The organism is Pseudoalteromonas sp. L1 (assembly GCF_021728095.1).
Classification (GTDB): Bacteria; Pseudomonadota; Gammaproteobacteria; order Enterobacterales; family Alteromonadaceae; genus Pseudoalteromonas.
On record NZ_JAKKCT010000007.1, the window covers coordinates 1 to 57,671 of the forward strand.

At 40.4% G+C, this 57,671-nt stretch carries 50 protein-coding genes and 1 rRNA gene (1 of these 51 running past the window's edge); 20 read left to right on the forward strand and 31 right to left on the reverse strand.

Translation table 11 applies throughout. The features are described from left to right. The first annotated feature begins 4 nt into the window (after positions 1-4). Positions 5-119: ribosomal RNA gene (rrf, locus tag L3V38_RS17600) — 5S ribosomal RNA — on the forward strand. Between the two features lie 308 nt (positions 120-427). Here rrf and L3V38_RS17605 read toward each other — a convergent pair. The 5 genes from L3V38_RS17605 to L3V38_RS17625 all read right to left on the reverse strand — a co-directional run bounded on the left by L3V38_RS17605 (position 428) and on the right by L3V38_RS17625 (position 5,949). Beyond that, on the reverse strand, positions 428-880 hold the full coding sequence (locus tag L3V38_RS17605) for a hypothetical protein (RefSeq protein WP_237120171.1): 453 nt from the start codon (positions 878-880) through the stop codon (positions 428-430). A gap of 336 nt (positions 881-1,216) precedes the next feature. Continuing rightward, entirely contained in the window at positions 1,217-2,494 is a 1,278-nt protein-coding gene (locus tag L3V38_RS17610; RefSeq protein WP_237120172.1) for a LysM peptidoglycan-binding domain-containing protein, read from the reverse strand. A 118-nt stretch (positions 2,495-2,612) separates the two neighbouring features. Then, complete coding sequence (locus tag L3V38_RS17615) at positions 2,613-3,152, reverse strand: hypothetical protein (RefSeq protein WP_237120173.1); 540 nt, start codon at positions 3,150-3,152, stop codon at positions 2,613-2,615. An 85-nt stretch (positions 3,153-3,237) separates the two neighbouring features. Further along, positions 3,238-4,542, reverse strand: coding sequence for an ATP-binding protein (locus tag L3V38_RS17620; RefSeq protein ID WP_237120174.1), 1,305 nt, complete (start codon positions 4,540-4,542; stop codon positions 3,238-3,240). Between the two features lie 3 nt (positions 4,543-4,545). Next, positions 4,546-5,949 carry a sigma-54 dependent transcriptional regulator gene (locus L3V38_RS17625; RefSeq protein WP_237120175.1) on the reverse strand — a complete coding sequence of 468 codons (1,404 nt, stop codon included), beginning with the start codon at positions 5,947-5,949 and terminating at the stop codon, positions 4,546-4,548. Between the two features lie 230 nt (positions 5,950-6,179). Here L3V38_RS17625 and L3V38_RS17630 point away from each other — a divergent pair, with 230 nt between their 5' ends. From L3V38_RS17630 to L3V38_RS17640, 3 genes are read left to right on the forward strand one after another with little or no spacing between them, the layout of a single operon-like run. Next, positions 6,180-7,430 carry an efflux RND transporter periplasmic adaptor subunit gene (locus L3V38_RS17630; protein ID WP_237120176.1) on the forward strand — a complete coding sequence of 417 codons (1,251 nt, stop codon included), beginning with the start codon at positions 6,180-6,182 and terminating at the stop codon, positions 7,428-7,430. Positions 7,431-7,441: 11 nt separating this feature from the next. Then, positions 7,442-8,143: an ABC transporter ATP-binding protein gene (locus L3V38_RS17635; protein WP_063528939.1), complete on the forward strand. Its 702-nt coding sequence runs from the start codon at positions 7,442-7,444 to the stop codon at positions 8,141-8,143. Position 8,144: 1 nt separating this feature from the next. Next, the gene (locus tag L3V38_RS17640) at positions 8,145-10,541 is read left to right on the forward strand and encodes an ABC transporter permease (protein ID WP_237120177.1); all 2,397 of its coding nucleotides are present in this window, start codon (positions 8,145-8,147) and stop codon (positions 10,539-10,541) included. Between the two features lie 118 nt (positions 10,542-10,659). Here L3V38_RS17640 and L3V38_RS17645 read toward each other — a convergent pair whose 3' ends face one another. The 13 genes from L3V38_RS17645 to L3V38_RS17705 form a co-directional block, all read right to left on the reverse strand. Next, entirely contained in the window at positions 10,660-11,190 is a 531-nt protein-coding gene (locus L3V38_RS17645; protein ID WP_237120178.1) for a sugar O-acetyltransferase, read from the reverse strand. 3 nt (positions 11,191-11,193) lie between these two features. Beyond that, on the reverse strand, positions 11,194-12,090 hold the full coding sequence (locus tag L3V38_RS17650) for a pepsin/retropepsin-like aspartic protease family protein (RefSeq protein ID WP_237120179.1): 897 nt from the start codon (positions 12,088-12,090) through the stop codon (positions 11,194-11,196). 224 nt (positions 12,091-12,314) lie between these two features. Beyond that, a complete protein-coding gene (locus L3V38_RS17655) occupies positions 12,315-14,687 on the reverse strand; it encodes a prolyl oligopeptidase family serine peptidase (protein ID WP_237120180.1) in 2,373 nt (790 codons plus the stop codon). After that, positions 14,680-17,070 carry an ABC transporter permease gene (locus L3V38_RS17660; RefSeq protein WP_237120181.1) on the reverse strand — a complete coding sequence of 797 codons (2,391 nt, stop codon included), beginning with the start codon at positions 17,068-17,070 and terminating at the stop codon, positions 14,680-14,682. The genes L3V38_RS17655 and L3V38_RS17660 overlap by 8 nt, the downstream gene beginning before the upstream one ends. Beyond that, positions 17,064-17,792 carry an ABC transporter ATP-binding protein gene (locus L3V38_RS17665; protein ID WP_130150862.1) on the reverse strand — a complete coding sequence of 243 codons (729 nt, stop codon included), beginning with the start codon at positions 17,790-17,792 and terminating at the stop codon, positions 17,064-17,066. Before L3V38_RS17665 ends, L3V38_RS17660 begins: the two co-directional genes overlap by 7 nt. Before the next feature lie 4 nt (positions 17,793-17,796). Beyond that, positions 17,797-19,023 (reverse strand): HlyD family efflux transporter periplasmic adaptor subunit, encoded by a 1,227-nt coding sequence (locus L3V38_RS17670; protein WP_237120182.1) that lies wholly within the window; start codon positions 19,021-19,023, stop codon positions 17,797-17,799. A gap of 32 nt (positions 19,024-19,055) precedes the next feature. Continuing rightward, positions 19,056-21,170, reverse strand: a complete 2,115-nt coding sequence (locus L3V38_RS17675; protein ID WP_237120183.1) for a peptidase domain-containing ABC transporter — start codon at positions 21,168-21,170, stop codon at positions 19,056-19,058. A gap of 10 nt (positions 21,171-21,180) precedes the next feature. Continuing rightward, positions 21,181-21,876: a hypothetical protein gene (locus tag L3V38_RS17680; protein WP_237120184.1), complete on the reverse strand. Its 696-nt coding sequence runs from the start codon at positions 21,874-21,876 to the stop codon at positions 21,181-21,183. 3 nt (positions 21,877-21,879) lie between these two features. Next, on the reverse strand, positions 21,880-22,914 hold the full coding sequence (locus L3V38_RS17685) for a radical SAM protein (RefSeq protein ID WP_237120185.1): 1,035 nt from the start codon (positions 22,912-22,914) through the stop codon (positions 21,880-21,882). 59 nt (positions 22,915-22,973) lie between these two features. Continuing rightward, on the reverse strand, positions 22,974-23,156 hold the full coding sequence (locus tag L3V38_RS17690; RefSeq protein ID WP_193988051.1) for a hypothetical protein: 183 nt from the start codon (positions 23,154-23,156) through the stop codon (positions 22,974-22,976). A gap of 69 nt (positions 23,157-23,225) precedes the next feature. After that, a complete protein-coding gene (locus L3V38_RS17695; protein ID WP_237120186.1) occupies positions 23,226-23,600 on the reverse strand; it encodes a hypothetical protein in 375 nt (124 codons plus the stop codon). 254 nt (positions 23,601-23,854) lie between these two features. Then, positions 23,855-24,349 (reverse strand): hypothetical protein, encoded by a 495-nt coding sequence (locus L3V38_RS17700; protein ID WP_237120187.1) that lies wholly within the window; start codon positions 24,347-24,349, stop codon positions 23,855-23,857. Then, positions 24,349-24,543: a hypothetical protein gene (locus L3V38_RS17705; protein WP_193988048.1), complete on the reverse strand. Its 195-nt coding sequence runs from the start codon at positions 24,541-24,543 to the stop codon at positions 24,349-24,351. The genes L3V38_RS17700 and L3V38_RS17705 overlap by 1 nt, the downstream gene beginning before the upstream one ends. A 204-nt stretch (positions 24,544-24,747) precedes the next feature. Between L3V38_RS17705 and L3V38_RS17710 the strand changes: the two genes are divergently transcribed. The 5 genes from L3V38_RS17710 (at position 24,748) to L3V38_RS17730 (ending at position 31,883) form a co-directional block, all read left to right on the forward strand. Continuing rightward, positions 24,748-26,805: a winged helix-turn-helix domain-containing protein gene (locus tag L3V38_RS17710; protein WP_237120188.1), complete on the forward strand. Its 2,058-nt coding sequence runs from the start codon at positions 24,748-24,750 to the stop codon at positions 26,803-26,805. A 307-nt stretch (positions 26,806-27,112) separates the two neighbouring features. Then, positions 27,113-27,757, forward strand: a complete 645-nt coding sequence (locus L3V38_RS17715) for a helix-turn-helix transcriptional regulator (protein WP_237120189.1) — start codon at positions 27,113-27,115, stop codon at positions 27,755-27,757. Between the two features lie 164 nt (positions 27,758-27,921). Then, positions 27,922-28,692, forward strand: a complete 771-nt coding sequence (locus L3V38_RS17720) for a DeoR family transcriptional regulator (protein ID WP_237120190.1) — start codon at positions 27,922-27,924, stop codon at positions 28,690-28,692. Between the two features lie 95 nt (positions 28,693-28,787). Further along, on the forward strand, positions 28,788-30,608 hold the full coding sequence (gene glmS / locus L3V38_RS17725) for a glutamine--fructose-6-phosphate transaminase (isomerizing) (protein WP_237120191.1): 1,821 nt from the start codon (positions 28,788-28,790) through the stop codon (positions 30,606-30,608). Positions 30,609-30,764: 156 nt separating this feature from the next. Then, a complete protein-coding gene (locus L3V38_RS17730; protein WP_237120286.1) occupies positions 30,765-31,883 on the forward strand; it encodes an alpha/beta hydrolase-fold protein in 1,119 nt (372 codons plus the stop codon). On the opposite strand, the gene L3V38_RS17735 is transcribed toward L3V38_RS17730, so the two are convergent. The 11 genes from L3V38_RS17735 to L3V38_RS17785 all read right to left on the reverse strand — a co-directional run bounded on the left by L3V38_RS17735 (position 31,884) and on the right by L3V38_RS17785 (position 44,275). After that, positions 31,884-32,132: a hypothetical protein gene (locus tag L3V38_RS17735; protein WP_237120192.1), complete on the reverse strand. Its 249-nt coding sequence runs from the start codon at positions 32,130-32,132 to the stop codon at positions 31,884-31,886. Between the two features lie 207 nt (positions 32,133-32,339). Beyond that, positions 32,340-32,702 (reverse strand): hypothetical protein, encoded by a 363-nt coding sequence (locus tag L3V38_RS17740; RefSeq protein ID WP_237120193.1) that lies wholly within the window; start codon positions 32,700-32,702, stop codon positions 32,340-32,342. Positions 32,703-32,717: 15 nt separating this feature from the next. Continuing rightward, on the reverse strand, positions 32,718-33,080 hold the full coding sequence (locus L3V38_RS17745) for a hypothetical protein (RefSeq protein WP_237120194.1): 363 nt from the start codon (positions 33,078-33,080) through the stop codon (positions 32,718-32,720). Between the two features lie 16 nt (positions 33,081-33,096). Continuing rightward, positions 33,097-33,345 carry a hypothetical protein gene (locus L3V38_RS17750; protein WP_237120195.1) on the reverse strand — a complete coding sequence of 83 codons (249 nt, stop codon included), beginning with the start codon at positions 33,343-33,345 and terminating at the stop codon, positions 33,097-33,099. 357 nt (positions 33,346-33,702) lie between these two features. Continuing rightward, positions 33,703-34,527 carry a hypothetical protein gene (locus tag L3V38_RS17755; protein WP_237120196.1) on the reverse strand — a complete coding sequence of 275 codons (825 nt, stop codon included), beginning with the start codon at positions 34,525-34,527 and terminating at the stop codon, positions 33,703-33,705. Beyond that, entirely contained in the window at positions 34,517-35,203 is a 687-nt protein-coding gene (locus L3V38_RS17760) for an iron-containing redox enzyme family protein (RefSeq protein WP_237120197.1), read from the reverse strand. Before L3V38_RS17760 ends, L3V38_RS17755 begins: the two co-directional genes overlap by 11 nt. Before the next feature lies 1 nt (position 35,204). Next, positions 35,205-36,314 carry a beta-ketoacyl-ACP synthase III gene (locus L3V38_RS17765; protein WP_237120198.1) on the reverse strand — a complete coding sequence of 370 codons (1,110 nt, stop codon included), beginning with the start codon at positions 36,312-36,314 and terminating at the stop codon, positions 35,205-35,207. Then, positions 36,311-36,880, reverse strand: coding sequence for a diguanylate cyclase (locus L3V38_RS17770; protein ID WP_237120199.1), 570 nt, complete (start codon positions 36,878-36,880; stop codon positions 36,311-36,313). The genes L3V38_RS17765 and L3V38_RS17770 overlap by 4 nt, the downstream gene beginning before the upstream one ends. A gap of 206 nt (positions 36,881-37,086) precedes the next feature. Beyond that, positions 37,087-40,302 carry a S41 family peptidase gene (locus L3V38_RS17775; RefSeq protein ID WP_237120200.1) on the reverse strand — a complete coding sequence of 1,072 codons (3,216 nt, stop codon included), beginning with the start codon at positions 40,300-40,302 and terminating at the stop codon, positions 37,087-37,089. A 151-nt stretch (positions 40,303-40,453) separates the two neighbouring features. Further along, entirely contained in the window at positions 40,454-41,836 is a 1,383-nt protein-coding gene (locus L3V38_RS17780; protein ID WP_237120201.1) for a 5-methyltetrahydrofolate--homocysteine methyltransferase, read from the reverse strand. Positions 41,837-41,863: 27 nt separating this feature from the next. After that, on the reverse strand, positions 41,864-44,275 hold the full coding sequence (locus L3V38_RS17785) for a TonB-dependent receptor (RefSeq protein WP_237120202.1): 2,412 nt from the start codon (positions 44,273-44,275) through the stop codon (positions 41,864-41,866). Between the two features lie 135 nt (positions 44,276-44,410). Between L3V38_RS17785 and L3V38_RS17790 the strand changes: the two genes are divergently transcribed. Genes L3V38_RS17790 through L3V38_RS17800 form a run of 3 tightly spaced genes read left to right on the forward strand, consistent with a single transcriptional unit; the run spans position 44,411 to position 45,836 of the window. Next, complete coding sequence (locus L3V38_RS17790; RefSeq protein WP_237120203.1) at positions 44,411-44,917, forward strand: DUF2796 domain-containing protein; 507 nt, start codon at positions 44,411-44,413, stop codon at positions 44,915-44,917. Further along, on the forward strand, positions 44,914-45,381 hold the full coding sequence (locus L3V38_RS17795; RefSeq protein ID WP_237120204.1) for a transcriptional repressor: 468 nt from the start codon (positions 44,914-44,916) through the stop codon (positions 45,379-45,381). The genes L3V38_RS17790 and L3V38_RS17795 overlap by 4 nt, the downstream gene beginning before the upstream one ends. 44 nt (positions 45,382-45,425) lie before the next feature. Further along, positions 45,426-45,836, forward strand: coding sequence for a MerC domain-containing protein (locus tag L3V38_RS17800; protein WP_237120205.1), 411 nt, complete (start codon positions 45,426-45,428; stop codon positions 45,834-45,836). Positions 45,837-45,884: 48 nt separating this feature from the next. Here L3V38_RS17800 and L3V38_RS17805 read toward each other — a convergent pair whose 3' ends face one another. Further along, the gene (locus L3V38_RS17805; protein WP_130150987.1) at positions 45,885-46,130 is read right to left on the reverse strand and encodes a DUF3297 family protein; all 246 of its coding nucleotides are present in this window, start codon (positions 46,128-46,130) and stop codon (positions 45,885-45,887) included. A gap of 292 nt (positions 46,131-46,422) precedes the next feature. On the opposite strand from L3V38_RS17805, the gene L3V38_RS17810 reads away from it, so the two are divergent. From L3V38_RS17810 to tkt, 4 genes are all read left to right on the forward strand, one after another. Beyond that, the gene (locus tag L3V38_RS17810; RefSeq protein ID WP_237120206.1) at positions 46,423-48,504 is read left to right on the forward strand and encodes a TonB-dependent siderophore receptor; all 2,082 of its coding nucleotides are present in this window, start codon (positions 46,423-46,425) and stop codon (positions 48,502-48,504) included. After that, complete coding sequence (locus L3V38_RS17815) at positions 48,494-49,639, forward strand: heparan-alpha-glucosaminide N-acetyltransferase domain-containing protein (RefSeq protein WP_237120207.1); 1,146 nt, start codon at positions 48,494-48,496, stop codon at positions 49,637-49,639. The genes L3V38_RS17810 and L3V38_RS17815 overlap by 11 nt, the downstream gene beginning before the upstream one ends. A gap of 196 nt (positions 49,640-49,835) precedes the next feature. After that, the gene (locus L3V38_RS17820; protein ID WP_237120208.1) at positions 49,836-50,198 is read left to right on the forward strand and encodes a hypothetical protein; all 363 of its coding nucleotides are present in this window, start codon (positions 49,836-49,838) and stop codon (positions 50,196-50,198) included. 146 nt (positions 50,199-50,344) lie between these two features. Continuing rightward, positions 50,345-52,345, forward strand: a complete 2,001-nt coding sequence (gene tkt / locus L3V38_RS17825; protein WP_237120209.1) for a transketolase — start codon at positions 50,345-50,347, stop codon at positions 52,343-52,345. Between the two features lie 121 nt (positions 52,346-52,466). On the opposite strand, the gene tal is transcribed toward tkt, so the two are convergent. Then, on the reverse strand, positions 52,467-53,420 hold the full coding sequence (tal, locus tag L3V38_RS17830) for a transaldolase (RefSeq protein WP_237120210.1): 954 nt from the start codon (positions 53,418-53,420) through the stop codon (positions 52,467-52,469). A gap of 231 nt (positions 53,421-53,651) precedes the next feature. Here tal and L3V38_RS17835 point away from each other — a divergent pair, with 231 nt between their 5' ends. The 4 genes from L3V38_RS17835 to L3V38_RS17850 all read left to right on the forward strand — a co-directional run. After that, a complete protein-coding gene (locus L3V38_RS17835) occupies positions 53,652-55,304 on the forward strand; it encodes a ribulokinase (protein ID WP_237120211.1) in 1,653 nt (550 codons plus the stop codon). Continuing rightward, complete coding sequence (locus tag L3V38_RS17840; RefSeq protein ID WP_130150893.1) at positions 55,301-55,996, forward strand: L-ribulose-5-phosphate 4-epimerase; 696 nt, start codon at positions 55,301-55,303, stop codon at positions 55,994-55,996. Before L3V38_RS17835 ends, L3V38_RS17840 begins: the two co-directional genes overlap by 4 nt. 23 nt (positions 55,997-56,019) lie before the next feature. After that, a complete protein-coding gene (gene araA / locus L3V38_RS17845) occupies positions 56,020-57,519 on the forward strand; it encodes an L-arabinose isomerase (RefSeq protein WP_237120212.1) in 1,500 nt (499 codons plus the stop codon). Positions 57,520-57,655: 136 nt separating this feature from the next. Further along, positions 57,656-57,671, forward strand: partial view of a beta-phosphoglucomutase family hydrolase gene (locus L3V38_RS17850; RefSeq protein ID WP_237120213.1) — the beginning only. The gene runs 569 nt beyond the window's last position; only the first 16 of its 585 coding nucleotides appear in the window; its start codon is at positions 57,656-57,658; its stop codon lies off the right edge, out of view.

The window sequence follows — 57,671 nt, forward strand, 5'->3', positions numbered from 1 at the left end:
TACGCTTGGTGACAATAGCGTTTTGGACCCACCTGACCCCATGCCGAACTCAGTAGTGAAACGAAACAGCGCCGATGATAGTGTGGCATTTGCCATGTGAAAGTAGGACATCGCCAGGCTCCTAATTAAAGAAAGCCCGATTCGAAAGAGTCGGGCTTTTTTGCGTTTGGAGCTGACAGCTTTCAGACATCAGCTGAAACACAGAGATATCAGACGTCAGATATTAGAGAACAGTTGAACTACGGGGGAATTTGGTAATAGAGTCACCCTCAGCAACCCCCCGTAGGAGGCACTTCAGTGCCGAATAAATTAAACAAACACATTCATGGCTAAAGCCATTCCTACAAGTACACTTTGCCTAGAGCCTCCGGCAGAGGAAGGCACAGCATCAAACACCTTCACCGCGCTGAAAGCTGATAGCTCGTTGTCACTCACACTGCTGTATTTCTCTCACATCGCCGCGGCCGTCGCTTAAGTAGCATTGTTCTAACAACGAGCAATAACAGATCTCGGTTTTAATACTCCTGCGTTGCTTATTCACCTTGTCCCACTGAGTTGTATTGAAACCTGTTTTCTTAAAACCAAAAAGATTAAGTTCAGCGCCTGAGGCTAATAATCGGTTATTACTAACGCCGGTGTATAACCAACCAAATGTTTCAAAGAAATTGATGTCAGTTGACTCTTTTTGCAGTTCATTTAACTGTGCTTCATAAGCATAAATATCAAAGCAGCAGTCTTCTATTAATTTGAATACATTGCTATACGATTTTTCATCATGGAAGAATTTAACGTATTTAATAATGGCTGGGCCTGAGCCTGAATTTTTAATGTAAAAAGTGATTTCTTGCGAATTTTTTTCCTCATCAAAGTTCCCAGTCATAACTTCTATCCACGGCCAGGTTGCGGCTTTTACTTGCCGTTCTGCGGCGTTGGCTTGTAAGTAAGTGGCATAAAAGGAGGCTGCTGAAATTATAATAGCGCACAATGCGAGAAAAAGGTTTAGCCGCTCGTTGGTCAACCAAACTTCGGACTTATTTGTGTTGCTTGGTTGTGCGCTCAAATTTGTGGATACTATATCTGAGTTATTATTTGATTTAATGATATCCTGCTTTTGATTGTCCATAGTCTTGTATTTGTTGTTTTTTATAGACTATAAAACATGCAGATTAAATTGCATACAAAAAGAAACAGGGAGTATTTCTCCCTGTTTGAGCTATTAGCTGTTTGAAATAAATACGGTGAGCTTTTCACCAACTTTTAAGCTATCTCTTGAAAGGTTATTCCATTGTTTAAGCTTAGTGATACTGACCTTGTATTGTTTAGCTATCTTCCAAAGGCTGTCGCCAGATTTCACTTTGTATTCGATTTGTTGATCAGCTAGTTGCGGTAATATAAGCTTTTGGCCTATACGAATCGTATTTGTTTTTAAGTTATTGAAAGCTTTGAGTTGGCTAACGGTTACTTTATGGTTCTTTGCGATCACACTTAAGCTATCACCGCGTTTGACTGTGTAATGTTGCCACTGGCTAAAGTCATTACTCTTTTGGTTAGCTAATAGGGTTTGATAATGTGCTTGCTGCTCTTTCGGGACCACAATATGCGGCGCATCAATTACAGCAGGGTAACGGATAACACCATGGTTTAGCTCTTCAAGCTCTTGCCACTTTGCTTTATCTGCCAAGATCACAGCACCTGTCACGGGTAAGGTCGCAATAGCCTGCTCATTTTTAATGGCAGGAAATACCATTTTTTGATGCTTTAATAATTGTGCTGCGGCCAGTAACTTAGGCACGTAGTGTTTAGTTTGTGATGGCAGTTTCAAGCTAAAGAAATCAGTCGATTTACCTTGCTTTTTATTACGAGCAATAGCTTGTAGCACTCGTCCTTCACCAATGTTGTAGGCAGCAATGGCATGATACCAATTACCATCAAAGCGTTTATAAAGGTATTCCATAAAATCGAGGGCTGCACGGGTGCTGTCAATTACATCTTGGCGACCATCATACCAAGGGGTAATTTTTACTTTGAAATATTTAGCAAGAGAGGGTGTTAACTGCCACAAACCTGAAGCATGTTTATGTGAATAGGCACTGGCATCAAAATCACTCTCTATAAGTGGCATCAGGGCGAGTTCTATTGGTAAGTCACGGTTTTCTACTTCTGTAACGATATGATACAAATACGGCGCTGCACGGCGGCTTATTTCTTCCATGTAGTTCGGATGAGTAAGGTACCAAGCTATGCGTTTTTGCACATCTGGGTGGCTTGAATCGCTAAACTGCAATTGAATGCGAATACGCTGCCATACGTCATCAAGTTCACTCGGTTTTAGCGGTGTAACCGCGTCTACTTGTGCTGTTTTAGTGTTTGCAACCACAGTACCTGGATTGGCTTTGATGGTAGGCTTCTTTTCGGGAAGAGACTCAGGGGCAGTCTGACAGCCTGTTACAATGAGAGAAACAACAACAAGGCCTAAAAATCGATTTAAAAACACGTATTAAAATACTCCATTAACTTAGGTGCGGGTAAACTAAAGCGCCTAAGCTTAACATAAGGTGAGTTAAATATGACCATTAGATTAACAGCTCGCTAACTTACTCACCCAATTGAAATTAAAACGAAATACTAACTTGTAACCCAACGTAGCCATGGTTTTGTGCTTCCCAATAGCGGCTGTCTATTTCTCGGGCTCTAGCATAGATCTCTATTCTGAACGGCTTTGAATCCACTCCCAAGCCAACCCCCACATAGCCATCAATATTATTGTGGTCGTCATCAAAGCGGTCGCTGTAATCATGGTCATCTCGGTCGTCGTAAACAGCAAGCTCTATTAAATCTATGCCCACTTCGCCATAGGCAAAAAAATCACTGAAATAGCCAAATTTTATGCCTGTGTCTAAGGTTAGAAATGTTTCCCGATCACCTTTTTTAGTGAACACTTCAGCTGAGCCTAATGCAGTTGTAAATGCTGCGCCGAAATTGCTGCGGTTAGCTTTAGTCATAAATTCGATGCCGGCTGAGGTGATTGAATCAGTACTATTATGCTCTGATTTAACAAACAAGTTCATATCTGGGCTGTCATAAATGCCAGCAAAGCTTGTAGCAGGAACAAAGGCAAGTGATGCGAAGAGCGCCAAGAGGGTAGGTTTCATATTAGTTAATCCATTAAACTTTAATGGGTAGATGATACCAAACAGCGCCTTAGCAAATTGTAAGTAATTGTTCTAACGATGTAAGTTAACCGAACACACAGCGAAAGCAGGCTCCTTGTTGGCGTTTGATATATACCAAATCGCCACCATGATTGAGCATGATTTGGCGCGATAAACTTAAGCCTATTCCTGAGCCTTGTTGCTTGGTAGTAAAAAATGGCACAAAAATCATCTCGATCACATGATCGCTAATGCCAGTTCCATTGTCGCTGACCTCTAAATACAGTTGCTGATTAGCATTTTGCGCAATGTTTACCTCAATGCACTTTGCTGACTCTGGATTATTTAACTGCTTTAGTACATCAAGGGCATTTTTAAGTAGGTTTATTATTACTTGTTCAACTTGGCCTCTATCTATCATTACTAACTGCTGGCTTTGCACCGATAAATTCAACGTAATATTAAGTTGTTTAGCCTGTTGTGAGTGTAGAGCGACAACTTGCTTGGCAAGATCTGCCAGAATATGTGGTTGTAAGTGTGGGGCGGGTAAGCTACTAACCTTTTTAAATTGCGCTATAAATTCCCCTAAATGCTCGGTTCGTGATGCGAGTGTTGTTAGGGCGAGTTGCAAGTCTTGTTTATCTTCCTGATCATCAAAACTAAGCTCAGTTGGCAGCAGTGCCGTACAAGTTTGTGCTAATGAAGAGAGTGGCGTAATCGAATTAGCAATTTCATGGGTTAGTACTTTGGTAAGGCGCTTATAAGCTTGTTGCTCTTTTAATTGCAGCTGATCATGAATCGATTGCAAACTGATCACTTTACGAACTTTACCTTGGATTTCGGCAATACTGATCTGCACAGATAACGTATCGTGCTGCTCACCATTTTGCCATGGCACGGTATTACGGCTATTTTGTTTAGCGCCTTGGACAAGGTTTGCTATTACACCTAAATCATCGATGTGCTTTACAGCTTGTCCAAGTAAACGGCTGACCGCCGGATTGCTTTCAATAATAGTGCCTTGTTCGTCACATACTAATACTGCTAAATCGATATGAATTAATAGCGCTTGTAAGAACTGGGCTTGTTGCTCTGCATTAAAACGCGCAGCCTGAATTTGTTGTTTAACCTGCTCAAATTGCTGCTGCATAGGGTGTTGGTCGCCAAAGCCTAATGTGCTGTCTCCATTCGCTAAAGCGCGAAAAACAATATCTGCACGCCTTGTTTGGCGTTTAAATAAATTAAAAATTTGCGCGGCACATACCAAATTTAAAATTACTAAAAGTGCCGAAATTGCAGAAAACCCGCTTTGCTCTACTTGCCAAAACAAAGTAATTGATAAACCTATTAATGCAGCTAATAGGCTGGCTAAGCTAATGAAATTTCGCATCGATTAAAGTCCGTATTTTTCTAAACGACGATACATGGCTCCGCGTGTTAGGCCGAGCGCTTTTGCTGCATGACTCACGTTCCCTTGAAAATGCTTTAAAGCGGCACGAACGGTTCTCTGTTCGATGATTTCAAGATCAAAAGTGTCGTAGTCTGTGGCGCTTGTAGGGAGCTCATTTGTGCTAACAGTGGTACTGGGTGAGCTTATCACTGAGCTAATATCGAGCTCTGAGCCTTCTGATAGGATGACTGCTCGCTCAATTGCATGTGCAAGTTCACGGACATTGCCTGGCCAATGATACTGACTTAAACGTGTCATATCAGATGCCGCAATCGAGAGCTCACGTTTGTATTTATGAGCAAAGTGCTGCAAGTAGTAGTTACACAGTAATGGAATGTCTTCAATGCGCTCACGCAGAGCTGGCAAACGGATCTCTACGGTATTAACACGATACAGTAAGTCTTGCCTAAATTTACCTTCAGTAACTGCTTGTTCGAGGTTTTCATTGGTTGCACAGATCAAACGAATATCAATATCGATGACTTTAGAGCCACCAACCGGTGTTATTTGCCTGTTTTGTAGTGCTGCAAGCAGTTTAACTTGTTGGTTAAGCGGTAAGTTACCTAGTTCATCTAAAAATAAACTACCACCATGGGCAAGTTCGAATCGGCCAATGCGATCTTCTTTCGCGCCAGTAAACGCCCCTTTTTTATGGCCAAATAGTTCGCTTTCAAACAGGCTTTCGGCCAGTGAGCCCATGTCTAGGCTTATGAAGGGCTGGTTTTGGCGCTGGCTAGCATTGTGGATTGCATGTGCTGTGAGTTCTTTACCTGTGCCACTTTCGCCACTAATCAATATGTTGGCATCCGTGTTGGCTGCTTTGTCGATAACCGAAAAAACCTGCTGCATTGCATCGCTTTGGCCTAAAAACTCAAATGGTTGATTGCCAATGGATTGCTGCAAGGCTTGCTTTTGTTTTGTGAGCTTACCAACTTGCTGCTTGTCTTTAGCGTGTGAAAATGCCGCCGCTACAGCACCGAGTAATTGCTCATTCTGCCAAGGCTTGGCAATAAAGTCAGAGGCACCTGCTTTAATTGCTTCTACAGCTAGCTGAATATCGCTATAGGCCGTCATAAGCAGTACCGCAATGTTAGCGTCTTGGCTCATTATTTTTTTTAGCCAGTAGAACCCTTCTTTGCCACTAATTGAGTCTTGCGTGAAGTTCATATCGAGTAACACAACATCTATGGCCTGATCCGCCTCATGCTGTGCGCTAATGATACCTTCGATATCAAAGGGATTATCTGTGGTTTTTACAACCTGATAATGTTGTTTTAGAAGTAGTCGTGCGGCGATAAGTACGTCGGCGTTATCATCGACGATAAGAATTGATCCTGCTTGTTTCATAGCTGTTTATTATTATTCCTTTTTAAGAACACTAAGACTAATTGAAAAGAGGAACAGTGTCCATTTATGGACGATATATGATTTTCGAAGTGTTCTATAAGCGGACACTTGATTATATGCACTTTTATTGGTTTTTATATAAGCTATTGTAACTTAATGAAAATAAAAGTTGGCACAAGAGTTGTTTTATCTATAGGTAATTAGCACCTAGATAACTTAAAGGCGTCAACATGGATAAGAAAATTACACGCTCAAATAACAAAGCATTTTTTAAAAAATCAGTAATTGCAGCAGCATGTTTAGCTGTTGCAGCAGCTTATGGTTTCACACAAACTGAGCAAACAGGTCGTAGTCAGCAAGTAACCGCGACAAGCTTAACGATTAGCACAGTACAACAAGGTGAATTTGTTGATGCTTTAAGTCTTCGTGGTCAGGTTATGCCTCGCACGACTATTTACCTCGACACCATTGCCGGAGGCCAAGTCGAAGAGCGACTTGTTGAACAAGGTGAGTTTGTTAAAAAAGGCCAACCACTTGTGCGTTTAAGCAATACCAATTTGCAGCTTGATGTAATGAGCCGTGAAGCACAGGTGACTGAGCAGCTTAACTTTTTACGTAACACGCAAATGAATATGGAAACCAGCCGTTTAAACTTACGCCGTGATTTGCTTGAAATCGATCTTAAAATTACGCATTTATCGCGTCGCTTAAAACAGACTCAGCCGCTAGTGAAAACCGGTGTGTTAGCACAAGAGCAATTATCTGAGATTCAAGAAGATTTAGCGTATTACAAAGCGCGTAAAGAACTAACCCTTGAGCGTCAAAAGCAAGAAAACAGCATTCGTGAAGTTCAGGTAGCTCAGTTAAAAGACAGTGCCGACATGCTAGAGAAAAACCTACAGTTTGCGCGTAAGAACCTTGAAAACCTACTCGTAACAGCACCTGCCGATGGCTATTTAAGTGAGCTTGATGTTGAAATTGGTGAATCAAAAAGCCGTGGTGCTCGCCTAGGGCAAATTGATATTCCTAATGAATACAAGCTAGTTGTGCGACTAGATGAGTTTTACCTAAGCCAAGTTCAAACAGGTATGCAAGTGCTTATTGAACACGAGCAAGGCGAAATTGCGGCAACAGTTAGCAAAATTGATAGTCGTGTTCAGCAATCACAGTTTCAGGTTGAAGTCGATTTACCAAACGGCACGAGCAACATAAAACGCGGACAAAGTCTTGATGTGCAGCTGATGCTAGGTGATAGCAAAGGTACTGCTTTATTACTTGAGCGCGGCGCATTTTTCACCAGCTCAGGAGGTAACTGGGTTTATGTCATGGAAAAAGATGGCAATCGTGCAGTACGAAAAGACATTCGTCTTGGCAAAAAGAATCAAAACTATTATGAAGTGTTAAGTGGCCTAAGCGCCGGAGATCGCGTGATCACCTCTAGCTACAGCAACTTTGATAAAGCACAACAACTACAATTTTAAGGATAATAACAATGATTAAATTAACTAACTTATCACGCGTATTCCGTACTCAAGATGTTGAAACAACAGCACTTAATAACATTAACTTACATGTAAACGAAGGCGAGTTTCTTGCCATTATGGGGCCATCTGGCTGTGGTAAATCAACATTACTCTCTATTTTAGGTATGTTGGATTCGCCATCGGCAGGCAGTTTTGAATTTTTAGGTGAAGACATCGCAGGGTTTGGTGAAAAGCAATTAGCGACACTTAGAAAAGCGTCGATTGGTTTTGTTTTTCAAAGCTTTAACTTAATTGATGAATTAACAGTATTTGAAAACGTTGAGCTGCCATTACAGTATCAAAACATCTCAAAAAGTGAACGTAAGCAGCGAGTAGACGCAATCTTAAAACGTGTTGCAATCGACCATAGAGCAGATCACTTACCGCAGCAGCTATCGGGTGGTCAGCAGCAACGTGTAGCAGTAGCCAGAGCACTTGTGATCAACCCAAAACTTATTTTAGCGGATGAGCCTACGGGTAACCTTGATTCAAAAAATGGTGATGAAGTCATGGCGATGCTGCGTGAGCTAAATCGCGAAGGTACCACGGTAATTGTGGTTACCCACTCAGAAAAAGAAGGCAATTATGCTGACCGTTTAGTGCGCTTACTTGATGGCCAAGTGATGGTTGATAAAGCTAACCGTGTTCAACAAACAGCAGAGGTGGCATAACATGATTTTAAGTTATTTGATCACCGCGCTGCGTGCGTTTAAAAACCAAAAACAGCATTTTATTTTAAATGTTCTGGGTTTAAGTGTGGGCTTAGCTGCGGCAATTCTAGTTGCTTTGTTTGCAAAAAATGAGCTTTCGTACGATAGCCAACAGCCTCATGCTGAGCGTGTTTATCGCGTTGGCCAAGACTTCTCAAAACTCGGTTTATCTGTGGTGCCTATTTTTAATTATGTGCAGTCAAAGCAGGCCGAAGATTATAGCCAAGTTGAAGAAGTATTCGGATTAACTATGGTCGAGCTGACCCGTGAAGCCATGGTGGATGTGAGTTACCGCAATCAAGGCTATAAGTTAAATGCCTTATATGGTGCTACTGCAAATATTGAAAATTTCATTGCTATGGAGACGATTGCGGGTGACTTAACAACAGCAATGAGTACACCAGACAGCCTCGCTTTAAGTGAGTCAGAAGCACTGCGCATTTTTGGTCGCACCGATGTGATTGGGGAAACACTTACGCATGAACAAGGACAGTACACAGTGCGTGCTGTGTTTGCAGACTTAGCAGATAACACTCACTTTGCCTTTAAAAACCTTGTTTATGTTAAGCATGATCCAAGCGATATAAACATCAACAGTAGTTATGTTTATATGCGTTTAGCAGAGGGCACCGATACAGATGCATTAGCTAAAACCTTAACAGAGCGCTTTTTTAGCGGTTCGATGCTGGAGCAAGTTAGATTAGAGCTGCATCCATTACTTGATTTGCACTTAACGGCTAAATCACCGTTTGAGATGAAAGCGGGTGGTGCTAAACAAGTGGTGATGATCTGTGTTGGTTTAAGTGTGTTACTTATTCTTATTGCAGGTTTTAACTTTATCAATATGACCGTCGCTCAATCGACTAAACGTGCAAAAGAAGTGGGTGTGCGTAAAGCGCTTGGCGCAAGTAAAGGCCAATTAGTAACACAGTTTTTATCTGAATCTGTATTGGTATCAATGCTTTCAATGGTGATTGCATGTGCTTTAGTGGAACTATTTTTACCAAGCTTTAACCAACTAGTAGACCGCGAATTGGTCGTGAATTATGCTTCTGAATTTGGCATTGCCATTATTGTGGTCGCAATTGCTGTGGGCATATTAGCTGGGCTTTATCCTGCATTCTTTATTTCGTCATTCAGTGCAAAACGCGTTTTAAGTGGAGACTTACAACGAGGTAATACTGCAATATGGGTTCGTAAGAGCTTACTAACCTTACAGGCTTCACTAGCAATAGGTTTAATTATTGCCTCTATTACCTTGTTAAAGCAATTAACTTACTTACAAAGCTTACCTTTAGGCTATGAAACGACACAAAGATTGGTTATTTCAGAGCTACCAGTAGGCGAAGTATTCACGAAAGAAAAAAATGCCTTAGTTAACCGTATTAGTGCAATTCAAGGCGTACAGCAAACAACAGTTATTGATACCCGTTTAACCGTTTCAATCAATAATACACTTATGCCAACGTGGCCAAATGGTGAAGCGTCTGGCAGCTTAACGCCTGTTGTAGGTGCAAGTTACGATGTTGTAAAAACGCTAGGATTAAAACTCGTTGCTGGTCGTGACTTTAGTCGTGAGTTTGCTGGTGATTGGGCAAGCCGTGAAAATGGAGTAACAAGTACGGGCACCATTGTGACTGAATCTGTCGCAAGGCAAGCGGGTTACACTAACATGAGTGACATTATCGGTAAGGTAATTAAAGACTCAGGTCGCGGCGTAGATATGCGTGTTGTGGGTGTGGTTGAGGATGTAAAGGTAGGTAATGCTAAAGATGCCAACTCAAATATTATGTTCTTATGTGGCTTTAACTTTTTATCACCAGTATCAGAACTAATTTTAACGATTGATCAGCAAAACTTGCCTAACATTAAAGCTCAGATCGCTGAAGTATTAGCAAGCACAGCCAATATCTATGAGCCAAAAATTAACTTACTCGCAGACAACTACAAAACTCTGTTAAAAGGTGATGAGCGAATTTCGAATGTAGTTTTAATCTTTACCGGTCTTGCTGTGTTCTTAACTTGTTTAGGTACCTTTGGTTTGGCTTCGTTTGCAACAGTGCGTCGTCAAAAAGAAGTGGCCGTTCGAAAAGTGCTAGGTGCATCACGCATCAGTATCGTCAATATCATTGCTAAAGAGTTCTTAGTGCTGGTGGCGCTCAGTATTGCTATTGCGTATCCAGTGACTTACTTGTTGGTAGGTGATTGGTTAGCGAACTTTAATGACCGCATTGAACAAGCTGTATGGGTGTATTTAGTTGCCGCCGTCGCGGTGGCCGCGATTACCTGGGTTACCGTTGCAAGCTTAGCCTTTAAGGCCGCAAGCACCAGACCATCGCTTATCTTGCGATATGAATAACAGTTAACTAACTCTCAACTATAAGCCCAGCAATACAGCTGGGCTTTTTTAGTTTTAAATGCTTATTGAGGATGGTTGTCGCCTACGTAGGGCATGCTTTAGCGCGTTGGTATGAGAGCTAAAGGTCTTTAACCTTCACCGCGGGGTTACCTGCTACTAGGGTATTTGCCGCGACATCTTTGGTAACTATTGCCCCTGCGCCAATCACGGCATTATCAGCAACTTTAATACCTGCAAGTATAATAGCGCCTGCACCAATCCATACATTGTTACCAATGCTAATCGGCGCTGCAAAATTAGCTTTTGCTAAACGCTCGGTTGGGTTTACTGCATGCGATACCGCGAGTATTTGCACATTTGGGCCTAATAAGCAGTCATCGCCTATCGTAATTTGTGCATCAGATAACGGCGCATCGAGCATGGTACAGTTAATGTTTATGAAGGTGCGATCACCTATTTTAATACCACTGCCATAATCACAATGAAAACCCGCTTCAATAACAACCTGTTCACCACACTGAGCAAACGTATCTTTTAATCGTTTTAAATTGCCTTTACTTGGGCTTTTGGCAAATAAACGACAAATTTCATGGGTGTTTTTTCGTTGTTCTATAAGTGACTTTTCTAGGCTGTTAAATGAAATGCTCATCGTTTATTCAGGTAACCCAATATGTGCATGACCACTTTTATAGTCAATAGTGATTAAAAAATGTTTGAGAACATCGTAGCCTATCAAGCCTTGTACTTTTTTTCCTCTTATATGTGTACCCGTTGTTTTATATTGAGATTCAAGATTCGCAGATTCCCCTTTTGCAGGGATACTCACCAGTACATTTTCCATTTCAAAAGGGCCAAATTTTAGCCATGGGATACGAAAGCTTTCAGTCATACCACTTGTATTCACGCCTGTGCTTATTCCCGATTCGCGCTCTATCTCATCAAGCCACCCCATGCTTTGAGCGACACTTCGTTTAACAACCATACCGCCATTGTTACCCGTGTCGAGCACCAACCATATTGATTTTTCATTACTTAACATCACTTCTACAATAGGCATACCTGAGCCTCTTTGTTTTAGCATTTTAATGTTTTCGGTGTCATTTAAATTGACTGAGTCATGGGTAATAAGACGCATTTTTTGATTTGGGTAATCCAGTTGTATAACAAATTGGCGAAAGAAGCCGGCACCAAATAGGAGTGCGTTATCATGAAAGCCAAGGTTGATTTCTACCGCATCATCAACTTCAGTGTTCATACCAAAAAAATTGATAGGCACATTATGGTAAGTTGTTTTATCTTCAGTGCCATATACGCCTTTAATTCGCGTTTTGCTTCCTTTATTTAGCTTAAGCTTATTTTTGTTAATAAAGTGAGGATTAATGCCATTCATTTGTGCGCCTGTATCCAATAAAATTTTACTCGGTATACCAGATACCGTTGCAGGCACTTTGATGTGACCATTTTCTAAGTGAAAATCCAGCCAAGGCGTGACCGCCGCGTGGCTACAAAAACTTAAAACAGTTAAGCACAGTGTAATAAGTAACTTCATTATTAATCCTTTAATTTATTGTTTTTTATAGCTTAAGCTATTTATAGTGAAGTAATTCAGATACCCATGCAAGCCCAAAGTTGACTCAGTTACGGCTAGCCTTGTGTCGCAATGATGACAAGTGAAATGGTATAGGGACTTTGAGTGTAAATAATTTAGGAGATCATATAAGAATAATGCATTTTATGCTCTATAGCGGTTACTAAAGAGCATATGGTATTACGTCATAATTGTGCTCGGGATGATTTTAACCACTTATTAAGCCAAGCTGATTGCTCTTTAAGTAAATATGTTAAGTTTTCTTTCGCTCTATAAGAGTGGCCTTCATAGGGGAGCATAATGAGCTGGGTTGTTTTTTTATTCGCAATTAGCGCTTGATACATTCTTGTTGATTGTAGGGGGTAAGTCCCTGAATTTTGATCATTTTCACCGTGAATAAGTAGCAATGGCGCATCAATTTTATCTGCGAACATGATTGGTGATAAGTCAATATAGGTCTCTTTTGCTTGCCATAGAGTACGCTTTTCACCTTGAAAACCAAAAGGCGTTAATGTTCTGTTATAAGCACCGCTTCGAGCAATACCAGCTTTAAAAAAGTCAGTATGTGCGAGCAAGTTTGCTACGGTAAATGCGCCATATGAATGACCCATGACAGCTAAAGAGTCGATATCAATCAACCCTGTACCTTCGAGTGCATTGATAGCTGCTTGTGCATTAAGATTTATTTGATTGATAAAGTCATCATTGGGTTCTTGACCGTCAAATGCAGTGATTGGCATGGATGGTGACTCAAAAACTGCGATGCCGTCATGAAGAAAAACCAAAGGGCTTAATGGATCAAATTGCCTAAATATATTTGTTTTTACAGTATTTTGTTGGCTTAGTTTTTTATTATTAAATTCATCCGGATAGATCCATAGGACTGCAGGTATTTTGCCTTGTGCTTTATCGTAGTTACTCGGTAAATGTAGCGTACCACTTAAATTTAACCCATCACTTCTTTTATAATTTATAAATGTAGGAGGCTTGTCAAAATATTGCTTATTTTTGTTCGTTAATAAGGGGATTCGCTCATTCATATCAGTGCTTGAAATTGCAAAATATTGAGGAGCTGTTTGTACATTTTGTGTTTGTATAATAAGCGTATTATTTGCAACTCTTAAAGGGAGTTCAATGCTTTCTTCACTGCTGATAAAGTACTCTTTTCGTGTGTTATTGGTTTTGTTTAGTGTCTTTATAGTGGGCCTGATGCCCTCTTCGCTAAGGCCATTAGATAAAAAGAAAAGATTTGAATCATCTTCAACAAGCACTTCATACCCTTCAGGTAGTCTCAGGGTTTGCGGATCGCCAAAGTCATTAAATTTATCTCTATAGTCTCGTTGTTCAATTAAGACACTTGCTGAGGTATTTGCACTAATTAAAGAAGCTTTTGCTTGTTTGCTAGCATAAAGCCATTCTTGAGCGACTCCGGCACCTGACTTCCCCCATATAATATTATGTACTCTCCACTTAGCCTGATGGATGAGTTGTTTGTTTTGATTGAACGGGCTGGCAAGTTTATATGTATTGTCATGATATTTTTTATCTACTGACATATCACCATTATCAATTGCTTCGGTCCAAGTGAGAGTTGAGCCTTCAGAGGGAAGCCATTTTACTAATCTTGCACCATTAGGGACGCTATCTTTGGCTTTCTTTAAGTTAACCTTGTTATTTAAAGAGGGTAAGACATTTAGCTGGTGGTGGGTTTTTAAGTTAGTAATTTGATAGTCTCTGCCCCACTTTTTGTATGGTAAAAAGGAGGAGAGCTCTTTGGGTAGAGTTGACGACAACACATACTCTCCGTCAGGAGACAAAGAGAAATCATCAAATAGCATGTTATCAGTTAGAGAGGTCACATTACCTTTTAAATCGATTTTAACTAAGCTTGAAAGTGCTAGAGTTTTAAATTGCTCTTTAAGTTTGTTATTTTTTAGAAGGCTTTGATATGTTCGCCCTTGCTCTACTTGTCGCTCAGATGAGAGAGAGTTTGGTTGTTTTAATTCGTTAATGGGTGAGTGTACTTTAGTATTTCTTTTTTTAACGATTAGTGCTGTGCTATTAGGTAGCCATCTGAGGTGTCTGCCACCTAATGTCGCTGATAAATTGGCCTGAGAAAGGCGTTTGAAAACCTGAGTTTCAACGTCATACACCCATAAATTAATTGTGTTGTCATTTTGAATTAAATAAGCAATTTTTTTAACGTCAGGAGACCAGTTATAGTCGATAATGACGCCGTTATCAGGGGTTAGGTCTATGCTCGTTCTATTGCTGATATCAAAAAGTGTTGTATGGCTATATAAAGGTGTGTCAAATCGGCTATATAGATTGCTATAAAAATCCAAGCCCGCTAATTGCACGCGTGCTTGTGATACATAGTGAATCGATGGATAGCGTATCTGATGTAAAAATAGAGCCTGTTTCCCATTAGGTGATAGTGATACATTCTCTTGTGTTGTGGAATCTATATAACTTTCCCATTGGGGTTTATTCTCATCTGTGTTTGCGTGTATCGCGAAAGATAAGAGCAATACTATAAATATAAGAAATCTATTCATTGCGTAATGCCTTTATTGGATCTTGTCTTAGTGTTTTACTGATGGGGAAAAAGCTTGTGATAAGCGCCATAACTAACAGCCCAAGCCAGATAGATAATGTTAACCACCAGTTTATAGTTAAGGTGACGTTGGGTAGTGAAAAGCAATAACCAATAATTAAAAATGCTAATGAAAAAGCGAGCACCAAGCTCATCGTTATGGGTTGCATAAGCTCAAGTAAACTTTCTTTTAATAATCTTAGGTTATCCGCGCCCATTGAGAGCTTAACGCCCAAGCTATATCTGCGTACTTTAATTAAGTAGTTAACAATGCCATTGATGCCTATGCAGACCATGAGTAATGATGTTGATGCAAGTACAATAGCGAGCCAAGCAGCGTTTAAATGACGCTGTCGTTGGTCATCAAATTGAGTGGTTAATGACGCTAATGTATGTATATCTAGGCGTTTATCAATCCCGTAGATCAGTTGCTGAATTTGCGATGTTGATGCGGAATCTTTCATTGTTAGAAGGTAGGTATATTGACTCCAGCCTGGGTAATCTTTGGGTGTGAACACTTCAAAGTTTTCACTTTCAGGCCTTCCTGGTACGTAGGTATTACTGACTACGCCTACGATAGAATAAAACGTTTTGCTGTCAAAGCTGACTTTACTGTTCAGTACATTCTGTGTGTTTTTATCCAACATATCCGCAAGGCGTTGATTAACAATAATGGGCGGGTTTTTAAGTTTTTCATCACCTTTGCTAAAGCCCTTGCCTGTTACTTTAAGATCTAATTCTGCAAAATAATTGTTGGAAACTAAGCTATTACGCGCTTGGGCAATATACTGGCCAGATTCATCATATATTTGGTTAACATTAACCGTATCGGGTAAGCGTTGCTCTGATGATAGTGCTAAACTGCTCACGTTATCGAGGTTTAATAACTGTTGCGTAATGGCTTTATGAAGGTTGATTCGTTCACTTGGCTTATCGATATTACTGTAATTTATTGTAAGTGAGTATTTACCCTGAGAGTTTATGCCATTATCTCTGAGCGCTTCAGAGAGTGTTACTAACACGACGTGACTTGCTGCGGTTAATACTAAAAATGAGAACAAAATCTGTAAGCCAACCAATAAATGACTGGTCGCTGCGCTCATTTGTTTTCCTGTGCCTTTACCGCTACTTTGTAAGCTACTTATTAAGTTTTTTTCTTTTACGACACTTAATTCTATAAATGAATAGAGTGCTGCAATAGTAATAATCAAAAATGCTGAAAACAGGAGCGTATTAATACTTAACGAAAGAGTATCTAGTCGCTGTATAGAATTTTCGGCTAAGTTTTGAATAACGATAAACCCTATTTGGGTGAGCGTTAATGCCAGTATGACTGCAATGCTAATCAGTAGTAAGTTGTGTTTTAGTGTTTCAACAATGAGCTGTTTTGTACTTGCCCCAAATGCAAAGCTAATAGCAATTGGTTTTATACGAGTAATGGCTTTTGCAAGTTGCATACTAGAGAGGTTGATAAGTGCGATGAGTAATAACAAACAAACACCTAAAAGCAGCATGAGTACTATTTTTCCGCTATCACCTTTTAATGCGTCACTAAATATCGTGATACGTGCGTTAACAGTAAAGTCCTTCAGAATATTAGGAGCATGGAGCTGAGCGCCTTTCAGTGATAGGTCTGATAACTGTTGTGTGATTGCAGATTCTGATACTGTATTTTTTAATCTAACAATACTTTTGTATGCACCCATAAATCCATTTGCTGTTTTGGGATCAAATACCTCATCGACATCAATAGGTAACCATATTGCATCGTTTATATTTTTGTAGTGGGGCAAAACAAGATCATCTGGAGCTACACCAACTATAGTGAATCGGCGTTGATTTAACTGTATTTTTTGACCAATAATATCACCTCGCCCTTGGAAAAGTTCTTGCCATGCCCTATAGCCTAAAACGACAGACATGTGCTTACTGCCGAGCGCCTCGGTCTTATTAAATAATCTGCCAAGTTCAGGTTTTACACCAAGCAGATCAAACAAGTTATTAGATGCAAGAATAACGTCTACAGCGGGTCTAGTTGGCCTGTCTAATAATTTATAACTGGTCCACTTATGGTAGGTAGCCATGTCAGTAAAGAGCGTATTTTCACTCTCTATATAACTTATTACTTTTGAATTACTAGCAGGGCCTGAGTAGCTTTTTGAGTTTACGGTGCCTTCTAGTAAATATAAATTATCACTTTGTTGATAAGGCAAGGGGGAGAAAAAGACTAAATCCACTAAGCTAAATGCACTTAGTACCATGCAAAGAGTAAGCGCTAATGTAAATACGGTTGTTAAATAGTACTGTTTAGCACGTTTGAAGGTATTGTAGGCTACTTTTAACATGGCTGAGCAACTCGATTTGCCTCTATTGGCGTATTGATATCATCATTTTCAGCTATTACAGAGCCATCTTTTAATTGAATATTACGAGATGCCATGTTGGCATAACGCGGGTCATGGGTGACTAAAACGATTGTTGTGCCTTGCTGATTAAGGTCTTTGATCAATGCCATGATGGCATCACCGTTTTTAGAATCTAAGTTACCTGTTGGCTCATCGACAAGCATAATTCCTGAATCACCAGCTAAAGCGCGAGCAATGGAAACGCGTTGCTGTTGACCCCCTGATATTTGGTTAGGGTATAAATCAGCTTTATCTGCAAGGCCTACTTTTTCTAAGCAATCTAAAGCACGTGCATGGCGCGTTGAAAGCGAATCCCCTCTGTATTTTAAAGGCAGTGCTACATTTTCTAAGACGGTCATTTCATCTATCAGATTAAAAGATTGAAATACAAAGCCGATTCTATTTCCACGAACTTTAGAGCGTTGCGTTGAGTCCATATCAGAAACCAGTAAGCCGTCGATGTAATATTCACCGCTTTGTGGGGTGTCGAGTAATCCCATAATATTCAGTAGTGTTGATTTTCCGCACCCTGATGGGCCTGAAATAGAAATAAATTCGCCATCATAAACAGTGAAGCTAATTCCTTTTAAAATTTGACTGACCTGATCGCCATTGGTAAAGGATTTAGTTAAGTTATTAACCCTTAAAATTTCAGTGTTCATACTTCTAGCTCTCTATTTTTATAACTTTTGTTTCAGCAGGAATGTCTAAGGTGGAAATAATAACTTGCTCGCCAGGCTCTAAGCCTGATAACACCTGAATTAACTGTCCTGATGTTTTGCCATATTGCACATCAACTCTAACAGCCTTGTTATCACTCGTTAGCTTGAATAGTGAACCATAACCACCTTCTTTAGCATCACTGGGTTGCTTTATGTAATTCATATCTTTTTGCACGTCGGCGTAGATGGTTGCATCAACCTGTTGCATCGGTTTCATGCTGCCGTGCTCAATTGCTTCAAGTTCAATATCAACCTGTACAGCACCATCATTGATCACAGGGTCAACACGAACGACTCGTCCATGCACTTGCTCATTGAGTGTTGTAATGTCGGCTTTCATGCCCATTTGAATTAAGTGCGCTTGAATTTGCGGAACTTTTATTTCCCCAACTAATGGCGAGAGGCTGCCAATGAGCGCAAGCTCAGAGCCTGCTGTTACACTTTGCCCTAAACTGAGAGGAAGACGCTGTATGACCCCTTTCATTCCTGCTTTTACAGATAATTGCTCGACCATAAGTTTTGCGACGTTGAACTCATCTTCAGCTTGAGAAATAAGATCATCTTGAATCGAAAGTGCTTCTTTTTGCATTTCAGTGAGCTTGTCTAATTTTGATTCTTCGAGGCTGATACGTTTGAGTAACTGCTTCGCTTCCAATTCGTTTTTTTTAGCACTAATCCCAGAGACAATTCCTGATTTAGCTAAAGAGCGTTCGGCTTCTACTTGGAGCATGGCAATTTCTGCTTGTGCTTTTAACTCAGAGATACTTGATTCATTGTTTAACAGCTCTCGTTGTTGCACTAACAAAGTTTGACGTTTCTGTGTCTTTGCATTTTTGAGCTTCGCTAAAGCTAAGCGCAGCTTACTCTCAAGCTCAGGGTTGTTTAATGTCAGAATCACTGTATCAGGCTCTACAACAGCACCTGCTTTTAGCTTTATTTCGTCGACAACCGCATTGCTGGTGGCTGTGAGTAGTCTTTTATTAATTGATTGTAGCGAGCCATAACCTTCAACCTTAATAGAAAAGTCACCTCGTTCTACTTTTGCCATCGTTACAGACTCAAGTGAGATTACTTCTGCATTATCTGCAAACCCTAACCGCCAACCAGATAAAAGCATAATGGCTGACAAACCAATTAACCCCTGATAAACAAGTTTAGATGTGAGTTTCATTATTTTTTCCTTTGCTTATGAGCAACCTTTAGTTAGATCACCTCTGACAGGGCTTGACCATTAATTAACTTTTCTAAGTCTATGACTCTGTCTGCTGCTTTTATCGTTTCTTGCCTGTGGGCGACACTAATTCTGGTTATTCTTTTTGATTTTAAATGCTGATTCACTTTTAATTCTGTAGCAGCATCTAAGTGACTCGTTGCTTCATCTAAAAATAAAACAATAGGTTGGCTGTAAAGGGCCCTAGCTAAAAGTAAGCGTTGTTTTTGACCGCCAGACAATGAACTGCCTAAGTCGCCCACCTGTGTATGCAGCCCCATTGGCATGGCTTGAATCTCTTGCCAAATTGCTGCGCCTTTTGTAGCTTCAATCACTTGATTGATATCTGGCTTGGGTTCAAAAAAGGAGATATTTTCAATTAAAGAGCCATTCAGTAATTGATCATTTTGCATAACCGTGGCGCACATAGATCGAAAGTTTCGCATCCCTAGCATATTGATTGAGTGTCCATCTAATAAATAATCACCTTGCTCGGCTTTAATTAGGCCTGTCATTAGCTTAAGTAAGGTTGATTTGCCTAATCCTGAGCGGCCAATAATAGCGACAGACTCTCCAGCATTTATTTCAAAGTTGATACCTCTAAATAACCAAGGAGATGAAGGAGAATATCTAAAATGTAAATCGCGTACTTCGATATGTCCCTTAGTTTGCTCTTTTGCAACGACCAATGAATTACTCTCTTGTTCTTGGCTTTGCATGACGATATCTGACATTCTTCGAAGGTAAGTGGATGCCAACTTAAATCGAAATATATGGTCAACTAAGGTTTGAGTGCTGCTTGAAAATTGTTGACGATAGGCTAAGAAGGCAATGAACATACCAATCGTAAATGCATTGTTTATGATTAATGTCGCACCAAAAAATATAACGGTTAAATACTCTACTTTACTTATTAATTCTTGGCTTATTTCAGCCGAAATAGATATTTTCTCTCGCTTAATATTTTCATTGGTTGTATCGGCAAATAAGTTAAGCCACGATGATAATCGTGTACTTTCTTTGACGTAGCACTTTATGGGCATTATCGCTCGAATTGTTTCGAGAAAGTGGCTATTTTCTTTTGCTTGTTTCGCTAAAACTTGTTCTAAGTGTTTATTTTCTTTTTTTGTTAAGTAAAGCCTTACCATTAACGTGATAGATAAAAATATAAGTGATATCAAGGCAAGGGTAGGTGAATAGGTATACATTATGATTAAAGTCGTAATACCAAGAAGGCCTTCGACAATCGCGGCAATAAAGCCTCGGCTAATCATACGCTGAACTTCATTAAAGGCCTCGAATCTTGATTTGATATCTCCAACATGGCGAGACTCAAAGAATGATAGAGGTAAATGTAGTAAGTGGCGTTGTATATTAGCCTTTACCTGAAAACCTAAGTTCTTATCTAGGTATAATATTGCCGCTGAGCGAATAATATTACTAAACGTAGTTAATAGTGTGATTGCTAAAAATGCAGCCAGTAGCCAGACCAACACACCGCTATCTGAAAGTGGAATACCATGGTCAATGACGATTCTTATATAGTATGGGGATATGAGTAAAAAGCATTGCAATATCAATGCAATAACGAAAATTTTAAACAGCGATGAGCCTAACCCATCAATATTACCTATAAACGTTCTAAGTGGCATTTTTACTCTTTCATCTGCAACCGTAAATGTCGATGAAGGAGTTAACTCTATTGCAATACCAGTGAAAGCTTCAGAAACTTGTTTCCAATCAAGTTTAACTTTCCCTTTGGCAGGATCATGAATAACGATCCCCGTTCTACTGACCGACGCTAAGGTTACAAAATGATTAAAGTTCCAATGAAGGATTGCTGGCCCTTTTAGTTTTGATAGCTGTCCAAGCTCTAGTTTTAGTACACGCCCAGACAAGCCAATATCATCAGCTATTTTTAAAATATGTTTAACGGTAATGCCTTGTGTTCCTACCGGATAGCGCTGTCGCATGGCAAGCATATTAACTTTGTAGCCATGATAAAATGCGATCATTGCAAGGCAAGTAATCCCACATTCAGCTACTTCACTTTGTAAAAAAGTAGGCAATTTAGATGATTTGAAGTCTATATAATCGGTGAGTCGCATTTAGTTTTCACTATTTAATTAAATTTATAATCTTTTCATCTTGCTTGTTAAGTACTATTTTTATTTCAGCGTTAGGTGATAATTTTTGTATATCATTTTCTTTAATTTTCAAATGAACTTTTTGTTCTTTTTCACTTGATATTCCATTAATAACCATAGTGACTGTCGCTGTTATTTTTTCATCGTTAATATGTAGAGTTGCTTTATCATTTACATTTAAATTGATTTTCTTGGTGTTTGATACCCAAAAAGATAATTCACCATCGGCTGGTGGTGTCAAAAGATAACCAAGAGGCTTGTATGGCTGAGTTATATTTTTATCAATTTTAGAGTGAAAGAAAAAACCGTCACTGGGAGAGCGGATAACATCACTTTCTAAATTGCTTTTATTATTTAGTTTAGAGATAGAGATTAAAGCCTGGTCTTTTCTTACATGCCCACCATTTTTAGATAAGTAACTTTTTATAATGGCAACTTCACTATAAATTAGAGGTGTATAATTTTCAGCAGATATCTTAATCGCAAGACTCTTACTTGATGGGATCGAGATTATTTTTATTAAAAGGAAGAAAGCAATAAATATGAAGATAAGAAATAATATAGAGTTATTTATCACTTTAGGTTGCTTTATAAGCGACTTGCCAATATCACTTGATTTATATTGGTTCCTAAGAGCTTCCTTTCTAAACATATTAACAATAGACATGAGTTAGCTAACTTTCTTTATTGGAATGTCACCAACAACAGTGTTGCTGTTCATATAACTAAGCGGGCATCCCATTTGCCAGCTATCAAGAGTCGTAAAGCCTTTTATCCAGGTGCTAAATTTTTCATTATTTAAAGTGAGAGTGCCGTCAGGGTTAATCTTGCCAATATTGTTTCTGTCATCATCTAAAGCTACGGTACACTTATTGATATTACCATTTGCTCTAATTCCTAAAGAATTTGGCTTTCCGGCATAACAGATGTAATGACCGCGTTCATTTATTTTTTTGCTATTGCCTGAATAGCGTTCTGTTAGTTCTTGAGCTAATTGCTTGGCTGATTTTTTTGATATTAGGCGGTTTATTTTTTCTTGATTATCACCCCCTAAGTTAGATATTTCTTTAAAGAATAACTGGAATCTACTATCATTTTTTAACTCTTCATCATAGCGTTCACAAAAAGCTAAAACACTTTCATGGTTTAAGTCTGTAATATGTACTCTGAGAGTTATATGAAAATCAAGATCAGTTGCTGATGCTGCTAATAAGCGACCCCATATTTTATCAAAACTGCCTCTTCCGTTACGTGTTAATCGAGTTGTGTCGTGTGACTCTTTGTCACCGTCAATAGAGATTTGAAAGCTATTTTGTTTTAACTCCACAAGTTTTGTGAGTGTTTTTATATCGAGAAGAGAACCATTTGTAGTCAGATTTCCATATACTTTGCAGCCATTTTCTTTTGCTAATGACTGTGCGTATTCAGAAATTTCAAATAAAATGTCTTTTGCTAGTAAAGGCTCCCCACCAAACCAACTTAAAGATAGGTACTTTAATTTAGGCATTTTATTTTTGATAAGAACTTTAGTTGCATCAACTAGCCAACGAGGCATTTTGCCAATTTCAAAATCTTCATAACAATACACGCATCGGAAGTTGCATTGTTCAGTTGGAAAGATAATAAGTTGAAACTTTTCATTACTAAGACTGTTCAATAGCTGCTTTTTAGAAAACCCTTTTATTTTATTTTCTGAATCTGTCATTTTATACCCCGCTAAGTTAATGGCGCAGACTTCCTAAAAGCAAGTCTGCGACAACGTGATTAAAGCTCTTTTTCAGCGCCGCAACTAAGGTTGATATCACAGATACCATTGCCTTCTTCATCTTCCTCTTCCGGTGAGAAACCGCCTGCTACAGCGTCAGTTAGCTCTTCACTTAACTCAACCTCACCTAATTCATTAAGTTTAATTTCTTCATCTTTAATATTTTCAAATTTCTTGCTCATTTTTTTTCCTTAAATTTATTTTATTAACCCTTGATGGGTTTTATAATTATGGCTGTGTTTTAGTTTTTTTTAACTGTTAAATTTACTGGGTTTTATTATTTTATTTAATCTTTCTTCTATTTTTTTGTTGCTACTTCTATCTTTTTTTATTTCAAGTGGTTTTAAATTTTTTGAAATTTTTTCTTTTAAGATGAAGTACTCAGTTTTTTCATATATTTTTAAAATTTCATTTTCTATTTCTCTGCATGGATTGTTTCGATAAACATTTAGAGCTGTCATTCCATAATTAAATTCATCATCTATTTTTTTGTATTCTCTTAGTGTATTTATGACAAGTGATGAATTGCATGGTGCTTTGCTTTCTATAATAATTTGCGAAGCAAAGTTTAAAGATAATAGCGATTCTAGTTTTGTTTTTTTTAAGCAAGATATAAGATGGTTCATTACTGTTTTTGATTTGTTTTCATTGCCTGTGCACTTAAAAATTTCATAAAGTCGGTAGCTATATATTCCATTTTTTATGCATGTGTACTTTTCGATTTGTTGTAAGCAAACTTTTAAAGCGTCATCAAATTTTTTTAAGTTAATTAGTGATATTATTTTTGATTCAATGTATATATCATGATTAATATACTTCTCTGGTATCTTACTTTTAAGTGAGATAACTTTATCGAAATCGGAATTTAAAGTGTAATTTTTTAAGCATTCGTCAAGTGTTGCACGACATAGAGTCTCCCACCTGTCACCCAGAGCTGCTTTTTTACAGCTATTCCTCCTAAGAAAACGTTTGAGTTTCCATAAAAAGGAGATATATTATTTAGTAATGAGTCAAACTCGGTTTTTCTTTTCGTTAATTTATAGAGCCTGAGCAAGTTTATTGTAGGGTCTATAAGGTTTACGAGATTTTGATTATCTTTGTCATTGCTATATAATTCACTCCAAAAGTTGATTGCTCTCTTTAAAAACAGCTCACTTTCATTAGTTTTTCCTTGGTAGGCCAAAACTAATGGATATGCATTGATTAGCCATAGTAATGTTCTGTTAGACTTTATCTCTTTACCTGCTACATCCCTATCAAAAGCAATGCACATGTTTTCACACCATTGTTCAATATTATATAAAGCTTTTAAATCTCGCTTTTCGGTTAAACGTTTTAAATGAGGTTTGTAGCTTGTCGAGATATTTTCTGGCATTAGCTAATGCCCTCGGAATCTGAGAAGGAGGTGTGTTGCTCCTGATTATCACTTACATGGCAATAGACCTCTTCAGGGTCGATATAACCACCGACGAGTGCGTCAAGCAATTCGAGGTTAGTAATTTCAATAAAGCCATCATTTGTTCTTCGAGCTGCTACCGAGTGTTTTTCTGATTTCATATTGTTTCTCATTTAACTTGTCTTATTAGTTTTTCGGACTTGAAGGTAAACCTAAAATAAGCCAGCTGATTTGCAATGATTTAACGCTGATTTATCTGTAACCAAGTTGTGACTTCATTATAAATCAGTAGGTTATGATTGTGTGGTAATTCTAATTACAGTGCGGTACTATAGTTGTTGTTAAGGGAGTGTTAAGTTTGTGAGTGACTAAACAGTATGTTTTTTAAGATTGGTGAGTGTTATTTAGATACGCAAGAGATGTCTCTTCGCATAAATGAGCAATCAATTTTATTAGAACCAAAAGTATTTGCTGTCTTAATGTATTTTATTGAGCATAATGACCGCTATATTTCGATGGAAGAGCTCCATGAAAACCTATGGCAAGGTCGATGTGTCTCAGATGCAGCTGTTAGGCGAATTATAAGTAAAATACGTATTGTTTTGAACGATGACCACAAAGAACCTACTTACCTTCAATCTCTTCCAAAGCGTGGCTATAAATTAATTTGCCTAGTATCTCAAATTTCAGAAACATCTACATCTGAGGACACCGAAAAACCAATAGATGTAAAGAATACCGATGCAAAGAAAAATAGGCGTTTTTTATTCATTGTAATTGCCACACTATTTTTGTTTTCATTGACCTACTTCATCTATAAAAATACTGATAAAGAAGTACATGTCGTTACAAAAGTGATTGATTCTGTTATTTCGGACAAAAGGGCGTTAGCTGTTTCAAATGATGGCAAATATATAGCATTTACAAGTAAAGTAAGTCATGAGGAAAATGACCACATCTATTTAAAAGATAGAGAAAGCCAAACTGTAAAAATGCTAATTGATGATACGACCCTACCCAGGGGTTTAACTTTTTCCAATGATGCAAAACACTTGTATTATTCTGATAATTTAGATGGTATTGCTTTATTAAAACAGGTTGCCTTAGAAAGTGAAGCACATAAACCAGAGATATTAGTATCCGACTTTTACTTTATCGCCGATGTTTTTGCGGATAAAAATGAAGATGGCCTAATTTACTTTTCTGGGCAAAAAAGCCAGCAAAGTGCAATGCTTATCTATAAGTATAACTCTAAAAATAATTTGCTAGAGGAAGTTACATCCGTTGCTCAAAAAGGTGCACATGACAGCCAAGCCGATATTTCTCCAGATTCTAGCAAAGTTGTCGTACTTCGAGTTTTTTTAGATAGTAAACGTAACTCTATTCGGGTACTTGATTTAAAAATTGGTAACACACTTTTCCAGCATGACCAAAATGTTGTTATTTATGATGTTCAATGGCTAGATAATGAGCACATCATCTTAGTCGATGATAAAAAATTAACTAAATTGAACGTTAAAACAGGTGATTTAGAGATCATAACTAATTCAGAAACAGGCTTGATTGCTGCCAAAGTTTTAAGTTCTAGTTCTCTATTGGCGATTAGAGATAATGTGTTAACCAATACGCTGATAGAGAAGAAACTACCATTAAGTGATTTTAAAAATGTTGAGTTAATCCAAGAGAAACAAGCAAAGCAAGGTTACATTAAAGCTTACCAGCCCGTTGATAATAAAATCTGGATGGTTATAAAAGAGGGCGGAGTAAACTCTTTGACTTTTTATGAAAAAACAAAGGCTGATAAAAAAGTGACTTTAATGAGTACTGAAAAGCCACTTAAGTTAATCAGTACCTCAACATCTGGGCAATATGTATTACTGAAGCTTCAAGAGCGCATAACGATTCTTAATACACTTGATAATAGCCTTACCTACCTCTCTAAAGCTGATGAGTTGATTGGCGATATTACTTTTTCACTAGACGAAAAGTCTATTCTATATACGCGTAAGAGCAATGGTGAATGGCAAGCTTTTAAGCATATGATTAAAGAAAAAACAAAGGAAAAAATCTTTAAAGGTTACCGCTTTATTCGTCCATTCAATGATGGGTATGTTTTAGGTGATGACAACGGAAGGTTATCACGCTTTGAAACGTTAAAAGAATCGATGATCCCAATGCCCATAAGTGTGTCTACTGAGCATAATACAAACTGGACGATTATAGAGAGCACATTACTATGGAGTGATCATAACTTGATAAACACCACCTTCTATGAAATGGACTTATACGATGTTGATGCCTCTAGCTTAAAGTCAAAAACGTTTGACTTTAACGTGATTAGGCCTAGTTTTTATGTAGATAAAATGAATAACTTGATTGTAGTTGAAAGCTTAGGTAATAAATATAGCGATATAATTTTATTTGAAATTCAATGAGTTAAATTTTTTGCTTTAAAGTTATAAAAAAGTCACCACATAATTATTGATAAAATAGCCCTCTTAGCCCAAATTTAATGTGAACAAAATAACTACAACATAAGTTAGGGGCTATACCACTATGAAAAACACTTTTAAAAAAACATTCATCTATGTGACTACCTTTATATTATTAACAGTAGCTAATACCGGTGAACTGTATATAAATGATACTATTAAAATTAATACTGACGAGTCATCAGTGAAAAGCATTTGTATTCTCGCTCCAGATCTATGTAAAGAATAATCTTATAAGAGAGCGTTTTTTATGGTAAATATAAATGAACTTCATTCTAGGATTGAGTGTATTAATTCAATAGATAGCTTTAATAAATTTTTTACAGATATAAAAAATACTTATAGTTATACGCAGGTAGGGTTTATTACTTTTGATTTCTCTGACTTATTTAGATTTGATACTAATTACTTTGGAGAACTTGAGCGCTCTTTTTTAGATGAGGTTCATTCCTGTAAAAAATTAATTCATTATTGTCTTAATGAAACAAAAGCGCTGATGCTTAGTGAAATAAATGGCAATTATGATTCAGTATTAATTGTTCCTACAGGTTTACATAAGAATAAATTTGCTTGTTTGGTACTTGAGTTGCCTAATTTAAGTACTGAACCGCACAAAGCAAAAATGCTAGGAGACTATTGGCGAATCTTTTTAATCGAAATGTTTGAAGCCTATCGACGTTCAACACGTATAGAAGCAGTAAAAATTACACGGCGAGAAAAAGAGTGTATTAAATGGGCATCAATAGGCAAAACATCCTGGGAAATTAGTCAAATACTTAATATCAGTCAAAGAACGGTTGATTTTCATTTGTCTAACTGCATAAAAAAAACGAGTAGTACTAATCGACAGCAAGCTATTGTGAAGTGTATCTTAAACGGAGAATTGCTTGCTTAACACCAGCAAGAGCCACCTTTTATGGTGGTTTATTTGTACCTAGAGTGAACTTAATAGAATGATAAGTTTTCTCCCTCACTTTAATTTAAAACATTCACTTGCCATTTATATTGTTTCGTTTAAAATCTCAAAACTTTCGAAACGAAACTTATGTGATCATATAAATGACAAAACGAAACACTCAACAACGTCGCCATACAATCTTAAGTCAAGTTAATGAGTACGGCGAGGTCGCTGTAGAGGCGCTGGCTGAGCAGTTTCAAACTTCAGAAGTAACGATTCGTAAAGACCTCACGGCACTTGAGAAAAGTGGTTTATTACTGCGCCGTTACGGTGGTGCCATTGCATTGCCGCAAGAAATCGTTGCAAATAGCAACGAGAAAAGCGACTCGCTTCGCAAAATGGCAATCGCACAGGCGGCTGCAAAGCTTATTAAAGACCATAACCGCATCATTATTGATAGCGGCCGCACTACAGCAGCAATGATCCCTGAACTTGCCAATAAGCGTGGTTTAGTGGTGATGACCAATGCTATTAATGTCGCTAACCGACTGCTTTCATTAGAAAATGAGCCAACACTTTTGATGACCGGTGGGACTTGGGATCCGCATTCAGAATCGTTTCAGGGCCAAGTTGCAGAGAATGTTCTACGCTCTTACGACTTTGACCAACTCTTTATTGGTGCCGATGGCATTGATATTGATAGAGGTACTACAACCTTCAATGAATTAGTAGGGCTTAGCCAAGTGATGGCTGAAGCTGCCCGTGAAGTGGTAGTACTGGTTGAATCAGAAAAAATTGGCCGAAAAATACCGAATTTAGAACTGCCTTGGCAGCGTGTTACCACTGTTATAACAGACAACAACCTAAGCGTAGATAAGCGTGAGGCGATAACAGCATGTGGTGTACAGCTGATCTGTGCAGAAATTGAATAACCCGTAATAAGACCGACAACACCTTATTACGCATCATTTATGACAACACATACCGCCCAAAGTAAAACACTTTGGCATGTGCAAAAGGAGAGATTATGTGTGGAATCGTAGGGGTTGTTGCAGAACGCCCAGTAAATAAAATTCTTGTAGAAGGCTTAAAGCGTCTTGAATACCGTGGCTATGACTCAGCAGGTGTAGCCCTCGTTGAAGACAATGTATTAAATACAGTAAAAGCTGTAGGTAAAGTTGCTAATTTAGAATCAGCCCTTAATGCGGCAAATGTAAAAGGCACGACAGGTATCGCACATACGCGCTGGGCAACACATGGCGGTGTGACTGAAGCGAATGCACATCCGCATATTTCGAATAGCGAAATTGCACTCGTTCATAATGGTATTATTGAAAACCATGCTAGCCTGCGTGATGCGCTAAAAGGTGATGGTTATGAGTTTTTATCAGAAACTGATACTGAAGTAATGGTGCACCTTATCCACCAACTTCGTCAGCAACACACTTCTTTATTGGCTGCAGTACAAGCGGCTGTTAAGCAGTTTGAAGGCGCATTTGGTACCGTTGTTTTTGATAAAGCGAACGACAATGAAATTATTGTAGCGCGCTCAGGTAGCCCGTTGGTTGTTGGGTTAGGTCTTGGCGAAAACTTTATTGCATCTGACCAACTTGCTCTATTACCTGTTACTCGTAGCTTTATTTACCTTGAAGAAGGTGATGTAGCTCGTATTACCCGTGACAGTGTGGAAATATTTGATGCAAACGGTGAGGTAGTCGAGCGCGAAGTGATTGAATCAAACATCACGCAAGATGCATCAGGTAAAGGCGAATATCGTCACTATATGCTGAAAGAAATTTACGAACAGCCTCTTGCTGTACGTAACACACTTGATGGCCGCCTTCACAATGATACTGTGGCAATTGATGCCTTTGGTGACAGTGCTCAGCAAATCTTTAAAGACGTAAAGCACGTACAAATTATTGCCTGTGGTACTTCATATCACTCGGGTATGGTTGCGCGTTACTGGCTTGAGCAGTTTGCAGGCGTGAGCTGTAACGTAGAGATTGCCTCTGAGTTTCGTTACCGTGAATCATTTGTACATGAAAACAGCTTACTTGTGACCATTTCACAGTCTGGTGAAACAGCCGATACACTTGCTGCACTGCGTCTTGCAAAACAGCAAGGTTATATGGCGTCAATGACCATTTGTAACGTACCTGGTTCATCACTGGTGCGTGAATCTGACTTAGCCTTTATGACTAAAGCAGGTGCTGAAATTGGTGTTGCATCTACTAAAGCTTTCACCACACAACTTGTTGGTTTATTAATGCTAACTGCATCTATTGCGCAAGAAAAAGGCTTAGATCAAAGTGCGATTGTCAATGCAATTAAAACACTGCCTAACAAGTTAGAAGAAGCATTACTGCTTGCAGAAGGCATTGAAGATTTAGCTGAAGAGTTTGCTGATAAACACCACTCACTATTCTTAGGTCGTGGCTCACAATACCCAATCGCGATGGAAGGTGCACTTAAGCTGAAAGAAATTTCATACATTCACGCTGAAGCATACGCGGCGGGTGAGCTTAAACATGGTCCTTTAGCGTTGATTGATGCTGACATGCCAATCATTGTTGTAGCGCCAAACAATGAACTACTTGAAAAGCTTAAATCAAACGTAGAAGAAGTACGTGCCCGCGGCGGTATTATTTATGTATTCGCAGATAAAGACTCACACTTTGAATCTGATGAAACAATGCGTGTAATTAACGTAAACCATGTGGATGACGTGATTGCCCCAGTTGTATATACAATCCCATTGCAGCTACTTTCATACTACGTTGCGGTTATTAAAGGCACCGACGTAGATCAACCTCGAAACCTAGCAAAATCGGTAACGGTTGAATAAGTTTAGAGTTTTATATTTATTAAGGCGCAATATGCGCCTTTTTTTGTACTTGTAATTCTGTTAGCTTAAAAAATTACCAACATCTCTTAAGGATAAGTCGTGCGACTATTTAAGTTACTCTGTATTAGTGGTTTTTTACTCTGTACTAGTTATGTAATGGCTCAACCAGCCGCAGGTGAGGCGGTTACAAATTACAGCCAACATACGCATACTATCGAATCAAGTAATCTTAGTGAGCAACGCACTGTCGTTGTGCAATTACCAAAAAGCTATCAGGCCCATCCTAATAAGAAATACCCTGTTATCTATCGTTTAGATGGGGCTGGTAATTTACCATTGATTAATGCTGTGCTTGAGCGCTTACAACAAAATGATCAGGCGCCAGAGGTGATTGTAGTTGCAATTGAAAGCACTAATCGACTTAGAGATTTTTATCCCACAGTGAACAAAGAACCACAAGGGCCTGTTGGTGAAGGCGGTGGTGCAGCAAAGTTTTTAGCTTTCGTAGAGCAAGAACTGATGCCTTTGGTTAATAAGCAGTATCGCACTCATGATTATAGAATTATCGCAGGAGCTTCCGCGGCTGGTGTATTTGCTCTTTACGCAATGCAGGCTAACCCCGAGCTATTTCAAGCGCATATTGCTTATAGTCCTGCGGTATGGTGGAACTATGGCGCCCCGGCTAAGAGCCTAAAAACCTTTGTTACTAAAGCCAAAACTATTAACAGCTATGTATATATGAATATCGGCGAAGAAGCTGGCATTATGCGCGAAAGGTACGATGATATGCAGCAAACGATGCAAAATAGTAAGGTGCAAAATCTGCGCTTTAAGAGTGACGCCTTTGCAGGCGTTTCGCATAACCTAACCTCAGCTGCAGGGGCATTTAATGCGTACCATGGCTTATTTTTATCTAAACATATGCCTTTGAGTGCGCTGGGCGATGATGTTTCATCGATTGATGCCTATTATCAAGGTTTATCTCAGCAATGGGGTGAGCAAATAGCGCCACCAGACCGTGCTGTTAGGTTACTTGGTTACAGCTTAACGGATAACCAGCAATTTGAGCGGGCGATTGAGGTGTTTAAGTACAATATCAAAAACTACCCTAAATCAGCGTATGCCCTGTCAGCTTTGTCTTATGGCTATGAAATGCAAGGTAATACACGCCAAGCATTAGTCCACATTGAGGCTGCAATAGCCGTTGCCGATGACGCTTACCCTTACCTTAATTACTTAAAAGAGACAAAAACGAGGTTGCAAGGGTTGTTATGATCAATAGGCTCGCTCCCCTAAGTCATAAGCAAAATAACCATATACAGCTAAGATCATCGTAATCGTAAAGGAGTAATGCATCACTCGAGCTAATAAAAGGTCAATAGGGCGTGCATGGCGAAGTATTGCTTCGTCGTTAACGATGGTTGCTTTGGCGGGTTTTTGACGACGAATTACTATCGCGTACATATTAATCCTGATACCTAGTCCTTTGTCCCAAAGAGGCTCATGTATTCCTTCTTCGCGCATTTTTCTCTCAATATGCTTCATCGAAATGCGAGTGAAACACAAGGCTGAAATGAGAAAAGAGACAAATGCAGGAAGTGATATTATAAAAAAAATGAACTCGGGGATAATTAACATCGTTTTAATTCAATTTATTTAAGAGTTGTAGGCATATTAAAGTGCATGATGATTCATCAGTGTTACGCCTATTCCTTATAATTCAATACAAATTTAATAAGCACGTTCTCCAAAGTCATATGCAAAATAACCATATACAGATAGGATCATGGCTATAGTGAAGGAGTAATGCATCACTCGAGCGAGTACAAGGTCAATAGGGCGTGCGTGACGAAGTATTGCCTCATCGTTAACGATAGTTGCTTTTGCAGGCTTTTGACGACGAATTACTATCGCGTACATATTAATCCTGATACCTAGTCCTTTGTCCCATAGAGGCTCGTGTATTCCTTCGTCACGCATTTTCTTCTCAATGTGTTTCATTGAAATGCGAGTGAAACACAATGCTGAAATGAGAAATGTAACTATTGAAGGACCAGCTAGCAGCCAGTAAACATTCTCAGGCATAATGAACATTAAAACTAACCTTATTTAGTAAGCTCGCTCCCCTAAGTCATAAGCAAAATAACCATAGGTCGCAAAGATCATCATAGCAACTAATGAGTAATGCATCGCTCGAGCGAGTGTAAGATCGATAGGGCGTGCGTGGCGAAGTATTGCTTCATCGTTAACAATAGTTGCTTTGGCAGGTTTTTGACGACGAATTACTTTGCCATACATGGTCACTCTTATGCCTATTCCTTTATCCCATAGAGGCTCGTGTATTCCTTCGTCACGCATTTTCTTCTCAATATGCTTCATCGAAATGCGAGTGAAGCATAGAGTTGAGATTAAAAAAGCAATAAATGATGGTCCAGCTAAAATCCAGAAAATATTTTCAGGTATAGTAAACATTTAAAAGTAACCTTGTTTAGTGAGCGCCTTCCCCTAAATCATACGCAAAATAACCATAGGCAATTATTAGCATCAAACCTAAAAATGATACATGCATTACGCGAGCTAAAATTAAATCAATAGGTCTGGCGTGCCGTAAAATTGCTTCATCATTAACAACAGTAGCTTTTGCAGGTTTTTGTCGCCTAATAACTTTTCCATACATAGTCACTCTTATGCCTATTCCTTTATCCCATAGAGGCTCGTATATTCCTTCGTCACGCATTTTCTTCTCAATATGCTTCATCGAAATGCGAGTGAAGCACAGGGTTGAAACCAAGAATGCTATCACGACCGGGAGTGAAATTATAAAAAAAGTGAACTCGGGTATTATATACATATTAAAACCTGTCAACACTTGAAGTTAAATCATACATAGCGCCAGATATAAGTTGTTCTAAAGAATCACCCATATAACAGGGCCATGGCAATAGCAATGCTGACACTTGCAGTCACTGTGGTCCACCTATGAAAGTCCCTGCGGCCAAGCCCTGTTGTCTCTACAACTGCACGGCGTTGTAATGAGTGTATGTAAGTTAATTAAGGCAGTAAGAGTTATAACTTAGCCTTTATTTCCAACACATTAAGCGATTTGCTGTTTTCTCATTGCTTCGAGTTTGGCGTACATATGTTCTGTAAAAAAGCCGTGCATTAAAAATCGTTGCCCTAAATTCCACGGGCCTACGAGGTAATGCGGGTATTTATTATATGCGTACTCGGTTAATGAGCTATCGTTGATTATTTTTCCTATTCTAATTGCGATGCTGTGATCTAGGTTGAATCCATTAATGGCATCGCGATATTCATCACGTTTTAATAATAAGCAAAACAAGCACATAAATAAGGCATGTGCGGTTTCAAAATCAATGACTTGTGTGGCTTTTTTTTCGATGAAAAAATCTTTCATATTAATTGGTTGCCAACTTTTCCAATCAAATTGATTGGATTTATTAATGTGTGTTTGAGCATTGCCGAGTTGTGCGAAGGACTCAAACAATTCTTGGTCGTGATCAACAAAGCTATTGTGTAGCATGTCGTCTATTGTTTTAGGGTATAGATTCACTCTATAACTGTGATCTGTGTTTTCTGAAAGGAAGTTTAAAATATTTGATTCTGTGGCAAAGTGCCTAAGAATAAGCATATTCGCCTCTGGCGAAACAAAGTACTTACAAAACCAGCAAATGGTTTTTTGTAAAAATGTATGCGCACTAAATTGTGGTAATGGCAGCCTTTTTAAAAACCAAATCAGATGCAATAAAATAGCAAATACAAACTGCAAAATGGGCCTAAGTGTCCAGCGAAAGCTATTTTCTAAATCTTTGTGCCAAAGTGTTAATGCTTGTTGCTCAATAGGCAGAGAGTCATCATTTTTTAGTGCCCTTAGGTAGGCGCTTTGGTTATTGCTCATTATCAATCTCCTCTAGTTGCAAGCAATACAAACGCCCTACAACCTTAGCTGTTTTAACGATGGTGGCCACTTTTTCGTTTGAGGATGCGACGCGATCAATGAGTTGATAAAGTTCTTTTAGGTGCTCAGCATCATTTTTGCCATGATATTCTAAAAAACGAGTGATGTTTGCTGTGGGTTGTAAGTGTTCTTTAATCAGCTTGGCCCACTTGAGTGACATTTTGTTTCCTAACCCTTCAATAATCCACATAGCACCAATGAGCGCAACAGGGTTAGGTTTACTGGCGCTGTACATTAGGTAACCATGCAGTGCCTCTGAGCCTAAATTTCTGTCGGCTGTTTGTATATCATCAAGGTTGCCACCGGCTGCTAGGTAGTCTTTCTCGATCATCAAATAGTCGCGGTGTTCTTCGTGGGCATGATGGATAACGCTAGAGCGAACATCACTGTAATCACGGTCAAAACTGGACGCGCTGCGGCTTATCCACCTTGAACCTTCAATCACTTGTTGACGCATATTGAGCAGTAAATGACGGTAATCTTGTTGGCTTAATTTACCCGTTTCTAATCGTTTTACTATTGGCACTTTTGATAAATTGAGATCAAAATCAAGCCATACTTGTAGTAACTGTTGTAGGCATTTCTTACCAAGCTCAGTTTGAATGTAATGTTCCATGTTATTTCTCTATTGTTAGCAGCATATATGCGCAGTTAAATCGGCCTGACTCAGGAACCATACACAGAATCGTGTCGCCTGAGTTTAAAGTATGCGTTTTTATAAACTCATCCAGCATGATAAATAATGAAGCGCAGCCGGTATTTCCTCTGTCATAGAGATTTGTGTACCATTTTTCTTCAGGAATAAAAGTGCCAGCTTGTTCTAGCATTTCAAAAATTTTGCCTTTGAAATAGTGTGATGAAAAATGGCAAAGTACATGATCGATTTTATCAACGTCGACATCACCTGCATTTATGAGTTTTAAAAATCCATTAACACCAACGGTAACGATATTATCTAATAGCCTAACATCTTGCCTGAGCAATAATGCGCCAGCTTTTTCTGCTGCAGCGTAGGTTGGGTAGTCTTGCCAGGTTTTTATATCCTCATTTTTACTTTTGCCTAATGACATGCAGGTATCGTATACGTCAGCGTGAGAAAAGCTTTTTATCCATTCGATTTTTAAACTTGTGGTGTTAGGTCTAGGGATATTTTCGAGCAGTAGGGCGCCGGCCCCGTCTGAGAGCATCCAGCGCAAAAACTCGGCATTAAAATCTACGGCATTATCTGTAATTACTTCATAGCGCGAGTGTTTGAATAGTCGAGAGGCAAGCTCGCTTGCTACCACTAATGCGTTATCGCTTAATTCTGCTTTGATATTAGCGAATGCGTATTTGAGCGCCATCATACTACTTGAGCAAATACCATGGCTGGTGTTTATTTCTACTTCAGGGATATTAAGCTCGGTTTGTAACATGCTACTAAACCCAGGTAAAACCATATCACCTTGACTGGTTGCAGTACTTAACAGCTTGATTTTACTGCGCGGTAGAAAACTGTTTTCAATGCAGCTTATAGCTGCCTTCTTAGCTAGGTCACAGTTGCTTTCAACTGTTTGCTGCTTTGTGTTTATGGCGTAGTGGCGTGTTTTTATACCATTCGACTTTAAAATTTTATTTTTTAAGCGGCTGGGTTTGTTATTTATTAAGCCCAGTACAGCTTCGATTTCGTCATTATCGATTGGGTTTCCTGGCAAGTAGCGACCAGTACTATTTATATATACGTTCACGCTTTTCTTCCTTTAAAGTAAGCATAAATACAGCGAAGGTTTTCTTCCATGTAGGGAAACACACACACAATAGCCATAAATGTTAAATAAGCAGGTAAGTAGCTAGATGTGCCATATGGGTTTTCAAGTAATGTAAATGTCATTTCTCCATTGAGATCTAAGGTAATTAATTTTAAAAAATGATCCCAATTGATGACAATAATGCTGGTTAGCATATACAGGGGCAAGGATCCTAAATAGGTGTGGGCGTGCATTTCCCAAATAGAGATTTCTCTTATGGGGGATGCATAGGCAACATCCATATGGGCAACGAGCTCGTGCAAAACCCAAGTTATGATACAAATAAGTAAAATGAGTGCATTGACATCAAATATAAGGCAGAGCACGATGGGTAGCCCCATCTGAATTCCCATGACGGAATGCATTAATGTTTCTTTAATGCCTGTAGTGTGTTCTATCTTAGTTGCACGGTGACAGCACCAGTCAACAAATCCAGCTATTCCCCATAGCGGTAAGAAAAAGTACAGCAATGCGTTTATTAGTAGTAAAGAGGTATCCATTCTCATTTGTTCCTTTTTTACCATGCATAGTAGGGGGTTATGATTTTTTAGTCAAAGCGTACTTTTCATAATACAGCTCATGGCAAATTATAATTTGTTATTATGGCCTATTAATAAAGGGCTAGGGGCTGAAGGATAGGTTGAATCGCTGTGCAGTGTTTAATACCCCGCATTGCTGCGGGGTTTTTTGCTTTTTTACAAAGAGTTAAAAATTAAAAGTCAGTCGGTGCGGGTGGCACGGTGAGTGGCTTTTTCGGGTTGTCTTTTAGCTCTTTTAAAAGCTCTTCTACGGCACGTTCAATCGACGGATCTTTACCTTGATAGATAAGCTCTGGGCGGTCAACAACCTTGATATCTGGGGTGACACCTTCGTTTTCGATGATCCAGTTGCCATCGTTATCTAAAATGCGGAATGTTGCCGCGATAACTTGGCCGCCGTCGACAAGGCTTGGGTTACCTGAAATACCAATTAAACCACCCCAAGTGCGGGTACCAATGAGCTTACCTAACCCTGCTTGGCGGAAGTAGTAAGGAATAGCGTCACCGCCTGAACTTGAGTAACCATTGATCAGCATGGCTTTTGGACCATCATGAGCAAATTGTGGTGTTTTCGTTGGCTCAACACCGCGGCGCTTCCAATAGTTAAGCGGTTTACGGGCAAGCCACGTGATCATGTGCTCAGGAATAAAGCCGCCGCCATTGTATCGGTCATCAATAATCATGGCGTCTTTGGTAGTTTGCGGCATGTAGTTTTTGAACATGGCGCGGTTACCCTCAAACGCTGTATTGGGTAAGTGAACATAACCAATACGGCCATTTGATAGCTTATCAACGTAGGCTGCACGAGAGTTAACCCAGTCTAAATAACGCAAACCTTGTTCGCTCGCTACAGGCTTAACGGTAACTTGCCATGCACCTTTGCTGCGCGGTTTACTGTTAAGTACCAGCTCAACTTGTTCACCTTGGGTGTTCTCTAGTAATTCGTAGAAGTTAGCGACGTCTTTTACTGAGCGGCCATTTACGGCAATGATGTAGTCGCCGTTATGTGCTTTTACCCCTGTTGTGCCAAGTGGTGAGCGGAAGTCTTCATGCCAGTTTTCACCTTGGAAAATTTGCTCAATTTTTACGTATCCTGATGGATCGCTGGCAAGTTTTGCACCCAATAAACCATGCTTTTTACGCTCTGCTTTTGGCATATCACCCGACTGCACATAAATGTGGCCTGCGTTAATTTCACCGGCGATTTCACTGAGAATGTAATCTAGGTCACTACGGTGTGAGATAGCATCAGCCATAGGTTGATACTTAGCTAAAATTGCGTCCCAATCCTGGCCGTGATGGTTTTCATCATAGAACCAATCACGTAATGTACGCCAGCCTTCAACATACATTTGCTGCCATTCAATTTGTGGCTCAATTTTTAAGGTCATTTTACTGAGATCGAGTTTATTCGCCGCTAAGTCTTGTTTGGCTTTTGGCTCAATTAAGCTGTAATCCTTGCCTGCATGAACAAGCAGGTGCTCACCGTTACTCGAAATTGTGTAATTACTGACTCCTTCAGCCACGGTTTCAAGCTCACTATCGTGAGCTGTGCCAATCAGTTGCAAACCGCCATTAGCCAGTGTTAGCACACCATCTTTGACTGCGGTTAAGCCACGATAATCACCTGCTGGTGCATTTAAAGCGGTTACACGCTGCATAAAGTCGCTGCTTTGCAGGGTATTTTTCGCTTTCTTGTCGTCATCTTTTTGTTTATCACTGACGATCGCTGTTTCGTCACTTTGTAGTGCGATAAGTGGCTTGATACTGTCATTTACGGCAGCGGCATAAATACGCGTTGCACGATTAAACATATAGTCAAACTCATAGCTACTAAAGGCTAAGTTAAAGTCGCGCTCAGAACTAAAGTACAGGTATTGACCATCAGGAGAGAAAGTTGGATTTTGCTCATTGGTCATTTCATCCGTTAAGCGAGTCACTTTCTTTTTATCAATATTGTAGTGCCACAATGAGGCATAGCGGTTTTCATTGTTTTTCACATACACAATGTCTTCGCTATTTGGCGACCAAGTATATTGGCGGATGCCTTCTTCATCGTAGATGCTGGTATCAATTTTGTGTTGTTTTCCTGATTTTGCATCTATCCACCAGAGTGTGTGGTTTTTATCTGCAAATAACAGTTTTGAGCTATCTGGAGACCAAATTGGTGTAAAACGCCAAATAGTGCCGTTGCTGGTTAGCTGTTTAGTGGCATTGTTGTCGCTGCGATCTTTTAAGTAAATTTCGTATTCGCCACTTTCATCGCTCATATAAGCAATATAACGTCCATTTGGCGACCAACTTGCATCAATTTCGCGACCTTTAGCTGTGTAAGATAAGTTACGTGTAGGGCCTTGTTTAACTGGCACGCTAAATAACTCACCGCGGGCAGTAAAGAGTGCACGCTTACCATCATGAGAAATCGACATTGAGTCGATAAAGTCACTGACATTTTTTGTGTACGGCATCGCATACTGACGCACACCAGCAATGTTAATGCTCAGCTTAGTGCTTTTTTGAGTTTTTGGATCAAAGCGATAAAGGTAACCACCGTTTTCATAGACAACCGCAGTTGGCCCTGCTGATGGCCACAGTACGTCAAAGTCTTTATGGTTGGTTAGCTTTTTCGGCTCAGCGTCTTTTTGGTATTGATACAGGTTAAGGGTGTAATCACGGTCAGATACAAAGTAAATGTTGTCGCCAACCCAAGTCGGTTGCTGATCGGTAGCGCGGTTACTGGTCAGTTGCTCTGAGGTATTGTTTTTTAAATCGTAAACCCAGACATCTTGTGCGCGACCGCCACGGGTGCGCTTCCAAGTACGAAACTCACGGTCAATTGGCGTGTAAACATATTTACTACCGTCTGGCGAAAGCATGCCGCCGCCGGTTTCAGGAATAGCAAGAGGCTGTTCAAGGCCACCGTCAGCAGGCACTATGTATGGACGACCCATACGTTTACCCCACGGTGTGCGGTTAGCACGAAATACCACATTTTTGCCATCCGCTGTCCAATCGAGAACACGATAATCAAAACCGCCGCGTGGTGGCATTGGGCCAACATCGTTGTAATAAGTCAGTTGCTTTAAGCCAGAACCATCGCTGTTAATGACATAAATTTGGCGGCTGCCATTGTACTCGGCTGCAAAGGCAATGCGTTTACCATCAGGTGAAAACTTAGGGAAGGTTTCAAAGCCAATATGGTCGGTTAAGCGTTTGCTCTCGCCTGTTTGCGTATTAGCAATGTAAATATCGCCACCGTACACAAAGGTAACGTTTTGGTTATGAATATCAGGAAAACGCAGTAAGCGCGTGTCTTTAGTTTCGTAAGCTGATGCCCAAGGTGCCAGTGTCGCAGCCATGGCCAGTGCCAACGTTGTTAGTTTTTTCATGGGATTACATCCTATTTTGGGAACTGTAACAGCATAACAATTCGCTTAAAAATAGCGATGCAGATGCGATGAAAGCACTGTTACAAAATATGAATAAAAAAGGTTGGCATTAAATGCCAACCTTTAATCGCTATTCGTTGAACTTTAAAACCTAATGTTCATGATTATGCTCTTCACTTTGCTCTGCAATACCTAACCACGTAATTGCGCTTGGTGCGAAGGCTAATTCTAAATCACCTTCAATTTCGAGATCTTCAATGTGCACTTTTAGTACGTGCTGAGCGATAGGATCGGCAACGTAAGCAAACTCACTATTTTGTGATACAGTCATGCTGAAGCTCATGCCCTCTGGCATAGTTGTTACATCTTCTTCAGTAATATCTACTTTACCTGCAAGCTCCCAATGCATGTGGCCGTCGTGCTCATGGGCTTCAAGCACGTTTAAAAAGCCTAAGCTATCAAGTACTAAAAAGTGCGCTCCGCTTCCTGAGAATGAGTAAGATACGGCACTTGCACCTTCATCAAGTTGCCACTCAAGCACTTCCATTTCAGCTTCGCTTGGGTTAATACTTACAAATACACCTGATGCAATAGCCATGAAGCTTTCACTACCTTCATGGCCGTATAGTGTACCAATGCGTGTATCACCTAAAGCATCAATATTGACGATTTTTTCTGCATGGTATTCATCGTCGTGCTGGTGGGCAATTAACACACCGTCGCCACAACCAAACGCTACATAATCATGGTTTTGTGCTGCACCGTGTAAATCGGGGCAGGTTAGTTCAAATGTTTGTTCAAGCTCATATTCACCATCATGAAGGTGGTAAACGCCAACTTGATCAGGCAAAACTTTAGCATTTGAAGTGCTCTCGCTATCATCGCGACGCAAGGTTGCAATTAGGTGCTCGCCACGTGGTTCTGCAACACCATGCATATTAATGTCGTACTGAATACCAGCAAGTGTGGCGGTTTTGTTTGCAATGTCGTTATCGGTTAATACTTCAACAGAAGCAGCCGTACCTGCATCGGCATTGCCATCATAAAATACAGCCATTTGGCCGTCGTGCTTAACGATGTGAGTTGGGCGGCTACCGGTTGTTAATTCGTAGTCACTAAAAGCTGGACTTTGTTTATAGTCGTGTAGGTGATCGCCATGATCTTCACGCCATAAGCCACTATCAATAAAGCCCAAGTAGTCTTGATTGCGATTTGCAATTACCGCATAGCGATAGCTAGGTGATACATTTAATGAATTTGAATCATGAGTCAGTGTAAACGACTCGAGTAGCGAGTTATCATCTAAGTCAAAAATATTTGCTTCGTTACTGTTCGCAGCTAACACCGCTAAGCGACCCATAGAATCAATAGCATGGTCATCACCGTGATCATGATCATCGCCATGATCATGACCGTCGTCAGGTGTTTCAATTGGATCTTTTTCAACAATGTTTGTTTCTGCATCACCACACGCGGTGATCAAGGTGCTACTAATTGCAAGAGCGAGTAGTTTTAGTCTAAATAAGTGTGTCATATTGATTTTCCTTAATTGTAATTTTGTTTAGAAATAGCCGCGAATACCCACTGCAAAACTGCGCCCCGGACGTGGCGCGATATTCTTTAAGAACGAGCTGTGTACGCGTGCTTCTGTGTCCGTTAAGTTTGTGCCTTTTAAATAAAGCGATAGGTCTTGGTTCAATACCGATAAGTCATATGAAATGCTGGCATCAACGAGGGTATAGCCATCTGTTGTGGTTTCTTCTTGCGCTACGCGGTCTTGTTCTTGATAGCGTGTTACATGAATATTTGCTGTTAGGTTTTCGGTTTGATAGCTAAACTCGGTACCAAAACGCAGTGGAGGAGTGCGCGGTAAATCTCCGCCGTCTTTTAGACGCGCGCGTACATAATCTGAGAATAAATCGACTTTAAATTCGTCGGTTAGCTGCCAAGCAACTTGCGCTTCAAAACCATGTAAAACCACGTCGTCTGTTTTAAATAAATAAACAGGCAGTTCAGATGAATGATCGTGCTCACCTTCGTGATTATGTTCATCGCCATGGTCGTGATCATGACCACTTTCAGCGTATAGGCCTGTGTTGATCTGGTAATAATAGTTATCTACTTGGTTATAGAACGCATTGAAGATAAAGCCAATATCGCCCTCGGTTTTACGAAATGTAAGATCGATATTATTTGCCGTTTCTAAATCGATAGCTTTGTTTGAAAGTTCAAAATGACCATCATGAGTATCGAATAGCGCGCCAACTTCATAGGTTCCAGTACCTATGTGTGGACCGAAAGATAAAAGCTCAGAAGCAGACGGGGCACGCTCAGAACGCGATACCGATAAACCAAGGTTATAACCTGAAGTAAAATCCCACACCACACCTGTTGATAAGCTGACCGGTGTAAACTCTTGGGCTACATCAAATACACGTGTGTAGTTTGATTCTTCGTGTTCATGACCATGGTCGTGCTCATCGCCGCCCTCGTCATGTGTATGGGCGTCGATTTCTGGTAAAAGCACATTGTTAGCATCAATTGTTACTCGTTCAACACGACCACCTAATTGCACTAAAAAATCACCAAAATGCTTTTCTTCCATCATTGCAAAAGCAATACTTTCAGTAATAGAAGGAGGAGTGAAGGCTTCAGAGCCCTGTGCTTCTACATCACTTTTTTTATAATGAAAGCTGATGCCACCATTCCACTCATCAAATTGACTATGCAGAATGTCAACGCGCAACTCATTGGTTTCGTTTTTGAAGGTTGTACCTACTGCACCGTGTTCGATTTCAGCATGTTCGTAGTCTGTGTGGCCTGCACGTAAGTTAATTTTGCTTAGCCATTCACTGTCGATATTGTATTCGCCAAGTAATTGCACTTTGGTTTGGTCAAGATCAGCAAATACGGCTTCTTCTTCGCTGTGTTCCTCTTCGTGGTCATGCTCTTCTTCACCATGAGTATGGCCAGGAATACCGTATTGGCGGTTAAATTGCTCAACCGCAACGCCAATGTAGCCTTGTTCGAATAAGTAGCTGGTACCAAGTGTGAAGCCGTCAGAGTCTTCGTTACTGTTGGCTACGATATCATCATCATTGTGCTCAATATCTTCAATATTTGCAGCGACAGGTACACGGTAGTCATCAGACTCTCGCCAAAAAGCATCAGCATAAAAGGCAAATGAGTCAGTACCAGTAGTGGCATTAAATGAAGCTGTTTTTTGTTCATCAACTGAGTTGTGTTCTAAATTCCATTCACCACGGGTTGTGCTGTCTGTTGGTACGCGGCTATCAACCACGTTGACCACACCACCAATGGCTCCGCTACCATAAAAAAGAGTGGCGGGACCACGTAATACTTCAATTTGTTTTGCGGTTGACGCTTCAGAGGCCACTGAGTGATCAGGACCGACGCGTGATACATCACTTACATCTAAGCCATTTTGTGTGATCAACACACGTGGGCCGCTTAAACCACGGATCACAGGAGTACTGGCAACCTTGGCATGAAAGTTTGTGTTAACGCCTGGTAGCTTTTCAAGGCTATCACCTAGAGTTGATGCTTGTTGGCGTCTTAATTGTTCGCCAGATAACACACTAACAGGAGAAGCTGACTCCATTGCAGACATATGAATCGGCGTTGCTTCAACATCAATCACTTCAATTGGCGAGCGTTTTAAATTAAACGTTGCGCTGTGGTCTTGGTCATTGGCAAGCGTAATATCACGGTGTAGGTGAGCATAACCTGGCGCTGAAATATGCAGCTCTTTTAAGCCGTTATTTAAGCCGCTGATTTCAAACTCGCCTTTATCGTTAGTTGTTACTTTTTGATCAGACCCTTCAAGGTCAACTGTTGCATTAGCAATCGCTTTACCTTGGTTATTTAACACAACGCCTTTGATTGATTGCGCCAAGACACTGGCAGGTAATAACGTCGCTATGACGACAGCTATTTTTGAGATGTTATTCATTAGTTACCACTCTTTAGTACGTTATAATGTATCAATTGTGCTTTAAATGTTATAATGTATCAAGTGTGAATCGATGAATGAGTTTCATTCTTTTTTGTAACAGTATGTTGATAGCGGGGTAATGAAGTGGGTGGGGTGATCAAAGCAGCAAAATTAGCAGTGATAGGCTTTATAGTTGGATGCGTTTTTTCAGCTCAAGGGCATCAACAGCATCACCATTCACATGGTGAGGGAGTGCTTTTTGTGGTTCATGATCAAGATAAATGGCAGGTTAAGTTTATTTTGCCAGCTGGAGATATTTTTGGTTTTGAACATCAGCCCGAAACAGCCCTGCAAAAGCAGGTCATTAAAAAAACATTAGCCAAATTAGAAAATTCAAAGCAGTTAGTGACATTTAACACCCAGTGCGAGCTTATTGATTCAAACGTTGAAAACCCATTTGCACAACACACACATCATTCACATAACGATCTTGAAGTTGAGTATTCGTTTAGCTGTGAAAAGTCCGTCTCTAAAGTCACAGTCACTTTATTTGAATGGGCTAAAACGATATCTGTTATCGAAGCGCAGTGGATCACAGAGCAAGCACAAGGAATCGAAGAGCTGACGGCAGCTAAACCTTATATTGAGTGGCCGCTATGAATAAGCAGCGATTAACCAGCACACTTAATAAAGCAAAGCAGGTTTGCCTTGAACATGGCAGAAAATTCACTATTCAACGCAAACAGATACTGCAAATATTGCTAACCACTGACGTGCCGCTATCAGCCTATGAACTGGCCAGTTGCTACAAGCTGCGTACAAGCTCGAGTGTCTCTGTTATGTCTGTTTATCGCATCTTGAGCTTTTTAGAGTCGGTAAACCTTGTTCGCAGGCTTAATAGTGCTAACAAATACATCGCTTACGATGCTGGCAGTGAGAGTTTCAACGATGATCTTTCTTTGTTTTTAATTTGCCGTCATTGCCAAAAGGTTGAAACACTTACTGTTTCACAGAGCGATGTTGCAACGCTATTCCCTCATTTTGCTGAGGTGGGTTTTACCTCACAAACAACGCAATTTGAAATGATGGGAGTATGCAATGAGTGCCAAGCAAAAATTGCTTGATGCACTTTTATTATTCATGTGTTCTATTTTGTAGGGATTATTCAATGAAATTACAATTAATGATGGACAAGTTTGCTATCGGGTTATCAGCTATGTGTGCTATTCACTGCTTAGCTGTGCCTGTGTTACTCGTGTTATTACCGAGCACTGCTGTGCTTGGTTTAGGTAACGAGCAGTTTCATTTTTGGATGCTTGCCGCGGTACTTCCTAGTAGCTTACTTGCATTAGTTCTGGGTTGCAAAAAGCATAAAAAGTATCGGTTTTTTATGTTTGGTGTGGTTGGTCTCTTACTGCTTGTGATAGCCGTTTATTTTGGTGCAGGAAGACTAGGAGAAGTTGGTGAAACGGCTTTAACAATATTAGGATCAAGTTTTATTATTTTAGGTCACTGGCTTAACTTTCGCTCATGCAAAACAATAGACGGTAAACATCAATCATGCCAGCAGACTGTTTGAATAAGAGGTGATACCGGCCACATATCTTTTGACCGGTATTGGTTTCGCTTATTTGTAGAAAACTTCTACAGTACCTTTTACTTTTAATAGTAAAGGTTGGCCGCGGCGATCAAGCGCTTTTGGAGAAGCGATTTTGATCCAGCCTTCGCTGATATTATATTCTTCAACGTCAAAACGCTCTTTGCCGTTAAGTTTTACACCAATTTCATGCTCGAATACTTCTTCTACGTAGAACTTGCTACGAGGGTTAATCGATAATTGATTTGGTAACTCTGGTTTATTTGTATCTGTCATGATTGCAATACTGTATTGAATAAATTGTGCGCCATTGTAGGCAATCCCAAGCATGGGCTCAAGTAAGAACAGTGCAAATTTGTTTTGTGCCGAGGTTTGAACCTACGATAGTGCTGTTATTAAGTGCACTTTAATTCGCAGCACTCTTTCAAAACTCAATACTTTTGCGGTAGCTACACTAAAATAAGTAGCCAGAAAATAGAATTTAATGATTTGTTATACTATATCAAATTTACCTATTGTGTTATTTTATAACAAATCATTTTAATCAATATTTTTAGCTAATCACCTTATGAAGTATTCAACTCTATTTCTTGCCTTAGCAGCGGCGTTTGCTACAACTACACACGCTTCTAACAGCGATATCGAAACAATCACAATTGAACACAAGCAAGCCTTTCGTGGTGATATACCAACAAAAGATTTACCGCAGTCGATCACCACATTAAGTAAAGACATGATGATTGATAATGGTATTACCAAGTTTCGTGATGCGCTGGACTTTTCTGCCAGCATTAGCCGAAAAAATAATGGTGGGGCGCTGTGGGACAGCTACTCAATTCGTGGTTTGTCGGGTAATGAGAATATGCCATCAGGCTACTTAATCAATGGCTTTAGTGGTGGTAAAGGATTTGCAGGCCCTCGTGATGTTTCAAACATTGAATATATTGAAGTATTAAAAGGGCCTGGCTCTGCGTTGTATGGCCGCTCAGAGCCCGGTGGTACCGTAAACATTATTACTAAAAAGCCACAGTTTTATCAGCAAGGGCAACTTCAAGCCGAGTTGGGTAGCGATGACCACAAACGTATTCAAGGCGATTACACCAATGGCCTGACTGATGATTTAGCGTTTCGCATAAATGGTGCTTGGCAAGACAGCGATAGCTTCAGAGATCATGTGCATCACGATAAATTTGTGATCACCCCATCACTCTATTATCAAGTTAATGACAAATCATCGCTGACGTATGAATTTGAATATGTTGACCAACAGCAAATGTATGACCGTGGCATTGTGGTGTTAAATGGTGACTTTGATACCGTGCCAGAGTCGCGCTTCTTAGGTAACCCAAATGATGCACCAACCAAGGTACATTCTCGCGGTCATCAAATTAACTATAACTACGATTTTAATCGTCAGTGGTCATTGCTGGCAGGGGCTAACTATCGTGCTGCAACGCTAACAGGGCAGTCTTCAGACGCTGAATTATCACCTTCTCGTCAGTCATTGTTTGATGATGGCAGAACCTTAACTCGCCAACACCGATACCGTGATTATGAGTCTAAAGATACCTCGGTGCGTTTCGAATTAAGTGGTCATTTTGATATCGCGGGTATTACTAATCACGTACTCATAGGTGCTGATGCGTATGATTATAAGCTACGTACGGGGTTATACCGTTACCGTGGAGGTTATGGCACTTATACAATTGATATCCATGAGCCTGATTACAGCACTGGTGAAGGTCCAGAGGTGGCTATGCAATACGAAAATAACGAAGAGCAAAAAGCTTTCGGTATCTATGTGCAAGATCAGCTCGACCTAACCGATAACTTAAAAGTTATGCTAGGTCTGCGTTTCGATGAAATTGAGCAAGACATTTTCGAAACTAAGTCGGCTATAGCTTCAAATAGTAAAGAGAACCGCATTAGCCCTCGTTTTGGAGTTGTATATACAATTAATAACGATATTAACGTTTACACAAGCTACTCAGAAGGGTTCTTACCACTAAGTGGTACCGATGCTGAGGGTAAGCCATTTGGTTTTGAAGAAAGCGACTCGTTTGAGGTGGGAGTTAAATTTAGCTATGCCAATATCAGCGGTACCCTTGCTTACTTTGATGCGAGTAAGAGCAATATGCTGGTGGCGGACCCTGTAAATGTCGGTTATTCAACGCCTGTAGGTAAAGCAAATAGTACAGGTTTTGAGTTAGACCTAGCAGGCTCATTGGGCGATAACACTGAGTACAACCTATCTTATGCCTATGTGGATGCCGAGACTGCAACAGACAGCTTAAATGTTGATTGGCTAGTGCCAATTCCTAAAGGCAGCCCTCTTGTGAACGTACCAAAGAATAATCTTTCGATTGGTTTAAATCATGACCTAAGTGTATTTGCACAAGACATAAAGATTGGTGGTCATTATCAATATGTGTCTGACCGTTTAGGTGACCCTGCTGATTTAAGCTTCCGTTTGCCGAGTTATCAAACGGTAGGCTTGTTTGCCAAATGGCGAGCAACAGAACGCACAACGGTATCACTGAATGTTGATAATGTGTTTGATGAAAAGTACATTGCAAGCTCATACAATGCCTTATGGGCCTACCCTGGTGCGCCTACGCAATTTAAACTGGGTGTGAGCTATGACTTCTGAGCAAGTTAAAAGCCGTATTCACAGTATCGACATCATGCGTGGTGTCGTTATTCTATTGATGTTACTTGATCATGTGCGAGAGCGGTTTTTCTTGCACATGCAGGTAGCCGATCCTATGGTAGTTGATACCACGTCACCAGGACTTTTTTGGAGTCGTTTTGCCGCACATTTTTGTGCGCCAACTTTTATCTTTTTAACCGGTTTATCGGCGTGGCTTTATAGTCACCCTGCAAGTGGTGTAGCGCGCTCAGCGCAAAGCTTCTTGGTTAAGCGAGGGCTGTTTTTAATCGCCTTAGAAGTGACTCTCATTTGTTTTTCGTGGATGGGTTACTACCACACTATTTGGCTGCAAGTGATGTGGGCGATTGGTCTATGCATGCTGGTCTTAGCGTTATTAATAAAACTGCCACGTAATGTGTTATTAGTACTTGGTTTAGCTATTGTGTTTGGTCATAACTTACTTACCCCAATCAGTTTTACGCCTGATGAGTTTGGTTATTCGCTGTGGACGATTTTGCATGATCGAGGCTATCTATCACAAGGTGGCTTAATCGATATAAAAATTAGCTACCCAGTGCTGCCTTGGATTGGTGTGATTTTACTGGGTTATTGCGCAGGGCCACTATATGCACATACGCAAAAAGCGCAGTCTCGTAAACGAGCACTGCTGCTGTTAGCAGTATTATGTGTAGGCTTATTTGCGCTGCTGCGTGGCTTTAATATCTATGGTGAAACCCTACCTTGGCAAACCTTTAGCACCGCAACACAAACCATGATGTCGGTATTCAATGTCACTAAATATCCGCCGTCACTGAGCTTTTTGCTTATCACTTTAGCAGGTATGTTTGTTGGTTTATGGGTATTTGAAAGACCACTTAATCGCATCACCAATGCACTCCGTGTGTATGGCTCTGTACCTATGTTCTTTTATATTTTACACCTCTATGTATTGCTAGTGATGTATCAAATAGGTATTCAGGTGTGGGGGGCAAACCAAGGGCAATATTTAGGTGTTACTGATATATCAGGTATTTGGCTTATCACTATCGTATTAGCCGTTGGGCTTTATTGGCCAACTAAGAAGTTTAGTGAATATAAGCGTAAGGCTAACAAACCTTGGCTTAAATATTTATAAACTCATCAATGCCGACATGCCTATGCATGTTGGCATTTTTTAGGAACTGTTGATTAAAATTGTTTAAAGTCAAAATCACAAAGGGTTATCAAAAAGTAAAAATAAAGTTAAATTAATATTAAATTCGTATTTTTAATACTTCTTCACTACTGTATGTTATTTGTACCACTTTTGGTAGAAAAATAAGGATAGTAAAATGAAAAAAGTATTAACATCAATAGGATTACTCGCCGCTAGTGTTTTTTCAGTTCATGCAAGCGCAGATACAATGGAATGTTATGTCGATACGCAAGCATATGATCAATACACACCAAATCGTTGTTTTGCACTAGTGTATGGTCAAACATATGCAACGGCAGTGTTTCGTGTAGTAGGAGATGGTTCAACGATTGATAGTGTTATTTGGTCTAATGATGCATCATCGTGTGGAACATCAGGTACGTCTTGTTCATACCAAATCCGAGCATTTCGACCAAGTAAAGCGGAAGCGACAATTCTGTATGCAGATGGCCGCTGGAGCAAAGTGTCGGCGACAGCTTCTTTTGAAGATGGTCGTTAAAACTTAAATCTTACGGATCGATTCAATAGGCTGGCTTGTACCAGCCTATTTAGTATTCACTTATACAATAAAGCGTTTATTAAGTTGCCTTATCAGTCACTTTTTGCGATATTATTTATATTATAATATTAACAGGAAGCTAAAAGATGACTCTGCCTAGTTCTCAATCTGCAAATGCTATTCGCATACTTGCTGTCGATGCCGTTCAACAAGCCAACTCTGGCCACCCTGGTGCGCCTATGGGTATGGCTGATATTGCAGCTGTATTGTGGCAAAACTTTCACCGCCATAACCCATTAAATCCTGACTGGTCTAACCGTGACCGCTTTGTGTTATCAAATGGCCATGGTTCAATGCTTCAATATGCATTGTTACACCTAAGCGGTTATGACGTAAGCATCGAAGATATTAAGCAATTCCGTCAGCTTCACTCTAAAACACCGGGTCACCCAGAATATGGTTACACACCAGGTGTTGAAACAACGACAGGCCCATTAGGTTCTGGTATTGCTAACGCAGTTGGTATGGCCATCGCTGAAAAAACCTTAGCCGCGCAATTCAATAAGCCACAATTTGATATTGTTGATCACTTTACTTACTGCTTTATGGGTGATGGTTGCCTAATGGAAGGTATCTCGCACGAAGCATGTTCGCTGGCAGGTACATTAGGTCTTGGCAAGCTAATCGCATTTTGGGATGACAATGGCATCTCTATCGATGGTGAAGTAGAAGGTTGGTTCACCGACGATACACCTGCACGTTTTGAATCTTACGGTTGGCAAGTTATTCGTGATGTTGATGGTCACGATATGAATGCAATTGCGGGTGCAATCGAAGCGGCACAAAGCAACACTACTCAACCAACACTAATCTGTTGTAAAACAGTGATTGGTTTTGGCTCGCCAAATAAATCAGGTAGCCACGACTGTCACGGTGCACCACTGGGTCACGACGAAATCGCCGCTGTACGTGAGCAGCTAAACTGGCCACACCCAGCATTTGAAGTTCCACAAGAGGTTTATAACGAGTGGAATACCCAAGCGAAAGGCCAAGAGCTTGAAGGTGCATGGCAGCAAAAGTTTGCAGCTTATAGCAAAGCACATCCTGAACTTGCAAAAGAATATACACGTCGTGTTCTTGAAAAAGCATTACCAGCTAACTTCGCTGAATTAGCTGATGAGTACATTGTTAAATGCCAAGCCGACATGCAAAACATTGCGACACGTAAAGCATCACAAAATGCGATCACTTTCTTTGCTAACCAGCTTCCTGAACTAATGGGTGGCTCTGCCGACCTTGCTGGTTCTAACTTAACCTTATGGCCAGAAGCAAAAGGTTTACAAGATGCTGCTGATGGTAACTACGTGTTCTATGGCGTACGTGAGTTTGGTATGAGCGCAATCATGAATGGTATTGCATTACATGGTGGTTTCATTCCATTTGGCGCAACCTTCTTAATGTTTATGGAATACGCACGTAATGCTGTACGTATGGCAGCATTAATGAAAGCACAGAGCATTTTTGTGTATACCCATGATTCAATCGGTCAAGGTGAAGATGGCCCAACTCACCAACCAATCGAGCAAATCGCTAACCTTCGCATGACACCAAATATGACTGCATGGCGTCCGTGTGATGAAACTGAAACTGCGGTAGCTTGGCGCCAAGCGTTATTAAAAGAAACCGGTCCAAGTTCACTGATCTTCAGCCGTCAGGGCACAAAAGCGATGGCACGTGATGCACAGCAAGTTGCTGACATTGCTAAAGGGGGTTATGTACTTGTTGATAGCGAACAAGCTGCAGAACTTATTCTTATTGCAACGGGTTCTGAGGTTGAACTAGCGGTGAATGCTGCTGCTGAATTAACAGCACAAGGCAAGCAAGTTCGCGTGGTATCTATGCCATCAACGAATCAGTTTGACAGCCAAGACAAAGCATACCGTCAAAGCGTGCTACCAGCGGGTACACCAAAGATTGCTGTTGAAGCGGCACACCGTGACTTCTGGTTCAAGTATGTTGGCCAAGATGGTGATGTACTAGGTATGGACACATTTGGTGAGTCAGCGCCTGGTGCCGTATTGCTTGAGCACTTTGGATTCACAGTGGCAAACCTAGTTGCAAAAGCAAACGCATTACTTGCTGAATAATGTGACTGGCGAAAAATTATCGTAATCGCAACACGATAAACCTACATTTGTGATGATGTGTAGGTAATAAAAAAGCCCGCAAACCTTGGTTTGCGGGCTTTTTGCTGCTTAAACAATCGGTTTAAACTAGTTCGCTTAAGATTGACTCTAGTTTGTCTTGGTCAATTGCGAACTGACGAATACCTTGGCTTAGCTTTTCAGTTGCCATAGCATCTTCATTCATTTCCCAGCGGAAAGCCTGTTCAGTCATCGCCGCTGGCGCGTCTGCTTTTTCAGTTGCTGGTAATAGTTTTTGAGTTAAAGGTGCGTCAGTTGCAGCTAGTTCAGCAAGTAACTTAGGGCTGATAGTTAAACGGTCACAACCTGCTAGTTCTTGGATTTCACCGATGTTACGGAAGCTTGCGCCCATTACAATCGTGTCGTAGCCGTGCTTTTTGAAGTAGTTGTAGATATGCGTGACTGACTTAACGCCCGGATCGTTTGCGCCGTCGAAATCAGCACTTGCATCTTGTGCTTTGTACCAGTCAAGAATACGACCAACGAATGGTGAAATTAGGTAAGCACCTACTTCGGCACAAGCGCGTGCTTGAGCAAATGCAAATACCAGCGTTAGGTTACAACGGATACCTTGCGCTTCAAGTACTTTAGCCGCTTGAATACCTTCCCATGTTGAAGCAATTTTGATTAACACGCGCGATGTGTCGATACCTTGCTCTTTATATAGAGCAACAAGCTCAAGTGCTTTATCAATGGTTGCTTGAGTATCAAATGATAAACGCGCATCCACTTCTGTTGAAACTAAACCTGGTACTTGCTCCATTAATTTAGAGCCAATTAATACCGCTAGCTTGTCGGCTGCTTTTGTTACAACTTCAGCTGCGTCACTGCTTTGTGCTTTTGCCCATGATACGGCTTCGGCAGCAAGTGGGCGATATTTCTCAATTTGAATCGCGTTTAAGATTAGTGATGGGTTTGTTGTTGCATCTTGCGGTTTATATTCGTTAATTGCTTCAAAATCACCCGTGTCAGCAACAACGGTTGTCACTGCTTTAAGTTGTTCTAATTGACTAGACATAGTTATCCCATTCTTATCATACAAAAGTTAATGTAGTGGCTTTAACCTATTATTTGTGCTGAAAAAACAATCTAATCTTCCAGAGAAACTGCGCAATAAATCGCCCGCCAGCAGCAAATAATCCTGTTAATAATATTTTTATAATACCTTTACAATCTGGTATTGTTGATATTATCATACAAATAAAGATAATGACTAACAATGTTAGTAAGCAATTAGTGAAAGGTAATTATGTCTCGTTATACGTTGGGATTAGACTACGGGTCAGACTCGGTAAGAGCATTACTCGTTGATGTTGCGACTGGTGAAGAACTTGCCAGCCATTTAGTAAACTACCCGCGCTGGGCACAAGGCTTATATTGTGACCCAAGTAAGGATCAGTTTCGTCAGCATCCACAAGACTATATTGATAGCCTTGTAGAAGTAGTAAATGGTCTATGGTCACAAGTTCCAGCAGGTACTGCAGACAAAGTAGTGGGTATGAGCTTTGATACAACTGGTTCAACGCCTGTGGCAATTAATAGCCAAGGTACACCACTGGCATTAACTGAAGAATTTGCAGAAAATCCAAATGCGATGTTCATTTTGTGGAAAGACCACACGTCTATTAAAGAAGCAAATGAAATCACTGCAGCTGCCACTAACAACGATGTGAACTACCTTTCACACATGGGCGGTATCTACTCTTCTGAGTGGTACTGGGCCAAAGCATTACATATTTTCCGCGTTGATAGCAGTGTAAAAGCAGCCACTTATTCATGGGTTGAACACTGCGATTGGATGACCGCGCTAATGTGCGGCACAACTCACCCTGAAGTATTAAAGCTAGGGCGTTGTGCAACGGGCCACAAACAAATGTGGAACGAGCAGTGGGGCGGCTTCCCACCAAACAGCTTCTTCAGCAATATCGATCCACTATTAGATGGTGTTGTTGATACGTTAAATGCAACCACAGAGCCAAGCGACCAAGTTGCTGGCAACTTAACTGCTGAGTGGGCCGAGAAGCTAGGTTTACCACAAGGTATTGTTGTTGGTTACGGTGCATTTGACTGTCACATGGGTGCTGTCGCTGCCAATGTTCGCCCTGGTGTTCTAACCAAAGTAATGGGTACTTCAACCTGTGACATCACTGTAACGTCTCAAGAGCAGCTAGGTGATACTTGCGTTAAAGGTATTTGTGGTCAAGTTGACGGCTCAGTGATCCCTGGAATGGTTGGCTTAGAAGCCGGTCAATCTGCATTCGGTGACTTATACGCATGGTTCAAAAACCTAGTACTTTGGCCAACTCGCCAACTTACAAATTTATCTGACGCTGAGCAAGCGTTAGTTAACAAGCTAGAAGACTCAATCTTAGTTGAGTTATCAAAAGCGGCAGCTGCATTGCCTGTAACAAGCAACGATGTAACGGCGCTTGATTGGGTAAATGGTCGTCGTACGCCAGATGCTGACCAAAGCGTTGCCATGGCATTAACAGGCTTAAAAATGGGCACTGATGCACCTAAGTTCTTCAAAGCGCTTGTTGAAGCAACTGCGTTTGGCGCACGTGCTATCACTGAGCGCTTCCGTAGTGAAGGCGTGCCAATCGAGTCAGTGGTCGTTATCGGCGGTATTTCTAAAAAATCAGACTACGTAATGCAAACCTGTGCTGATGTTTGGAACTGCCCAATCGACGTTTTAGAAAGTGAGCAAAGCTGTGCATTGGGTGCGGCAATTATGGCTGCGGTTGCTGCGGGTGAGCACGTAACAGTGGCAGATGCTCAAAAAGTAATGGCGTCGTCAGTATGTCATCAGTACTTACCAAACCCTGAGCGCGTTGCTGTGTATGACGAGCTTTATGCCAACTACCAAGCACTTGCAAGCTATGTAAACGGAGACAAAGCATGAGTTTTACAGAACTAAAACGTGAAGTTTATGAAGCGAACATGGAGCTGCAACGTCGTGGCTTAGTAATTTATACCTTTGGTAACGTATCGCAAATCGACCGCGACAAAGGCGTGATTGCGATTAAACCAAGTGGTGTATCGTACGACCAAATGAAGGCCGACGACATGGTGATCGTCGACCTTGAAAACAACATTGTTGAAGGGTCTATGCGTCCGTCTTCTGACACTAAAACGCATGTTCATTTATATCGCCACTTCGATGCAATTGGCGGTGTAACACACACGCATTCGACCTATGCAACTGCATGGGCGCAAGCAAAACAAAGCATTCCTTGCCTTGGCACAACTCACGCTGACTATGTACACGGTGACATCACCTGTACTCGTGAGTTAACCGATGAGCAAGTGAATGGCGATTATGAATTAGAAACCGGTATTCAAATTACTGATGCGTATCAAGACCGCGATCCGAAAGCTGCACCTATGGTGATTGTTGCGGGTCATGCGCCTTTCACGTGGGGTAAAGATGCCGCTCAGTCTGTATACCATGCCGCACTACTCGAAGAGATTGCACGCATGGCGTATTTAACACGCACTTTAGATCCACACGCAGTTGAACTTAAAAAAGCAGTGATGGATAAACATTATCTACGTAAGCACGGTAAAAACGCGTATTACGGTCAGAGCAAATAGCAAGAATTTAGAGGATTATTAACATGACGACGATGACGAAAGAAGTCTGGTTTGTTACCGGCTCACAACATCTTTATGGTCCTAAGGTGTTAGAAACGGTTGCCAAAGACAGCGAAGCAATTGTAGCGGGCTTAAACAGCGAAGCGAACCTACCAGTAAACTTGGTATGTAAGCCTACCGTTAAGTCACCTGAAGAAATTCACGCTGTTTGCCAAGCGGCAAATACGGATCCTAACTGTGTTGGTTTAGTTTTATGGATGCACACTTTCTCACCTGCGAAAATGTGGATTGCTGGCCTAAGCGAATTACGTAAGCCTTGGTTACACCTTCATACTCAGTTCAATGCAGCCCTTCCTTGGTCTGATATCAACATGAACTACATGAATACGCACCAAAGTGCACACGGTGACCGTGAGTTCGGTTTCATCGGTACTGTAATGCGTAAAGAGCGTAAAGTTGTTGCAGGTCACTGGCAACGTGCTGACGTACAACAGCAGTTAGATGACTGGTGTCGTGCGGCAAAAGGTTGGGCAGAAAGCCAAACACTTAAAGTTGCGCGTTTTGGCGACAACATGCGTCAAGTTGCGGTGACTGAAGGTAACAAAGTTTCAGCGCAAATTACCTTTGGTTATGAAGTACATGCCTTTGGTGTCGCTGAGCTTGTAAAAGTGGTTGATACAATCACAGAAGACGAAATCGATGCACAGTTAGAGCTATATAAGCAAGACTACGTAATTGCTGACGAAACTCTACAAGACGATTACGCAGTGAAAATGCTACGTAACGAAGCACGTTTAGAGCTTGGTATGGAGCGTTTCTTAGAGAAAGGCGGCTTTAAAGCATTCACAAACTGTTTTGAAGACTTATCAGGTCTTTCTGGTCTTCCGGGTCTTGCTACACAGCGCCTAATGTCGAAAGGCTATGGTTACGGTGGTGAGGGTGACTGGAAAACAGCTGCTATGGTTCGCATCATGAAAGTAATGGGTGAAGGCCGTGACGGCGGTTGTTCATTCATGGAAGATTACACTTACAACATGGGTGAGACTGACCAAGTACTTGGCGCGCACATGTTAGAAGTGTGTCCTTCAATTGCAGCGCAAAAACCACGTCTTGAAGTTCACCAGCACACTATCGGTGTTAAATGTGATGTAGGTCGTTTATTGTTTACTGCAAAACCGGGTGCTGCAATCAACGTATCACCAATTGATATGGGTAACCGTTTCCGAATTCTGATCAACGAAGTAGATACAGTGGCTCCGCCAGCTGATTTACCTCACTTACCTGTTGCTTCTGCGCTTTGGGAACCAAAACCAAATCTATCTGTGGCATCAGCTGCATGGATCCACGCCGGTGGTGCACACCACACTGCATACAGCCAAGCAGTAACAACCGATATGATTATCGATTTTGCTGAAATGGCTGGCGTTGAAACGATGATCATCGATAACGATACGACGATCCGTGGTTTCAAAACAGAGCTTCGTCATAACGCAGCTTACTACATGCTAAAACGTGGCGTGTAAGAATTAGTACTTTATGTACTAGAACGTGCTGTGTTTGAGCACGTTCACCCCAAATTTTGTTGTCGATTAAGCCAGTGATGAGCCTCGCTCTTCGCTGGCTTATGCTATTGTGAAGCGAAACATTTTAGGAGTAGATATGATCGATTTAAGCG

Bases quoted from the DNA above. Each gene is read 5' to 3' on its own strand.
- L3V38_RS17605 (WP_237120171.1), bottom strand. From the start codon at position 880: ATGACTGGGAACTTTGATGAGGAAAAAAATTCGCAAGAAATCACTTTT.
- L3V38_RS17615 (WP_237120173.1), bottom strand. From the start codon at position 3,152: ATGAAACCTACCCTCTTGGCGCTCTTCGCATCACTTGCCTTTGTTCCT.
- L3V38_RS17620 (WP_237120174.1), bottom strand. From the start codon at position 4,542: ATGCGAAATTTCATTAGCTTAGCCAGCCTATTAGCTGCATTAATAGGT.
- L3V38_RS17625 (WP_237120175.1), bottom strand. From the start codon at position 5,949: ATGAAACAAGCAGGATCAATTCTTATCGTCGATGATAACGCCGACGTA.
- L3V38_RS17630 (WP_237120176.1), top strand. From the start codon at position 6,180: ATGGATAAGAAAATTACACGCTCAAATAACAAAGCATTTTTTAAAAAA.
- L3V38_RS17635 (WP_063528939.1), top strand. From the start codon at position 7,442: ATGATTAAATTAACTAACTTATCACGCGTATTCCGTACTCAAGATGTT.
- L3V38_RS17640 (WP_237120177.1), top strand. From the start codon at position 8,145: ATGATTTTAAGTTATTTGATCACCGCGCTGCGTGCGTTTAAAAACCAA.
- L3V38_RS17645 (WP_237120178.1), bottom strand. From the start codon at position 11,190: ATGAGCATTTCATTTAACAGCCTAGAAAAGTCACTTATAGAACAACGA.
- L3V38_RS17650 (WP_237120179.1), bottom strand. From the start codon at position 12,090: ATGAAGTTACTTATTACACTGTGCTTAACTGTTTTAAGTTTTTGTAGC.
- L3V38_RS17655 (WP_237120180.1), bottom strand. From the start codon at position 14,687: ATGAATAGATTTCTTATATTTATAGTATTGCTCTTATCTTTCGCGATA.
- L3V38_RS17660 (WP_237120181.1), bottom strand. From the start codon at position 17,070: ATGTTAAAAGTAGCCTACAATACCTTCAAACGTGCTAAACAGTACTAT.
- L3V38_RS17665 (WP_130150862.1), bottom strand. From the start codon at position 17,792: ATGAACACTGAAATTTTAAGGGTTAATAACTTAACTAAATCCTTTACC.
- L3V38_RS17670 (WP_237120182.1), bottom strand. From the start codon at position 19,023: ATGAAACTCACATCTAAACTTGTTTATCAGGGGTTAATTGGTTTGTCA.
- L3V38_RS17675 (WP_237120183.1), bottom strand. From the start codon at position 21,170: ATGCGACTCACCGATTATATAGACTTCAAATCATCTAAATTGCCTACT.
- L3V38_RS17680 (WP_237120184.1), bottom strand. From the start codon at position 21,876: ATGTCTATTGTTAATATGTTTAGAAAGGAAGCTCTTAGGAACCAATAT.
- L3V38_RS17685 (WP_237120185.1), bottom strand. From the start codon at position 22,914: ATGACAGATTCAGAAAATAAAATAAAAGGGTTTTCTAAAAAGCAGCTA.
- L3V38_RS17690 (WP_193988051.1), bottom strand. From the start codon at position 23,156: ATGAGCAAGAAATTTGAAAATATTAAAGATGAAGAAATTAAACTTAAT.
- L3V38_RS17695 (WP_237120186.1), bottom strand. From the start codon at position 23,600: ATGAACCATCTTATATCTTGCTTAAAAAAAACAAAACTAGAATCGCTA.
- L3V38_RS17700 (WP_237120187.1), bottom strand. From the start codon at position 24,349: ATGCCAGAAAATATCTCGACAAGCTACAAACCTCATTTAAAACGTTTA.
- L3V38_RS17705 (WP_193988048.1), bottom strand. From the start codon at position 24,543: ATGAGAAACAATATGAAATCAGAAAAACACTCGGTAGCAGCTCGAAGA.
- L3V38_RS17710 (WP_237120188.1), top strand. From the start codon at position 24,748: ATGTTTTTTAAGATTGGTGAGTGTTATTTAGATACGCAAGAGATGTCT.
- L3V38_RS17715 (WP_237120189.1), top strand. From the start codon at position 27,113: ATGGTAAATATAAATGAACTTCATTCTAGGATTGAGTGTATTAATTCA.
- L3V38_RS17720 (WP_237120190.1), top strand. From the start codon at position 27,922: ATGACAAAACGAAACACTCAACAACGTCGCCATACAATCTTAAGTCAA.
- glmS (WP_237120191.1), top strand. From the start codon at position 28,788: ATGTGTGGAATCGTAGGGGTTGTTGCAGAACGCCCAGTAAATAAAATT.
- L3V38_RS17730 (WP_237120286.1), top strand. From the start codon at position 30,765: ATGGCTCAACCAGCCGCAGGTGAGGCGGTTACAAATTACAGCCAACAT.
- L3V38_RS17735 (WP_237120192.1), bottom strand. From the start codon at position 32,132: ATGCGCGAAGAAGGAATACATGAGCCTCTTTGGGACAAAGGACTAGGT.
- L3V38_RS17740 (WP_237120193.1), bottom strand. From the start codon at position 32,702: ATGTTCATTATGCCTGAGAATGTTTACTGGCTGCTAGCTGGTCCTTCA.
- L3V38_RS17745 (WP_237120194.1), bottom strand. From the start codon at position 33,080: ATGTTTACTATACCTGAAAATATTTTCTGGATTTTAGCTGGACCATCA.
- L3V38_RS17750 (WP_237120195.1), bottom strand. From the start codon at position 33,345: ATGCGTGACGAAGGAATATACGAGCCTCTATGGGATAAAGGAATAGGC.
- L3V38_RS17755 (WP_237120196.1), bottom strand. From the start codon at position 34,527: ATGAGCAATAACCAAAGCGCCTACCTAAGGGCACTAAAAAATGATGAC.
- L3V38_RS17760 (WP_237120197.1), bottom strand. From the start codon at position 35,203: ATGGAACATTACATTCAAACTGAGCTTGGTAAGAAATGCCTACAACAG.
- L3V38_RS17770 (WP_237120199.1), bottom strand. From the start codon at position 36,880: ATGAGAATGGATACCTCTTTACTACTAATAAACGCATTGCTGTACTTT.
- L3V38_RS17775 (WP_237120200.1), bottom strand. From the start codon at position 40,302: ATGAAAAAACTAACAACGTTGGCACTGGCCATGGCTGCGACACTGGCA.
- L3V38_RS17780 (WP_237120201.1), bottom strand. From the start codon at position 41,836: ATGACACACTTATTTAGACTAAAACTACTCGCTCTTGCAATTAGTAGC.
- L3V38_RS17785 (WP_237120202.1), bottom strand. From the start codon at position 44,275: ATGAATAACATCTCAAAAATAGCTGTCGTCATAGCGACGTTATTACCT.
- L3V38_RS17795 (WP_237120204.1), top strand. From the start codon at position 44,914: ATGAATAAGCAGCGATTAACCAGCACACTTAATAAAGCAAAGCAGGTT.
- L3V38_RS17800 (WP_237120205.1), top strand. From the start codon at position 45,426: ATGAAATTACAATTAATGATGGACAAGTTTGCTATCGGGTTATCAGCT.
- L3V38_RS17805 (WP_130150987.1), bottom strand. From the start codon at position 46,130: ATGACAGATACAAATAAACCAGAGTTACCAAATCAATTATCGATTAAC.
- L3V38_RS17810 (WP_237120206.1), top strand. From the start codon at position 46,423: ATGAAGTATTCAACTCTATTTCTTGCCTTAGCAGCGGCGTTTGCTACA.
- L3V38_RS17815 (WP_237120207.1), top strand. From the start codon at position 48,494: ATGACTTCTGAGCAAGTTAAAAGCCGTATTCACAGTATCGACATCATG.
- L3V38_RS17820 (WP_237120208.1), top strand. From the start codon at position 49,836: ATGAAAAAAGTATTAACATCAATAGGATTACTCGCCGCTAGTGTTTTT.
- tkt (WP_237120209.1), top strand. From the start codon at position 50,345: ATGACTCTGCCTAGTTCTCAATCTGCAAATGCTATTCGCATACTTGCT.
- tal (WP_237120210.1), bottom strand. From the start codon at position 53,420: ATGTCTAGTCAATTAGAACAACTTAAAGCAGTGACAACCGTTGTTGCT.
- L3V38_RS17835 (WP_237120211.1), top strand. From the start codon at position 53,652: ATGTCTCGTTATACGTTGGGATTAGACTACGGGTCAGACTCGGTAAGA.
- L3V38_RS17840 (WP_130150893.1), top strand. From the start codon at position 55,301: ATGAGTTTTACAGAACTAAAACGTGAAGTTTATGAAGCGAACATGGAG.
- araA (WP_237120212.1), top strand. From the start codon at position 56,020: ATGACGACGATGACGAAAGAAGTCTGGTTTGTTACCGGCTCACAACAT.